58 protein-coding genes and 1 riboswitch (1 of these 59 cut by a window edge) are annotated in these 55,411 nt (G+C 67.5%); of the genes, 26 read left to right on the top strand and 32 right to left on the bottom strand.

Going from position 1 to position 55,411, the window contains the following annotated elements; genetic code table 11:
• Positions 1-1,509, bottom strand: the 5' portion of a protein-coding gene (locus ACTFO6_RS05590; RefSeq protein WP_439933469.1) for a nitroreductase. The gene continues 108 nt to the left of window position 1, outside the view; the window shows 1,509 of its 1,617 coding nt (coding positions 1-1,509); its start codon is at positions 1,507-1,509; its stop codon lies beyond the left edge, outside the window.
• Between the two features lie 130 nt (positions 1,510-1,639).
• Between ACTFO6_RS05590 and ACTFO6_RS05585 the strand changes: the two genes are divergently transcribed.
• From ACTFO6_RS05585 to sorU, 14 genes are all read left to right on the top strand, one after another.
• Positions 1,640-1,948, top strand: a complete 309-nt coding sequence (locus ACTFO6_RS05585) for a (2Fe-2S) ferredoxin domain-containing protein (protein ID WP_439933468.1) — start codon at positions 1,640-1,642, stop codon at positions 1,946-1,948.
• A gap of 36 nt (positions 1,949-1,984) precedes the next feature.
• Positions 1,985-2,593 (top strand): alpha/beta hydrolase, encoded by a 609-nt coding sequence (locus tag ACTFO6_RS05580; RefSeq protein ID WP_439933467.1) that lies wholly within the window; start codon positions 1,985-1,987, stop codon positions 2,591-2,593.
• A complete protein-coding gene (locus tag ACTFO6_RS05575; RefSeq protein ID WP_439933466.1) occupies positions 2,581-3,492 on the top strand; it encodes an ATP-binding cassette domain-containing protein in 912 nt (303 codons plus the stop codon). The genes ACTFO6_RS05580 and ACTFO6_RS05575 overlap by 13 nt, the downstream gene beginning before the upstream one ends.
• A gap of 75 nt (positions 3,493-3,567) precedes the next feature.
• On the top strand, positions 3,568-4,338 hold the full coding sequence (locus ACTFO6_RS05570) for an ABC transporter permease (RefSeq protein WP_439933619.1): 771 nt from the start codon (positions 3,568-3,570) through the stop codon (positions 4,336-4,338).
• A gap of 34 nt (positions 4,339-4,372) precedes the next feature.
• Positions 4,373-6,874 carry a molybdopterin cofactor-binding domain-containing protein gene (locus tag ACTFO6_RS05565; RefSeq protein WP_439933465.1) on the top strand — a complete coding sequence of 834 codons (2,502 nt, stop codon included), beginning with the start codon at positions 4,373-4,375 and terminating at the stop codon, positions 6,872-6,874.
• 36 nt (positions 6,875-6,910) lie between these two features.
• The gene (gene hemJ, locus ACTFO6_RS05560) at positions 6,911-7,324 is read left to right on the top strand and encodes a protoporphyrinogen oxidase HemJ (protein WP_439933464.1); all 414 of its coding nucleotides are present in this window, start codon (positions 6,911-6,913) and stop codon (positions 7,322-7,324) included.
• 238 nt (positions 7,325-7,562) lie between these two features.
• Positions 7,563-7,988, top strand: a complete 426-nt coding sequence (locus ACTFO6_RS05555) for a nuclear transport factor 2 family protein (protein WP_439933463.1) — start codon at positions 7,563-7,565, stop codon at positions 7,986-7,988.
• Positions 7,989-8,079: 91 nt separating this feature from the next.
• On the top strand, positions 8,080-8,550 hold the full coding sequence (gene copM, locus ACTFO6_RS05550) for a CopM family metallochaperone (protein ID WP_439933462.1): 471 nt from the start codon (positions 8,080-8,082) through the stop codon (positions 8,548-8,550).
• A 13-nt stretch (positions 8,551-8,563) separates the two neighbouring features.
• Positions 8,564-9,949, top strand: a complete 1,386-nt coding sequence (locus ACTFO6_RS05545; protein ID WP_439933461.1) for a hypothetical protein — start codon at positions 8,564-8,566, stop codon at positions 9,947-9,949.
• 345 nt (positions 9,950-10,294) lie between these two features.
• Positions 10,295-11,074, top strand: coding sequence for a dienelactone hydrolase family protein (locus ACTFO6_RS05540; RefSeq protein WP_439933460.1), 780 nt, complete (start codon positions 10,295-10,297; stop codon positions 11,072-11,074).
• Positions 11,075-11,442: 368 nt separating this feature from the next.
• Positions 11,443-12,021, top strand: a complete 579-nt coding sequence (locus ACTFO6_RS05535) for an RNA polymerase sigma factor (protein ID WP_439933459.1) — start codon at positions 11,443-11,445, stop codon at positions 12,019-12,021.
• A 27-nt stretch (positions 12,022-12,048) separates the two neighbouring features.
• Positions 12,049-12,645, top strand: a complete 597-nt coding sequence (locus tag ACTFO6_RS05530; protein ID WP_439933458.1) for a hypothetical protein — start codon at positions 12,049-12,051, stop codon at positions 12,643-12,645.
• Positions 12,646-12,695: 50 nt separating this feature from the next.
• The gene (gene sorT, locus ACTFO6_RS05525) at positions 12,696-13,922 is read left to right on the top strand and encodes a SorT family sulfite dehydrogenase catalytic subunit (RefSeq protein ID WP_439933457.1); all 1,227 of its coding nucleotides are present in this window, start codon (positions 12,696-12,698) and stop codon (positions 13,920-13,922) included.
• A gap of 79 nt (positions 13,923-14,001) precedes the next feature.
• Positions 14,002-14,382: a SorU family sulfite dehydrogenase c-type cytochrome subunit gene (gene sorU, locus ACTFO6_RS05520; RefSeq protein WP_439933456.1), complete on the top strand. Its 381-nt coding sequence runs from the start codon at positions 14,002-14,004 to the stop codon at positions 14,380-14,382.
• A 970-nt stretch (positions 14,383-15,352) separates the two neighbouring features.
• On the opposite strand, the gene ACTFO6_RS05515 is transcribed toward sorU, so the two are convergent.
• From ACTFO6_RS05515 to ACTFO6_RS05445, 15 genes are all read right to left on the bottom strand, one after another.
• Positions 15,353-16,150, bottom strand: coding sequence for a metal ABC transporter permease (locus ACTFO6_RS05515; RefSeq protein WP_439933455.1), 798 nt, complete (start codon positions 16,148-16,150; stop codon positions 15,353-15,355).
• Positions 16,151-16,705 (bottom strand): ATP-binding cassette domain-containing protein, encoded by a 555-nt coding sequence (locus ACTFO6_RS05510; protein ID WP_439933454.1) that lies wholly within the window; start codon positions 16,703-16,705, stop codon positions 16,151-16,153.
• Between the two features lie 55 nt (positions 16,706-16,760).
• Positions 16,761-17,195: a hypothetical protein gene (locus tag ACTFO6_RS05505; protein ID WP_439933453.1), complete on the bottom strand. Its 435-nt coding sequence runs from the start codon at positions 17,193-17,195 to the stop codon at positions 16,761-16,763.
• Positions 17,196-17,207: 12 nt separating this feature from the next.
• Positions 17,208-18,224 (bottom strand): metal ABC transporter substrate-binding protein, encoded by a 1,017-nt coding sequence (locus ACTFO6_RS05500; RefSeq protein ID WP_439933452.1) that lies wholly within the window; start codon positions 18,222-18,224, stop codon positions 17,208-17,210.
• A gap of 10 nt (positions 18,225-18,234) precedes the next feature.
• Positions 18,235-19,626: a hypothetical protein gene (locus ACTFO6_RS05495; RefSeq protein ID WP_439933451.1), complete on the bottom strand. Its 1,392-nt coding sequence runs from the start codon at positions 19,624-19,626 to the stop codon at positions 18,235-18,237.
• Between the two features lie 52 nt (positions 19,627-19,678).
• Entirely contained in the window at positions 19,679-20,053 is a 375-nt protein-coding gene (locus tag ACTFO6_RS05490; protein ID WP_439933450.1) for a hypothetical protein, read from the bottom strand.
• A 19-nt stretch (positions 20,054-20,072) separates the two neighbouring features.
• On the bottom strand, positions 20,073-20,573 hold the full coding sequence (locus ACTFO6_RS05485) for a DUF3299 domain-containing protein (RefSeq protein WP_439933449.1): 501 nt from the start codon (positions 20,571-20,573) through the stop codon (positions 20,073-20,075).
• A 3-nt stretch (positions 20,574-20,576) separates the two neighbouring features.
• Complete coding sequence (locus ACTFO6_RS05480; protein WP_439933448.1) at positions 20,577-21,788, bottom strand: FtsX-like permease family protein; 1,212 nt, start codon at positions 21,786-21,788, stop codon at positions 20,577-20,579.
• Positions 21,785-22,423: an ABC transporter ATP-binding protein gene (locus ACTFO6_RS05475; protein WP_439933447.1), complete on the bottom strand. Its 639-nt coding sequence runs from the start codon at positions 22,421-22,423 to the stop codon at positions 21,785-21,787. Before ACTFO6_RS05475 ends, ACTFO6_RS05480 begins: the two co-directional genes overlap by 4 nt.
• Positions 22,424-22,445: 22 nt before the next feature.
• Positions 22,446-23,501 carry a 3-deoxy-7-phosphoheptulonate synthase gene (gene aroF, locus ACTFO6_RS05470; RefSeq protein ID WP_439933446.1) on the bottom strand — a complete coding sequence of 352 codons (1,056 nt, stop codon included), beginning with the start codon at positions 23,499-23,501 and terminating at the stop codon, positions 22,446-22,448.
• Positions 23,502-23,560: 59 nt separating this feature from the next.
• Positions 23,561-24,004, bottom strand: a complete 444-nt coding sequence (gene dksA / locus ACTFO6_RS05465; RefSeq protein ID WP_439933445.1) for an RNA polymerase-binding protein DksA — start codon at positions 24,002-24,004, stop codon at positions 23,561-23,563.
• 141 nt (positions 24,005-24,145) lie between these two features.
• Complete coding sequence (locus tag ACTFO6_RS05460; RefSeq protein ID WP_439933444.1) at positions 24,146-24,445, bottom strand: hypothetical protein; 300 nt, start codon at positions 24,443-24,445, stop codon at positions 24,146-24,148.
• A gap of 73 nt (positions 24,446-24,518) precedes the next feature.
• Positions 24,519-24,935, bottom strand: coding sequence for a MerC domain-containing protein (locus ACTFO6_RS05455; protein ID WP_439933443.1), 417 nt, complete (start codon positions 24,933-24,935; stop codon positions 24,519-24,521).
• Positions 24,932-25,693: a DUF169 domain-containing protein gene (locus ACTFO6_RS05450; RefSeq protein WP_439933442.1), complete on the bottom strand. Its 762-nt coding sequence runs from the start codon at positions 25,691-25,693 to the stop codon at positions 24,932-24,934. The genes ACTFO6_RS05455 and ACTFO6_RS05450 overlap by 4 nt, the downstream gene beginning before the upstream one ends.
• Positions 25,694-25,812: 119 nt before the next feature.
• The gene (locus ACTFO6_RS05445) at positions 25,813-26,280 is read right to left on the bottom strand and encodes a Fur family transcriptional regulator (RefSeq protein WP_439933441.1); all 468 of its coding nucleotides are present in this window, start codon (positions 26,278-26,280) and stop codon (positions 25,813-25,815) included.
• Positions 26,281-26,439: 159 nt separating this feature from the next.
• Between ACTFO6_RS05445 and dmeF the strand changes: the two genes are divergently transcribed.
• The 3 genes from dmeF (at position 26,440) to ACTFO6_RS05430 (ending at position 28,435) form a co-directional block, all read left to right on the top strand.
• A complete protein-coding gene (dmeF, locus tag ACTFO6_RS05440; protein ID WP_439933440.1) occupies positions 26,440-27,402 on the top strand; it encodes a CDF family Co(II)/Ni(II) efflux transporter DmeF in 963 nt (320 codons plus the stop codon).
• Positions 27,403-27,481: 79 nt separating this feature from the next.
• Positions 27,482-27,544, top strand: a riboswitch (Fluoride riboswitch).
• A 101-nt stretch (positions 27,545-27,645) separates the two neighbouring features.
• Entirely contained in the window at positions 27,646-28,032 is a 387-nt protein-coding gene (gene crcB / locus ACTFO6_RS05435) for a fluoride efflux transporter CrcB (protein WP_147798393.1), read from the top strand.
• A 40-nt stretch (positions 28,033-28,072) separates the two neighbouring features.
• The gene (locus ACTFO6_RS05430; protein WP_439933439.1) at positions 28,073-28,435 is read left to right on the top strand and encodes a DUF190 domain-containing protein; all 363 of its coding nucleotides are present in this window, start codon (positions 28,073-28,075) and stop codon (positions 28,433-28,435) included.
• A 43-nt stretch (positions 28,436-28,478) separates the two neighbouring features.
• Here ACTFO6_RS05430 and gor read toward each other — a convergent pair whose 3' ends face one another.
• From gor to ACTFO6_RS05410, 4 genes are read right to left on the bottom strand one after another with little or no spacing between them, the layout of a single operon-like run.
• Complete coding sequence (gor, locus tag ACTFO6_RS05425) at positions 28,479-29,858, bottom strand: glutathione-disulfide reductase (RefSeq protein WP_439933438.1); 1,380 nt, start codon at positions 29,856-29,858, stop codon at positions 28,479-28,481.
• Positions 29,859-29,883: 25 nt separating this feature from the next.
• A complete protein-coding gene (locus ACTFO6_RS05420; protein ID WP_439933437.1) occupies positions 29,884-31,086 on the bottom strand; it encodes a class I SAM-dependent rRNA methyltransferase in 1,203 nt (400 codons plus the stop codon).
• Positions 31,087-31,090: 4 nt separating this feature from the next.
• The gene (gene recG / locus ACTFO6_RS05415) at positions 31,091-33,190 is read right to left on the bottom strand and encodes an ATP-dependent DNA helicase RecG (protein WP_439933436.1); all 2,100 of its coding nucleotides are present in this window, start codon (positions 33,188-33,190) and stop codon (positions 31,091-31,093) included.
• A gap of 55 nt (positions 33,191-33,245) precedes the next feature.
• Positions 33,246-33,629 carry a RidA family protein gene (locus tag ACTFO6_RS05410; RefSeq protein WP_439933435.1) on the bottom strand — a complete coding sequence of 128 codons (384 nt, stop codon included), beginning with the start codon at positions 33,627-33,629 and terminating at the stop codon, positions 33,246-33,248.
• Positions 33,630-33,782: 153 nt separating this feature from the next.
• Between ACTFO6_RS05410 and ACTFO6_RS05405 the strand changes: the two genes are divergently transcribed.
• Together ACTFO6_RS05405 and ACTFO6_RS05400 are read left to right on the top strand one after the other, a co-directional pair.
• Positions 33,783-35,702 carry a potassium transporter Kup gene (locus ACTFO6_RS05405; RefSeq protein WP_439933434.1) on the top strand — a complete coding sequence of 640 codons (1,920 nt, stop codon included), beginning with the start codon at positions 33,783-33,785 and terminating at the stop codon, positions 35,700-35,702.
• A gap of 9 nt (positions 35,703-35,711) precedes the next feature.
• The gene (locus tag ACTFO6_RS05400; RefSeq protein ID WP_439933433.1) at positions 35,712-36,050 is read left to right on the top strand and encodes a tetratricopeptide repeat protein; all 339 of its coding nucleotides are present in this window, start codon (positions 35,712-35,714) and stop codon (positions 36,048-36,050) included.
• Between the two features lie 142 nt (positions 36,051-36,192).
• Here ACTFO6_RS05400 and ACTFO6_RS05395 read toward each other — a convergent pair whose 3' ends face one another.
• From ACTFO6_RS05395 to norR, 9 genes are all read right to left on the bottom strand, one after another.
• Complete coding sequence (locus tag ACTFO6_RS05395) at positions 36,193-37,146, bottom strand: ABC transporter permease (RefSeq protein ID WP_439933432.1); 954 nt, start codon at positions 37,144-37,146, stop codon at positions 36,193-36,195.
• Complete coding sequence (locus ACTFO6_RS05390) at positions 37,136-38,095, bottom strand: ABC transporter ATP-binding protein (protein ID WP_439933431.1); 960 nt, start codon at positions 38,093-38,095, stop codon at positions 37,136-37,138. Before ACTFO6_RS05390 ends, ACTFO6_RS05395 begins: the two co-directional genes overlap by 11 nt.
• Positions 38,092-39,252 carry a COG1470 family protein gene (locus ACTFO6_RS05385; RefSeq protein ID WP_439933430.1) on the bottom strand — a complete coding sequence of 387 codons (1,161 nt, stop codon included), beginning with the start codon at positions 39,250-39,252 and terminating at the stop codon, positions 38,092-38,094. The genes ACTFO6_RS05390 and ACTFO6_RS05385 overlap by 4 nt, the downstream gene beginning before the upstream one ends.
• A 195-nt stretch (positions 39,253-39,447) precedes the next feature.
• A complete protein-coding gene (locus ACTFO6_RS05380; protein ID WP_439933429.1) occupies positions 39,448-40,245 on the bottom strand; it encodes a YiiX/YebB-like N1pC/P60 family cysteine hydrolase in 798 nt (265 codons plus the stop codon).
• 180 nt (positions 40,246-40,425) lie between these two features.
• The gene (locus ACTFO6_RS05375; protein WP_439933428.1) at positions 40,426-41,154 is read right to left on the bottom strand and encodes a hypothetical protein; all 729 of its coding nucleotides are present in this window, start codon (positions 41,152-41,154) and stop codon (positions 40,426-40,428) included.
• A gap of 77 nt (positions 41,155-41,231) precedes the next feature.
• Positions 41,232-41,633, bottom strand: a complete 402-nt coding sequence (locus tag ACTFO6_RS05370; protein WP_439933427.1) for a hypothetical protein — start codon at positions 41,631-41,633, stop codon at positions 41,232-41,234.
• Between the two features lie 94 nt (positions 41,634-41,727).
• Positions 41,728-42,015, bottom strand: a complete 288-nt coding sequence (locus ACTFO6_RS05365) for a GYD domain-containing protein (protein WP_439933426.1) — start codon at positions 42,013-42,015, stop codon at positions 41,728-41,730.
• Between the two features lie 138 nt (positions 42,016-42,153).
• A complete protein-coding gene (locus ACTFO6_RS05360) occupies positions 42,154-42,519 on the bottom strand; it encodes a hypothetical protein (RefSeq protein ID WP_439933425.1) in 366 nt (121 codons plus the stop codon).
• A 74-nt stretch (positions 42,520-42,593) separates the two neighbouring features.
• Positions 42,594-44,141, bottom strand: coding sequence for a nitric oxide reductase transcriptional regulator NorR (gene norR, locus ACTFO6_RS05355; RefSeq protein WP_439933424.1), 1,548 nt, complete (start codon positions 44,139-44,141; stop codon positions 42,594-42,596).
• 184 nt (positions 44,142-44,325) lie between these two features.
• On the opposite strand from norR, the gene ytfE reads away from it, so the two are divergent.
• Genes ytfE through ACTFO6_RS05340 form a run of 3 tightly spaced genes read left to right on the top strand, consistent with a single transcriptional unit; the run spans position 44,326 to position 47,650 of the window.
• Entirely contained in the window at positions 44,326-44,991 is a 666-nt protein-coding gene (gene ytfE, locus ACTFO6_RS05350) for an iron-sulfur cluster repair protein YtfE (RefSeq protein WP_439933423.1), read from the top strand.
• Between the two features lie 33 nt (positions 44,992-45,024).
• Positions 45,025-47,301, top strand: a complete 2,277-nt coding sequence (locus ACTFO6_RS05345; protein WP_439933422.1) for a nitric-oxide reductase large subunit — start codon at positions 45,025-45,027, stop codon at positions 47,299-47,301.
• A 4-nt stretch (positions 47,302-47,305) separates the two neighbouring features.
• Positions 47,306-47,650 (top strand): hypothetical protein, encoded by a 345-nt coding sequence (locus ACTFO6_RS05340; protein ID WP_439933421.1) that lies wholly within the window; start codon positions 47,306-47,308, stop codon positions 47,648-47,650.
• A 73-nt stretch (positions 47,651-47,723) separates the two neighbouring features.
• On the opposite strand, the gene ACTFO6_RS05335 is transcribed toward ACTFO6_RS05340, so the two are convergent.
• Positions 47,724-48,074, bottom strand: a complete 351-nt coding sequence (locus ACTFO6_RS05335; protein ID WP_439933420.1) for a tRNA-binding protein — start codon at positions 48,072-48,074, stop codon at positions 47,724-47,726.
• A 94-nt stretch (positions 48,075-48,168) separates the two neighbouring features.
• On the opposite strand from ACTFO6_RS05335, the gene ACTFO6_RS05330 reads away from it, so the two are divergent.
• The 3 genes from ACTFO6_RS05330 (at position 48,169) to ACTFO6_RS05320 (ending at position 49,216) form a co-directional block, all read left to right on the top strand.
• Complete coding sequence (locus ACTFO6_RS05330; protein ID WP_439933419.1) at positions 48,169-48,375, top strand: AbrB/MazE/SpoVT family DNA-binding domain-containing protein; 207 nt, start codon at positions 48,169-48,171, stop codon at positions 48,373-48,375.
• Positions 48,372-48,746, top strand: a complete 375-nt coding sequence (locus ACTFO6_RS05325) for a type II toxin-antitoxin system VapC family toxin (RefSeq protein WP_439933418.1) — start codon at positions 48,372-48,374, stop codon at positions 48,744-48,746. The genes ACTFO6_RS05330 and ACTFO6_RS05325 overlap by 4 nt, the downstream gene beginning before the upstream one ends.
• Before the next feature lie 182 nt (positions 48,747-48,928).
• Positions 48,929-49,216 carry a hypothetical protein gene (locus tag ACTFO6_RS05320; RefSeq protein ID WP_439933628.1) on the top strand — a complete coding sequence of 96 codons (288 nt, stop codon included), beginning with the start codon at positions 48,929-48,931 and terminating at the stop codon, positions 49,214-49,216.
• A 94-nt stretch (positions 49,217-49,310) separates the two neighbouring features.
• Here the strand turns inward: ACTFO6_RS05320 and ACTFO6_RS05315 are convergent, their stop codons facing one another.
• Entirely contained in the window at positions 49,311-52,508 is a 3,198-nt protein-coding gene (locus tag ACTFO6_RS05315) for a PAS domain S-box protein (protein ID WP_439933417.1), read from the bottom strand.
• 849 nt (positions 52,509-53,357) lie between these two features.
• Here ACTFO6_RS05315 and ACTFO6_RS05310 point away from each other — a divergent pair.
• Positions 53,358-54,989, top strand: a complete 1,632-nt coding sequence (locus tag ACTFO6_RS05310; RefSeq protein WP_439933416.1) for a methyl-accepting chemotaxis protein — start codon at positions 53,358-53,360, stop codon at positions 54,987-54,989.
• Positions 54,990-55,261: 272 nt separating this feature from the next.
• Here the strand turns inward: ACTFO6_RS05310 and ACTFO6_RS05305 are convergent, their stop codons facing one another.
• On the bottom strand, positions 55,262-55,411 hold the full coding sequence (locus ACTFO6_RS05305; RefSeq protein WP_439933618.1) for a DUF1722 domain-containing protein: 150 nt from the start codon (positions 55,409-55,411) through the stop codon (positions 55,262-55,264).

The raw sequence follows: 55,411 nt of genomic DNA, 5'->3' as shown, positions 1-55,411 counted from the left end.
GAGAAGCCGGTGCATCGCGTCGTCGAAGAAGCAGCCGATGCCGGTGCCCCGGATGCCCGCCGCTTCCGCCTCCAGGTACAGGATCTGGCCGAGCAGCCCCGTCTCCCAGTAGAGTTCCCGGTACACCCAGGGTCCCGCGGCGAGGGCCGCCTCGAACTCGGCCAGGAAACCCAGGGTGAAGCAGGAATCGGCCGCGATGTCCTGGTGGCAAGAGACGAGGCGGGCCGCGTCCCGGGCATCCCCTTCGGCGAGCAGGTACAAGGGCAGGTGGGCCGGCACCCCTTCGACCCGCCGCCACGCCCAATCGCCCCGCAGCGCCCCGCGCAGCCGCGGGCCCGCCTCCAGATCCCGCACCAGGGCGTAGAGGCCCGGCGCCACCCCCTCCACCCGGTGGACGAAGAGCATGGGATGGACCCGCGGCCGCCAGGGCCAGGCGTCCAGGGGCGGCACGCAGGGGCGCGGAAGCAGGGCATCCAGCAAGGCGAACCAGCGGGCCGCGGAAAGGGAAGTCACGCCGTCGAAGTCCACCGCGCTGCGCCGCTGGCGGATGAGCCGGGCTGCCGGAAGCCCGCAGCCAGTAGGCGTCAACGGTGGCAGCGGTGCCGGAACCCAGGACGGCGGTTCCAGCCCGGCGGGCCGGCGGGTTGCCCGCTCCACTTCGTCGATCCCCCGCCAGTGGACGTGTTCGGGGCTCAGCCGGTTGGGGCGCCCGGCGAAGCGCAGACCGTCCAACGGCATCTCGATGCCCCCGGCCGGCAGGAGGCCCGGGCCGATCCAGAGCAGCGCATCGGGAAACTCGGGCTCCGCCTCGCCCCAGGGGCCGGCGAGCCCCAGCAGCGCGCGCAGCGCTTCGTCTCCCACCCCGGGCGCGAGCCGCGCGGCCCATCCCAGGGAAGCGGCCGCGTAGGCGAATGCGCCGAGGGCATGGCCGCCATCGTGCTGGCAGTAGCGCCAGGCGCGCACGCCGTATTTCCACGCTTCGCGCCAGTGGATGCTCGTTATGGCCACCAGCACGCCGCCCGCAAGGGCCCGATCCCACCGCTGCGTCTCTCCGGGGATCCCGCGGCGTTCGAGGACGTGGTCCCGGCTTACGTAGTGGTACACGCCCCGGGGAAGCCCGGGCAGCTCGCCGCAGACTAGGTAGCCTTCCGTGGGATGGAGGTTGCCGCTGGAGGGATTGCAGCGCAGGGCCCAGCGGCTCGGGCCGTAGCGCTTCCAGGCGGAGAGCCCCAGGGAGAGCTCGAACAGGAGGGCGATGGATTCCCGATCGAGGGGATGGGGAGCAGGTCGATCGCCCCTTCGCACCGCTTCGAAGGGCGTCGGCAGCCGGTCGGCGGCCAGGGGCAGGGCCAGCCGTTCCGCGCCGGTATAAGTGCGGAAGGGATCCGGCTGGTTGGCCCAGTCGAGACCTCCCGGGCCGGGGGCGTACCGGTCCAGGTGGTGCTTGCTCGCCTCGTGGTAGCGGAGCACCACGGGGAGGGGATTCGCCAGAGCCGATTCCGGCTTCATCGACGCCGTCTCTCCTCCGCCGGCAACGGGTTCAGGCGTTCGCGGGGGCCGCGCAATCCCGCGCGCCGGGAGGGGGATCGCCAACTGGTATAATTTCGCATTCGCATCCTTTCCGTCCTCTCCCGCCATCGTGAGCTATTACAAGTACCACGTCTTCTTCTGCTGCAACCAGCGGCAGGCAGGGGAGGCGTGCTGCAACAACCACGGCGCCCAGACGATGCGAGCCTACGCCAAGGAGCAGGTCAAGGCGCTCAAGCTCGCCGGTCCCGGGAAAGTGCGCATCAACCAGGCGGGCTGCCTGGACCGGTGCAGCGAGGGGCCCGTGCTGGTGGTCTATCCCGAGGGGATCTGGTACACCTACGTGGACCAGGACGACATCGACGAAATCATCCGGGAGCACCTGGTGCATGGGCGCGTCGTGGAGCGGCTGCGCATCTGAGCCCAGGCCTTCTGCGCTCGCGCACCATCGCTAGCCATGCAGCGCCCTTCGCCCGCCATGCTGATCCCCGGCCCCGCGGGCCCCATTGAAGCGGCCCTGGCCGATCCCGGCCCGTCCCGCAGGGGCATCGCCGTCATCGCCCACCCCCATCCCCTCTACGGCGGGACCATGGACAACAAAGTGGTCACCACCCTGGCCCGGGCGTTCGAGGGGGAGGGCTTCGCCGCCGTGCGCTTCAACTTCCGGGGCGTGGGACAGAGCGCCGGCGCCTTCGACGAAGGCGAGGGGGAGACCGACGACGCGGTGGCGGTGGCGAAGTGGGCCCTCGCTGCCTTGGGCCAAAGCCCCCTGTGGCTCGCCGGCTTCTCCTTCGGCGCCGCCATCCAGGCCCGGGCCGCGGAGCGGCTCCAGCCCGCCCGCCTAGTGCTGGTCGCGCCGGCGGTGACCCGCGTAGCGACGCCCAGCGTGCCGGAGGACGCCCTGGTCATCCACGGCGAGCGCGACGACGTGGTGCCCCTGGGCGAGGTCATGGACTGGGCGCGCCCCCAGGGGCTGCCGGTGCTGGTCATTCCCGGGGGCGAGCACTTTTTTCACGGGCGCCTGCCCCTGCTCAGGCGCCTGGTCGCCGCCGCATGCAGGTCCTGACCGCTCGGGGGCTGCGCAAGTTCTACGGGACCCGCGAGGTGGTGCGCGGCGTGGACCTGGCGGTCCAGCGCGGCCAATGCTTCGGTCTCCTGGGCCCCAACGGCGCGGGCAAGACCACCACCCTGCGGCTGTGCCTTGGGCTCACCGACCCCGACGGCGGCGAGATCCACCTGCTGGGAGAGCCGGTGCCCCAGCGGGCCCGGGAAGCCCGCACGCGGGTGGGGGTGGTGCCCCAGTTCGACAACCTGGACCCAGATTTCACCGTGGCCGAGAACCTGCTGGTGTTCGGGCGCTATTTCGGTCTGGATGACGAAACGGTGGCGCGGCGCGTTCCCGAGCTGCTGGCCTTCGCCGGGCTCGAGGGCCGGGCCGACACCCGCATCCAGACCCTTTCGGGGGGCATGCGCCGACGCCTCACCCTGGCCCGGGCCCTGGTGAATGATCCCGACCTCCTGTTCCTAGACGAGCCCACCACCGGGCTCGATCCCCAGGCGCGGCACCTGATTTGGGAGCGCCTCAAGCAGTTACTCGCCCTCGGCAAGACCATCGTGCTCACCACCCACTTCATGGACGAGGCCGAGCGGCTGTGCGACACCCTCTCAGTCATGGACCACGGCCGCATCATCGCCCATGGCTCGCCCCGGGCCCTGATCCGGCACCATATCGAGCGGGAGGTGGTGGAGGTGTACGGCGAGGGCGTGCAGGCCTGGGCGCGGGAGCAGGCGAAGGGGCTGTGCCGGCGAGTGGAGGTCGCCGGGGAGACCGCCTTCTGCTATTGTGACGGTGCCCAGCCCATCATCGCCGACCTGGAGGGCCGGCCGGGACTTCGCTATCTCCACCGGCCCGCCAACCTGGAAGACGTGTTCCTGAAGCTCACCGGGCGGGACATCCGCGATTGACTTTCTACTAAGAGAAACCCCGTGAGCGCCCAGTTTCCCGCCGCCCGCCCGTTCAACGGCTTCAACCCCAAGCACCTGCAGCCGCCCCGGCTGTCGCTACGCTTCGTGCCCGTATGGCGGCGCAATTTCCTGGTGTGGCGCAAGCTCGCCATCCCCTCCATGCTGGGCAACCTGGCCGATCCCATGCTCTACATGCTCGCCCTGGGCTTCGGTCTGGGAAGCCTGCTTCCCACCGTGGAGGGCGTCTCCTACATCACCTTCCTCGCCGCCGGCACCGTATGCTACGGCACCATGAACAGCGCCACTTTCGAAGCGCTCTACTCCGGCTTCTCCCGCATGCACGTGCAGCGCACCTGGGACGCGATCCTGAACGCCCCCATCACCCTGGACGACGTGGTGACGGCGGAGGCGGTGTGGGCTGCCTCCAAGAGCTTCCTCTCCGGGATGGCGATCCTCGCCGTCATCTGGCTCCTGGGGCTTTCCCATTCGCCCCTCACCCTGTGGATCGTTCTCCTCGTCCCTTTGATCGGGCTCACCTTCGCCTGCATGGGGCTCACGATCACGGCCCTGTCCCCGAGCTACGACTTCTTCCTCTACTATTTCACCCTGGTCATCACCCCAATGGTGCTCCTGTGCGGCGTGTTCTTCCCCACCGCCCAGCTTCCCGCGGTCCTGCAGAACGCGGCCCAGGTGCTGCCCCTCACCCACGCCATCGAGCTGGTGCGCCCGCTGGTGGTGGGCCGTGCGCCGGCGGAGCCCCTCCTCCACGTGCTGGTGCTTCTCGCCTACGCGGCTGCCGCTTTCTACCTGGCGCTGGTGCTCACCCGCCGGCGGCTGCTCAAGTGAGCTTTCCTGTGGAAATCATGGGGCGCCCATCCCCATGATCGAGCTCGCCGTCAATGGGGAACGGCGCAGCCTGACCCTTGATTCCCGGACACCGCTCCTTTGGGCGCTGCGGGACGCCCTCGGGCTCAAGGGCACCAAGTACGGCTGCGGCGTGGGCGTCTGCGGCATCTGCGTGGTGTGGCTCGACGGCGCCCCGGCCAAGGCCTGCCAAGTCCCCCTCGCCGAGGCCGCGGGTCGCGCCGTCACCACCCTGGAGGGGCTGGGAAGCGAGCACCCGGTGGTGCGGGCGTGGATCGCCGAACAGGTGCCCCAGTGCGGCTATTGCCAGGGCGGGCAGATCATGACGGCCGCGGCGTTGCTGGCCCGCGACCCCCGGCCGTCGCCCCAGGAAGCGGCGGCGGCCCTGGACGAGGTGTTGTGCCGCTGCGGCACCTACCACCGCATCCGCCGGGCCTTCGCGCGGGCGGCGCAGGGCGACCTGCCCCCCGCCCCCGGGATGACTCCTCCGCCCGCGCCTCCCGGAACGCGGCACTTCGCCCTCAACGATTTCGTGCGCCTGGGCACCGACGGGACGTTCACCGTGGTGGTCAACCATTCGGAGATGGGCCAGGGCGCCCTCACGGGCCTCGCCCTGCTGGTAGCCGAGGAGCTGGGCGTTGCGCCCTCCGCCTTGCGCACCGAGTTCGCTCCGGCGGAGGCCCGGTACAAGAACCCCATGTGGAACGTGCAACTGACGGGCGGCTCCAGCAGTATCCGGGGCGAGTGGGAACGGTTGCGGCGGGCCGGGGCGGAGGCGCGGGAGAAGCTCCTCGCCGCGGCGGCGAAGCGCTGGCGGGTCAATGCCCGGGAATGCCGGCTTTATGACGATGGAATCACCCACGAACCCACGGGCCGAAGCCTCCCCCTCGGCGAGCTGGCGGAAGCCGCGGCGCAAGAACGGCCGCCCGCGCGCATCAGGCTCAAGCCCCCTTCCGCGTTCCGTTTTATCGGCCGCCCGGCGCCCCGGCTGGACATTCCGGACATGGTGGCCGGTCGCACCGTCTACGGCATCGACGTGGAAGTGCCGGGCAGGCTCGTGGCCGTGGTAGCGCGCCCGCCCGAATTCGGCGGGCGGCTGAAGCGGGTGGATCCGTCCCGAGCGCTGGCGGTACCGGGCGTCGTGCGCGTGCTGGAGATCGGCAATGGCGTGGCGGTGGTGGCGGAGACGTTCCTCCAGGCCTTGCAGGGGCGCGAGGCCTTGGACATCGAGTGGGCGCCGGGTCCCCACGGGGCGCTCTCGAACGACGGCATCGAGGCGGCGCTGGAAGAAGCCCTCGCCCGGCCGGGAAAGGTGGTCCTCGCCCGCGGCCGCCCCAAGAGGGTGCTGACCCGGGCCGAGCGGGTGCTGGAGGCCATCTACGCGACCCCGTATCTCGCCCACGGGACGCTGGAGCCGATGAATTGCACCGCTCACGTCCACGGGGACGGCTGCGACGTCTGGGTCGGCACCCAGAGCCAGGAAGACGCCCAGAAGGCCGCGGCGCAGGCGGCGGGACTACCCCGGTCCCGGGTGCGGGTGCACACCGCCTTCCTGGGCGGCGGCTTCGGCCGGCGGCTGGAAACCGACTTCGTCGCAGAAGCCGTAGAGCTTTCGAAGGCGATGGGCACCCCCGTGCAGGTCCTCTGGACCCGGGCCGACGACCTGCGGCACGACGCCTATCGCCCGGCGCACCGGGCCAGGCTGCAAGCGGCCCTGGACCGGAAAGGGTGGCCCGAAGCCCTCTTCGTGCGGGTCGCGGGCCCGGAGCTGGCCCTGGACATGGTGGAGGTGCCCTACGCTATCCCCCACTACCGGGAGGAGCATGCGGAAGTGGCGTCGCCGGTGCCCACCGGCGCGTGGCGGGCCGTGGGGGCGTCGCAAAACGGCTTCGTAGTAGAGGGCTTCATCGACGAGCTGGCCCACGCCGGCGGCCACGACCCGTTCGAATTCCGCCGCACCCTCCTCGCTTCTCACCCGCGCCACCGGGCGGTGCTGGAGCGGGCCGCGGCCCTGGCCGGCTGGGGCACGCCCCTGCCGCCCGGCCGGGGACGGGGCATCGCTACCTACGCTTCCTTCGGCGCCTGGGTCGCCCTGGTGGCGGAAGCGGCGGTAAACGAAGCGGGGAAGATCCAGGTCGAGCGTGTCACGAGCGTGATCGACTGCGGCCTAGCGGTCAACCCGGACAGCGTGCTGGCCCAAGTGGAAGGCGGAATCGCCATGGGCCTTTCGGCGACCCTCAAGGAGGAGGTGCGCATCGAAGGCGGCCGGGTGACCCAGGCCACATTCCGCGACTACCCCATCCTCACGTTTTCGGAAATGCCCGAGCTGGAGGTGGAGATCGCGGAAAGCCGCGAGCCGCCGGGTGGGGTGGGCGAGCCGGCGGTGCCAGTCGTGGCGCCCGCGGTGGCCAACGCGGTGTTCGCGGCCACCGGTCTACGGCTGCGGCGGTTGCCGTTGCGGCTGCCGGGGGGGCGGCCTTTCGCTCCGGGAGGTTTCAACCCCATGAAATGTGCATAACCAAGACCGTTTCCCGGACAGGGGGGAAGCCGAGCGATGCTCTGGATCAAGGCGTTTCACATCGTCTTCATGGTGACCTGGTTCGCCGGGTTGTTTTATCTGCCGCGGCTTTTCGTCTACCACGCCATGGCGGAGGACCCGGTGAGCCAGGAGCGCTTCCAGGTGATGGAGCGCAAGCTCTATTACGGCATCATGACCCCGGGCGCCGTGCTCACCCTCGCCCTGGGCCTGTGGCTGTGGCTCGGTTACGGCTTTTCCGGCGGATGGCTGCACGCGAAGCTCGCGCTGGTGGCGGTCCTGGTGGGCTACCACCTGTGGTGCGGCAAGCTCTTGCGGGATTTCCGGCAACAGCGCAACACCCGAAGCCACGTCTGGTACCGCTGGTTCAACGAGTTCCCGGTGCTGATCCTCGTCGCGGTGGTGATCCTCGTGGTGGTCAAGCCGTTCTGAACCGCCCCTTCCGGCCCCGCCCGCGTCTCCCACTTTGCCGCCCACCCTCGACCGGCGCCCGGAAGGATCCAAAGGCTTCTCCAGACTACTTGGGGCGGCAAATGACGCCCGCCCCGGTGCACCGGTCGGCGCCCCCTGCCCGTTCGGGAAAAATTTTCAAAACGCGGTGGAATACGCGCCCGGCAATGACTGTTTGCTATTGACGTAACACCCCACAACCCATCAAGGAGTCGACACGATGAAACGGCATGCTTTGGCGGCAAGCTTTCTTTTTCTCACCGGCAGCGCCTTCGCGGGACCCGCGCTGGAGGACGCAAACGTTCACTTCCGGGCCATCGCCTCCGGCGACCTCGCCTTGTTGATGAGAGGCTACGCTGACAACGCCCGGCTCAACTGGGTGGGCGGTCCCCTCGATGGCACCTATGACGGCGTCCAGAGCATCCGCGCCGTATGGGAAAAGTTCACCCAAGCCCAGGGGCCGCTCAAGCTGACCGTCGACAGGGTGGAGGAGTCCGCCAATCCCAAGGGCGCTACCGTCACGGCCAACGTCCAGTTTGATGGCAAGCAGCCGATCAAGGTCCGCTACGTGCTGACCTACCGAGAGGGTCGCCTGGTGAGCGAGACCTGGCAGATCGACCCCAAGCTCTCCCTGGCCGGCTACTGAGCCCCTCAATGTGACTTGTCCAGGAAAGCTCAGGCGGCGCCGGAAGATCGCTCACATCCCATCGACCTCGAGAGCTTTTGAGTCTCGAAAGATGAACGCATCGCCAAGGTTCGATCGTTTCATCCGCCGCCTGGGCCTCCCGGGGGCTGCGCTCGTAACGCTCGCCCTCGCCGCGGTGGGGGCTGCCGCGCAGGAGCGGCACGAACATCCGCCGGGCACAAGCCAGGCGCCGTCCCCGTTCATCGCCAGCACCGCTTTACCGTTCTCCACGCTGGCCGCGCAAGCCTTGGCGATCATGCACGAGGGGATGGCAAAGGCGCCGGTGAACGGCGATCCGGATCACGATTTCGTCACCATGATGATCCCCCACCACCAGGGCGCCATCGACATGGCGAAGGCGCTCCTCCTTTATACCAAGGATCCGGAGCTGCGCAATCTGGCGCTTGCCATCATCACCGAGCAGCAGAACGAGATCCGGCTGATGCAAGGCTGGCTCGCGCGGCACGCTGCGCGGAATCCCGGCGCCGCCCAAGAGACGGAATCCACATCCCAAACTCGCTGAGAAGGAACTCGACATGAAACGACGCTTGCTCGCCCTCGCGCTGGCCTTCGGCAGTTCGGTCGCGCTGGCCGCGCCTTCACCTACCGACCGCGTCTACACCGCCGACCAGAACACCAACACGGTGTCGGTGATCGATCCTTCGTCCAACACGTTGCTGGGCCAGATCCGGCTGGGCAACGCCCGCCCCGACGTGCTCTCGCCGCTCTACAAGGGCGAAATCAACGTGCACGGCCTGGGGTTTTCGCCGGATCACAAGACGCTGATCGCGATTTCCAACGGCTCCAATTCGGTCGCCTTCATCGACACCGCCACCAATCGGGTGAAAGGCATCGCCTACATCGGCCGCTCGCCCCACGAAGGGTTCTTCACCCCCGATGGCAAGGAAGTGTGGGCGGTGGTGCGCGGCGAGAGCCACATTTCCGTGATCGATCCCAACACCTTCAAGGAAGTCGCGCGCATCGAAACGGCGCCCGGGCCGGGCATGGTGCTTTTTCATCCCACCCGCAACCTCGCCTTCGTCGTGCACAGCTTCACCCCCGAGGTCCACGTGATCGACGTGGCCGCCCGCCAGGTGATCAAGCGCATCCCCGTGGCGAGCCCCTTCTCTCCCTTCTTGCAGTTCACCCCTGACTACAAGGAGGTGTGGATGACGCACAAGGACGTGGGCAAGGTGACCCGCATCGACACCGAAACCCTCGAAGTGAAGGGCGTATTCGACACCGGCTTCATCGCCAACCACCTGGGTTTCGCCAAGACCGCGCGCGGCACGCTCGCCTATGTCACCATCGGCGGCGAGAACGCGGTGAAGGTCTACACCACCGATGCCGCGCCGAAGTTGCTGGCCACCATCCCGGTGGGCGCGCTGCCGCACGGCATCTGGCCTTCCGACGATGGCACGCGCATGTACGTGGGGCTGGAAAACGGCGATGCGGTGGACGTGATCGACACCGCCACCGACCGGGTGATCGCTCGCATCCCGGTCGGGCAGGCCCCGCAGGCGCTGGTCTACGTGTCGAACGCCGTGCCCAGCGGCACGGGCACGGCCAACCTCGTCCCGCGCGCCAATGGCGAGCCGATCAACATCCCGCTCAAGGCCGCAAAGGGCGAAGCGCGCGGCTTCGTCGTGGCGCGCAACCTGGGGCTGGTGGACGCCTTGGAAGTGTTCCTCTTCAAACTCAAGCCCCAGACGGTCTACCACGTCTATGTGAGCGGGCAACGGGCGCCGATCGCCAGCTTCAAGACCAATCCCGCCGGCGCGGCCAACGGCACGGTGATCGGACCGCTGCGCGAAGCAGTGGCCACCTTGTCGTCGAAGACCGCCTCTGCTGCCCGGATCCTGGTGGTGGAAGGCGAGGGACCCCCTGCCGAGTCCCCAGCGGTTCTGACCAGCACGCCGTAAGGGATGAAGCGAGCCAGCCTCCTGGGCCCGTGAAACGTAAGGCATTGAAAAAATCCACGATAGACGCTGGGCGCCGTTCGGAAAGGGGAATGATCCGCCAGCCGGGCTTGGAATATTCTCGCCAGGCGGCGCCTCTTATACCGGCGGGGCCACGAATACCGCTTCATGGAATCCATTGGGCGTTGGGATGGGTGCGCTGCGTTGACGCAAGCGTTGCGCTGGTTCGCTCCGCGGGGCCGGCGCACCGCCCTGCGCCGCCCTCCGGCGAGGCCGGGGCATGAGCCCGGGCTTCGGCCCCTTCAGGATCCACACCAGACCAGCACCCACCCCCGAGGAGAAGCCAGGATGGACTACCGCCTCGCGGCGTTTCTCGCGCTGCTGACCCTTTCAATGCCCGGCTACAGCGCGACCGAAAAAGGCTCGATCAAATCCGGTCCCGTAGAAGTGCCGATTGAAATCGCGCGTCCCTCGGGCAAGGGACCGTTTCCGCCGGTACTCTACATCCACGCCAAGCGCGGCTTCGACGACGTGGACCGGGCCCACATGGAGGAGCTGGCGGCCCAGGGATTCTTGGTCCTGGGGCTGGACTGGCAGAGCGGACACTTCATTGAACGCTGGCCCGACCGCCATTATCCGGAGACCGAGCCTGACGTGGAAGCGGCCCTGGACGCGCTGCTCAAGCACCCGGACGCCTGCCCGATTCCCGCCGGTGTGGTGGGAGTGTCCCGCGGCGGGTACTATGCCATCCGCTTGGCGGCAAAACGAGGCAAGGACCTGGCCGCCATCGCCACCTATTACGGCCACTTCCAGAACCCCAACGCGCCGGAAGCGCAGCAGCTGTTCTCCATTGCGCCGGAAGTGCTTTCCCTGACGGTACCCCTGCTGCAGATCATCGGCGACATGGACTTCGAGCTGCGCCGCATCAACAACGGCCGCGCCTTCTACGCCCTGGTGGAGAAAGGCGCCACGGTCGAACTGCAGGTCTACCCCATGGCGCGGCGCGCCTTCGATTTCAGAAACGACGCCACGCCGGAGGAGAAGATCGCCGCCAAGCACGCGCGCGCCAAAGTCAAGCGCTGGCTATACCAGCACATGAAGCTCGGGCCTGATGGACGGTGCCCTTGACTGCCTCGCGTCCCGGCCCCTGAAAGTCCAGAGAAAGAGGGATGATGGCGGCAGCCGGGCGTGGAATATTTTGGGCGGGCGGCGCCTCTATAACGGCGTGGCAAGAAGCAACGCTTGAGTGGATTTCTCTTCCGAATGGGTGCGCTGGAACCGCCGACGCAAGCTTTGAGCCGGCCCGCGCTGGAGGCCGGTTCACCGCTCTGCGCCGTCCGCCGGCGAGGCCGAGGCGTGAGCCTGGGCACGAGCCCCTCAAAGGTCCGCGGCGGCCGGGGGTCTGCCCGCTGGAACACGCCACAGGGGGACGAGAGGGCGCTGCAGTCTCGATTCAACCGATTGAGTCTCAAAGCAAAGGCGGAGATATTCGAGCGATGTTCGGTTCCCGGGAGCGCCTTTATAACAGCTGGGTTCGAGACCACTACCGCTTCCTGTTCCGAAGCGCATGGGCCCTTACCGGGAGCCGCGCGATCGCGGAAGAGGTGGTGCAAGACTGCTTCGAGCTGGCCTGGCGCCACATGGACCAGTTGCGCGACCGGCGGCTCGCCAAGGCCTGGTTGTTCCAAATCCTGCGCCGCGAGGCCCTGCGCTGCCGCGCGGAAAACCACGAACTCTATGACGAGGAACAGGATCAGCGCTCGGATCCGGATAGCGCGGCGGCATTGGAGCAGCGGCTGGACATTCTTCGTGCGCTGCAAAAACTGTCCCCGATCCATCGGGAAGTTCTCACGCTCTTTTACTTCGAGGATATGGCCATCGCAGAGATGGCCGTTGCGCTTGAGGTGGCCCCTGGCACGGTCCTGTCGCGGCTCGACCGCGCCCGCAAGGCCTTGCGTCAGGCGTTGGACGCCTCCGGCGCCAGCGCTCGCACGGCATGCGAGAGCGCGTCCGAAACGGCGGAGATCCTGGCGCTGCGCCGCAGCGGCGCCAACGTGGCCGCTCAGGACAAATGAGCTTTTTCGAACCCCGATTCCAGCACCATGACCGCCGAACACCCCGACCCGTCTGCCCGGCAAGTGCCGTGGACCCGTTTCGACTTCCTCATGGCTGCGTCGCTCAAGGACGCCACCGGCGCGCCTGAAGCCCCCTTGAGCCTGTACAAGCCTGTCCCTTGGCGCCGTACGGCGGCGGCCCTGACCGGTGCCGTGCTCTCGCTGGGCCTCGGTGTGTGGTTTTTCTTCGCCTGGGTTTACCCCCCGCAACTGGTGCGCGAGGCCATGGTCCACGAGCACCGGGAGGCGACGCTGCGCGGCGACTTCCAGAAGAACAAGCTTCCGATGCTGCACGCGATGGGCCTGCGCGAAGGTGCATCGCTGCCGGGGCTCGTCCAGCTGCAGCGCCCTTGCGAGATCGCCGGCAGGAAGGCCTATCACCTCACCACTTTCATCGAGAAGGGCGGAGGCATGGTCACCATCCTCGCCTTCGAGCAGCCCGTCCCCGGTGCCCCTTCGGGACACGGCGTCTGGATGGGGCGATACTGGCGATTTGTGGAAGGCGTGCCGGGCAGGACGATCCTGATGCTGGCCGACAACCCGAAGGTGCTCACCGAGACCGAGCGTTTCTTGAAGAAGGGGTAACCGACCGTTTTCACCCCCCACGACCCACCTGACGACATGAGGAGGAAACGATGAACGAAATCATCAATCTACGCCGCCGCCAATTGCTCGCCGGCAGCGCCGGAACCTTGGCTGCCGGCTTGGCCGGCTCCGCCGTTGGAATCGCCGGCTGGAGTCCCCGGGCGTGGTCCGCCGAGCCGGCGAAGCCCAAACCGCTGCCCGACTACGTCGCCTGGAAGGACGCCCAGAGCCTGATCGTCCACAGCGCGACCACCATCGAGACCAAGCGCAGCGCGTTCGGCACCAGCGTCATCACGCCGGCCGAGCAGCTGTTCATCCGCAACAACCTGCCGGCACCGGATGCGTCCTTCGTCGCCGATCGCAACGGCTGGCAGCTCGCCGTGGAAGGCGTCAAGAACCCGCGCAAGCTGACCGTCGCCGAGCTGAAGACCATGGGCCTGGAGACGGTCGCGATGGTATTGCAATGCTCCGGCAACGGCCGCGGCTTTTTCCCCCATAAGCCGAGCGGCACGCCCTGGACCGTGGGGGCCGCGGGCTGCGTGATCTGGAGCGGGGTGCCCGTGCGAGCGGTCGTAGAGGCCTTGGGGGGCGTCGCCGAGGGGATGCGGTTCATGACCGGCACGGGGGGCGAAAAACTGCCCGAGGGGGTCGATCCGAAAGGCCTGGTGGTGGAACGCTCGGTCCCGCTCAAAGCCATGGAAGACGCCCTGCTCGCCTGGGAGATGAACGGCGAGCCCATTCCGCTCGCCCATGGGGGCCCCTTGCGCCTCATCGTGCCGGGCTACACGGGCGTGAACAACGTCAAGTACATCAAGCGGCTCGCCTTCACGCGGGACGAGACCGAGGCCAAGATCCAGAAAACCGGCTACCGCATCTCCCCCATCGGGGTGAAGAGCGACCCGAGCCACCCCTCGGTGTGGGAGATGAACGTCAAGTCCTGGGTCAATTACCCCAACCCCGACAGCGGCCCAGTGCCCGCCGGCGGGTTGCAGATCCATGGGGTGGCCCTCGGCGGAGTTAACGCCGTCAAGCGCGTGGAAGTGTCGCTGGATGGCGGCAAAACCTGGAAGGAAGCGAAGCTTGTCGGCCCAGATCTAGGGCGGTACGCGTGGCGCCAGTTTGTGTTTCCGGTGAAACTCAAGCCCGGCACCTACACGATCGCAAGCCGCGCCATCGACGTCGAAGGCAACGTGCAGCCCGAGAATCGGCTCGAAAACGATCACGGCTACATCAACAACAGCTGGCGCGACCACGCGGTACAGCTCACCGTTGCCTGAAAGGGCCTCTGCGCAGCGCTCGCGCGCGAGCGCTGCGCTTTTTCCACTCTTTTCTCTTTTTGTGATCCACCCAGACCCCATGAAAAGCCCCCTTGCGTTCAGAAAACGCTTTTTTCTCGCGGCCGCGGAATCCGCCTGCGCGCTCGCGCTGCTCACGGCTGCCGCCCCTGCCGGCGCGAACGGCAACGACCCGAAGCTGCAAGCCAAGATGGCCCTCGGCAAGAAAGTCTTTACCCAGCTCGCCCAGCCCCCGTGCGCCGTCTGCCACACGCTCAAGGACGCGGGCTCCAGCGCCGAGATCGGTCCCAAGCTGGACGAGCTCAAGCCCGACGCCCAGCGGGTGGCGACCGCCGTCCGAAACGGGTTGGGCATCATGCCAGCGTATGGGGGTGTGCTGACGGAGGAGCAGATCGAGGCGCTGGCCGACTACGTCGCGCGCGCGAGCGGCGCTTCGAAGTAAGCCAGCTTTGCCCGGGAGCGCGAGCGTTCGATGGAGGCTTAGGCGGCTTTTTGCGCGTCGTTAAGGCCAAAGGAAAGGCCGCGCAGCCGCGAGGCACTGGAAGCCGGGCTCCCTGGCCAGGCGCCGGAGGGAAAGCCATGCCCCGCCTTGAACCATCGCCCGATTCGCTCGTCCCGCAGCCGGCGGGCGGCCTCTTCATTTTGGTTCGCGGCGTGGGCGAGATCGCTTCCGCGGTGGCCCACGCCCTCTTCCGCGCCGGTTTCGCCGTGGCCATGCACGAGGCGTCGGCCCCCACCTCGTGCAGGCGCCGCATGTCGTTCGTCGACGCGTTCTTCGACGGGACTGCCCGGCTGGAGGAGGTGCTTGCGTGGCGGGTCGGCACCCTCGCGCAGTTGAACCGCTTGCTGGACGGTCGGGCAGCGGTTCCCTTATTGACGCTGGACTTCGATACCGTCTTGGCAGCACGGCGGCCGGGCGTTTTGGTGGATGCCCGCACGCGCAAGCGCGCGCCCTCCGAGCCGCAGCGGGGAATCGCCCCCCTGTCCATCGGCATCGGCCCCGGCTTTGTGGCGGGCGCGACGGTGGATGTGGTCATCGAAAGCGCCTGGGGGAACCGCCTCGGGGACATCCTCTGGCAGGGTTCGGCCCAGCCTTACGTAGGGGAACCCCAACGCGTGGGCGGCTACGGCCGTGAACGCTTCGTGTATACCCCGCACGGCGGCCTGTTCCGCTCTCCTTGCCAAATGGGCGACCTCGTGCAGGCCGGCGACGTCATCGGCCACGTCGACGGCACCGTCCTTCGAGCGCCCCTGACCGGACACTTGCGGGGACTCACCCGCAGCGGTGTTCCCGTGCAGGCCGGCGCCAAGGTGATCGAAGTGATTCCGGCGGGGGTCGAAGTGCAGATGTCGGGGCTGGGATGGCGGCCCAAACGCATCGCAGAAGGCGTGCTCCAAGCGATCGAATGGGTTCATCTCCCCCGTGCAGCCTGCACCGGCCCGGACATGGACAGAGCGGTCACCGCGACCGCTGCGCCCACCAGCACCGGACCAAAGGGTTGGTCCAGCGCCAGGGCCAACGAGAAACCGACCACGTAGAGGGCAGCGCCCGACAGGACCGCGCCGAAGAGCCCGGTCCTCCAATTCGGTGCGAATCGATACGCCATCACCGATGGCGTGTAAAGGAGCGCGAACGTGGCCATGACGCCGATGCTGGCGGTCGCGAGCGCGATGACGACCGCCGCCAGCAGATCGAAAGCCAGTCGCAACCGTCGCACCGGCGCGCCGCTCGCCTCCAGGAATCCCGGCAGGAGCCACTCCAGGAGCAGCGGTCGCGAAAGCTTGGCGAGTGCGCCAAAGGCAACCGCGGCCGCCGCCACGCCCACCCCCAAGTGGACCGCGCCGGTGAAGTAGAGCTGACCGTCCAAGAGGGCCCGCCCGAGCGGCTCGGCGAGGGGCAGGTTGGCGGCGAGCAGCAGAGCGCCGCTCCAGCCGAAGAGGAGCAGCAAGATCCAGCCCGTGGCGCCTCTTCGCGCGAGGCGTCCCTTGGCCGCGGCGGCCGCGAGGGTGGCCGCGGCGGCACCCATCATGACAGGGGCATTGAGCGCCGCAGCCGCTAGCGCCCCGAAGGCCGAGACCTGGGCCAGCGCCAGGGCCGCGATCCACTCCTCGCGCAGCAGCAGGTACATCCCGACGGCAGGAAGGCACAGGGCGTACGCAAAGCCGGTGGCGAAGGGAAGCTGGAACAGGGGATCGAAAAGGGCATCCACTCAGCCGATCTCCACGATGCGATGGCACACCCGATCCAGGAAATCACGCTCGTGGCTCACCAGCAGCACGGCGCGATCAGGGCCGAGAGACCGAAGCGCCTCCGCCAGCGCCGTCTCGGCCGGAGGATCCAGGTTGTTGGTGGGCTCGTCCAGCAGCACCAGATCCGCCGGCGCCGCCAGGCAGGCCCATACCTGGAAGAACTGGCGCTGGCCGCCGCTCAGGATATCCAGGCGGGCTCGCAGCAGGGGCTGCAGGAAAGCGGGGAGGCTCTCCTGGTCGGCGCCGGTCAGTTCGAGCAGGTCCCGGGCCGAGACGGGAAGCCCCGCCACCGGTGCGCCGTGCTGGCGATGGTAGGCGATGCGGGCGCCCGCGGCCTTGACGATGCGGCCGGCGAAAATCCGCGCGAGGCCCGCCACGGCGTTGAGCAGGGTGCTCTTGCCCGAACCGTTCCTGCCCCAAAGCCCCACCACCTCGCCCCGGGCTACCCGCAGGGAGACGGGGCCGACCACGGGCGCGCCGTAGCCGGCCTCCAGGTCCAGGAGCTCGAGGAGCACCTCGCCCTTTACGCCCGCCTTTGCGGGCGTGGGGGGCGCGGAGCCGAACGGCGCGTCAATGATGGGCCCTCATGCCGCAATGGGTGTTAATGGACAATCCTCGGCAGTCCTGGCGCAGCCGCTTTTCGCACGCTTCCATCTCCCGGCCGGAGGTCAGGCACTGGGCCGCCGCCTCGTGGGCGGCCGCCATCTTGAGATGCCTGTCCCGGAGGGCGGCCGTGTCCTCCGCCTCTCCCTTTGCCACTTTCATGCCGCAGCGGCGGCCCGCCGCAACGCCCTTGCACGCCTCTTCCAGCGTCCGGACGCATTCGGCGAGGGGCGCGCCCGCCCGCAGGCATTCGGCCGCGTCCCGGTGGGCCGCGGCCATCCTCTGGTGGCCGGCGATTTCCTCCTGCACCAGGTGCTGCCCGGCCCTGTCCTGGGCCGCCAGGGCGAAAGCCGCCGGGCAAGTGAGCAACCAAAAAGCAAACAGCAGGGGGGATCGCTTCACGATAACCTCCTTTCATCCGTTGTGGAATGCTTCGGGCTTCGCGCCTGGCGTCGTCCGGCCCACGTTCAAGGACGAAGGGGCGTCGGGCTCACCCGTCCGCGACGAGGCGGAAGCGGCCGCGAGCAGCCGCTCCAGGGTGTCGTCGAACAAGCCGAAGAGGTCCTTCGCCTTCTCCGAGCCGCCCACGGTATAGGGCAGCACCACCTGGGGAATCCCCGCCTGCCGGGCGAACCACTCTGCGGCCCTCGGGCTGTTGTAAGGCGCCCGGATCACCATCCTGGCCGGTTCGCGCTTGTGCGCCTCCAGCAGTTGGGCCAGGTGGCTCGCCGTGGGCTCGATGCCCGGCTTGGGTTCCAGCGCCCCCACCTGCTTGAGACCCAACCACGCGTTCAGATAGGGAAAGCCCTCGTGGTGCACGATGACGGGGGTGCCCCTGAGGGGCGCCCCTTGCGCCTCCCAGCGGCTCATCGCCTGCTGCCAACGGCCGGCGAAGTCCCGGTACCGGGATCGGTACCGGGCCCCGTGCTCCGGGTCCAGCTCGGCCAAGCGCTGGGCGAGGGCCTCCCCGACCTTGAGGATGTTGCGCGGGTCCAGGTGGATGTGGGGATTGCCCGCCGGGTGCTGATCCCCCAGGGAGCGGTCCAAGGTGGCCGGCACTTCCAACAGGGTCACGTAGCGGGACGCCTCGAAATAGCCGGGCTTCCCCGGCTGCACCTTGGAATTGCCCGCCTCGGCGAAGAGGATGGGCAGCCAACCGATCTCCAGGTCGGCGCCGGTGCATACCGCGAGATCGGCCCGGCGAAACGCCGCCAGGAGGCTGGGCTTGGCCTGGATGCGGTGCACGTCCTGGAACGCGGTGGTGGCGTTGTACACCACGGCCTTGTCGCCGGCGAGCGCTTGCACGAGTGCGCCCCATTCCGGCTCGCAGGCGAAGACCTGGAGCGCCGCCTGGGCCGGGGCGAGGGGAAAGGCCATGCCGGCGCCCATCAGCAGCAGCCCCACAATCCATCGAAGCCATGCATGCATCATAGGTCGGCTCCTAGAACTTGTGGGCGCCGTGGGCGCCCAGGACCAGGATGTACTGGAGGAAGAACTGGTCGTCCAGCTCCCCCTGCCGAGACTTGTCCCGGGCATACTGAAGCCGTACCCGGCTGAACTCGGTGGGGGACCAGTCGATCATGGCGGTGTAAAGCTCGGGGTTGTAGGGACCTAGGATCGGGAAGTCGGCGGCGGTAAGCGTTCCGTTCAGCACTTGGCCGATGTTCACCCGGTCGTGCTCCAACCGGTCGTAGCGGACGCCCACCCGCCAGCGGGGCATGAACTGGTACACTGCCTGGGCATACCAGCCGTACTGGCGGGAGTCGTAGCGGTCTTCCAGATTGGCCCCGTCTACGTCGAAGGCCAGGGTGCCTTTCTCCTTGGACCGAAAGACTTCGGCCTGGAGCTTGAAATTGCGCTCCGTGGGGTTGCCCAGGGGCGCCCACTTCCACACGAAGTCGGCGATCCACAATTTGCTGCGGCCGGAAAAGGCGTTGGCGACTAGGCGGCCCGCCGAGTCCTCGTCCTCGTACACCCGCTCCTTGGGGGAGGTCTGGAGATAGGCGAGGCCCAAGCGCCAGTTATGGCTTGGCCCCAGGTCGCCCCCGATGCGGGCGAACGCGGTGCCCAGGGAGGCGCCGTTCTTGTTGCGCTCCGAACCGGGGAATTCCTCGCTGCGGGCCGCCTCGCCCCCCAGCTCCAGGAAAAAGGGCGTCGGCGCCAGCCACTTGAGCTGTACCCCGTCGTGGCCCAACTGTTTGCCCAGGAAAGCGCGATAGGGGAGCGGCGCGTCGATGAAGTCCCAGGCGTGCTGATGGATTTCGTTCTGGTAGCCGATGCCGGAGAAGAACCGGCCGCCCTTCAGGGTGAAACCCCGAGGCAGGGACAGGGTTTGAAAATACGCCTCCTCGATCTCCACCTCGTTCTCGGGGGTGTAGGCGGCGGTGAAAAAGCCGCGGAAGTACGGGTCCACGTTGGCGAAGAGGTTGAGTTCGGATTCCACCAGGCTGAAGCCCCGCTCGCCGGGCCCCACCTCGCCGCCGCTGGGGATGAAGCCGTTGATGCGATAGGTTTCGGGATCCTGCTTGAGGCTGGCGTAGCGGCCCTGGAGGATCAAGGAGGCGCCCGGATTGAAGGCGTTCTCGGCCCGGCGCTGGGTCACGGCGGCGGCCTGGCTCCGGGCCTGGGCCGCCTGTTCCTCGGCCTTTCCGGCCTTGGCCTCGGCCTCCTTGAGCCGCTCCTCCAGCGCCCGCAGGCGCGTTTCGTAGTCTTGCTTCATCCGCTCGATCTGGCGGCGGATCTCCTGGATGTCGGCGCTCGATTGGGCCAGGGCGGCAGGCGCGACGCCAAGCGCCAGCGCCACCGCCGCCGCGGCAGGTTTGAATCGGTACACGGCGAATCTCCCTGAAAAAAAGTTGACCGAGCCGGCGGAGCCGGCCGTTGCGTCAAGCGAGCCTCAGGGAGTCGGACGGGGGGGCGCGCTGGAGAAAAGGAACGTAAGGCGCGTGAACGAAAGCGTAGGAGAGAAGGGCCGGCGCCACGGCGGCCGGCGCGCAAGCCCCGGGCGGAGGCGCGTACCCCGGCGCCGCCGCTCCCAGGGGCGCATGGGCGCCGAACAGGTCGCAGTCGGCACGCTGGGGCTCGCCCGGGGCGCCCCCTTCCCCGTGGCCGTGGGCGTGCCCGTCGCCATGACGGGCATCCTCTTCGTGCCCGTGGAGCGGCATGTCCCCGAACAGGTGGCGGAGCCCGTGGGCGTAGCTGCCCACGGGCCCGACGGCCAGCAGCAGGGCGAGGAGGGGAAGGAGAAGGCGGAAAGCCATGGTCCGATCGGTTATGGGATCAGTCCTTCACCGGCTCGGCGTCGGTGAGCCGGTAAAAAATGCCCATGGGATCGTTCTTGAGCACGGCGAAGCGGCCGGAGAGCACCACCGGCTCGTAGGTGAACTTGACCGGCACTTTGGATTTCACTTCCACCACCGAGTCCGGCCCGGCCGGCAAGCAGAAGGGGCAGGTGGGCGGCAGCGAGCTCAGGATGAAATGGGTCTGCTTCTCGCCGGCGGAAAGGGGCAGCATGAAGCCCTGCAGCTTCACCTCCTTCTTATCCAGGACGAGGATATTGTCGGAGAACTGGGGCACCATCTTGCCCTTGTCCTTCACCATCTCCACTTGCTTGAGGGTGCGCCAGGACACCACGCCCTGAAGCTCGGGAAGCGGTTTTGGATTCAGCGCCTCCGGCGGCACCGGGGGCGAAAACGGGTCTTCCTTAGGCGTCTGCGCCAGGACGGCGACCGAGGCCAGGGAGAGCGCAGCCGCCAGCGTCATGCCGAATCGTCTTGCCATGGATTAACCCTCCGCCAGTACGCGGGCGATATCGGTGCGATAGGCGCGCCACGCCGGAAGCAGCGCGGCGGCGAGCCCCACCCCCAGGGCCAGGGCGATCAGCCAGAGTTCCCCGGGCACCAGGGTGAATCCGGTGATGTCCGCCTGGCGCGCCGCCCGCAGCCAGGCGCCGAGCCCCTCCGCCCCCAGGTGGCCGAGGGCGAGCCCCAGCAGCCCGCCCAGGCCCGTGAGCAGCATCCCCTCCAAGAGGAGCAGCCCGAACAGGCGCCCGGGCCCCGCCCCCAGGGTGCGCATGATGGCGAGATCGTAGCGCCGCTCCTCCAGGGCGTTGTACAGGGCGATGAACACGCCGAGCCCGGCGCCGGCGATCAGCACCAAGGCGAAGGCCCGCAACACGTCGGCGCCCACCCCCAGGAGCTGGAACAGGCGCGCCGTCTCGAAGGCGGGGGAGGCCGCCTGCAGGGCGCTCTGGCTGTTCACCCAGCGGGGAAAGGTGACCGCCGCCAGGGGCGAAGCGTACTGGATGAGGAGCGCCGTCAGCTCCTTGCCCGCGTCCCAGTCGGGCGTGCCATCGGGCAGCAGGGGAACCTCCGCGCCTTCATGGGCGTGCACGTCCCACACGCTCTCCACGGCCGTCAAGATCAGCCGGTCCAGCACGGTGCCGGTGGGCGCCAGGATCCCCACCACGTCGTAGGGATGCTCGTGGTGCTCTTCCCCCGCTTCGGCGATGCCATGGACCCCGGAGAACGTGTCCCCCGCCTGGAGCCCGGTGGCGCGGACCACTTCCGCCCCCAGCACCGCCTCCAGGGGATCGAGCCACAGCTCGCCCTGGACGATGCGTCCTCCATAATGCTCCACCAGGTCATGGGTCGTGCCCACGATGCGGAAGCCCCGGTAGTTGTCTCCCAGGGCGAGGGGGATCGCCTTCCTGACCGCCGGGTTGGCTTCGACGGCGCGGGCATCTTTCAAGGGGATGTTGCCGGTGGGCACGTCCAGGTGATAGACGGTGGAGAGCACGAGCTGCAGGGGGCTGCCCTTCGCCCCCACCACCAGGTCGATGCCCTCCGCGTCCTGCAGCATGCGCCGCTCCAACTGCTCGGTCACCAACATGAGCACGGTGATGGAGGCGACGCCCAGGGCGAGCAGCAGCAGGTTGAGGGCCGTGGCCAGCTTGCGGCTGGCCAGATAAGCGAAGCTGATCTTGAGCACGCTCACGCTTGTTCCTCCAACCGGTATTCCTTGCCGATGCGGCTGCGCACCCGCTGGTCGTGGGTGGCGACCACCAGGGTGGCGCCGCAAGCGGCCGCCTGGGACTCGAGCAGGTCGATCACCTGGGCGCAATGGGCGTCGTCCAGGTGGGCGGTGGGCTCATCGGCGAGCAGCAACCGGGGCCGGTTCACCACCGCCCGGGCGATGGCGGCCCGCTGGGCCTGGCCCTGGGACAGCTCCGGCGGTTTGGCGTCCGCCCATGCTTCGATGGACAGGGTGCGCAGGATCTCCCGCACCCGCGCCTCGTCCCGGGGCAGCCCCGCCAGGTACTGGGCCAGCCGCAGGTTGTCCAGGACCGAGAGGCTTGCCACCAGGTGCAGCCGCTGGGGCACGAGCCCCACGTGCCGGCCACGGAAGCGATCCAGCGCCGTCCCGGACAGCTCGTCGAGGGCGCAGCCGTTCACCTTCACCCGGCCTTGCGTGGGCCGCAGAATGCCCGCCAGGATGTGGAGCAAGGTGGTCTTGCCGCTGCCGGAGGCCCCGGTGAGCAGCCAGTGTTCCCCGGGGGCGGCCTTCCATTCGGGGATCGAGAGCACCAGGGCGTCGCCGTAGCGGTGCTTCAGATTCTCGATCTCGAACATCCGTCTTCGTGGGCGGGTTCCTTTAAGCGACCCGGCTCGCCCGGGCGGCGGGCGTCCAGCGGTCCAAGGAGCGGCCGAGGGCCCGGGCGATGGCGTCCAGGCTGTCCACCAGATCCTTCAACTCCTGGGGAGTCAAGGCCTGGTCGGCGTCGCACCACGCCTCGCAGGGATTGGGATGCGACTCGATCAGTAGCCCGTCGGCGCCCGCCGCCACCGCCGCCCGGGCGAGCGCCGGCACCATCCAGGCCTTGCCGCCGGCGTGGGACGGGTCCACGATCACCGGCAGATGGGTCTCCTTCTTGAGCACCGGGATAGCGGTCACGTCCAGCACGTTGCGGTAGGCGGTCTCGAAGGTGCGGATGCCCCGCTCGCAGAAGATGATGTCGTGGTTGCCACCGGCGGCGATGTACTCCGCCGCCATGAGCCACTCGGTGATGGTGGCGGACAGCCCCCGCTTCAGGATGACCGGTTTCTTCACCCGCCCGACCTCCTTGAGCAGGTCAAAGTTCTGCATGTTGCGGGTGCCGATCTGGATCACGTCCACGTCGAAGGCGAGGAAGGTGTCCAGCATGCGCACGTCCATGAGCTCCGTGACGATGGGCAGCCCGTAGGCGTCCCCCGCCTCCCGCAGCATTCTGAGGCCGTCGATCCCCAGCCCCTGGAAGGCGTAGGGGCTGGTGCGGGGCTTGAAGGCGCCGCCCCGCATCAGCCGGCAACCCGCTTCCGCCACCCCCTTGGCGGCAAGGCACATCTGCTCCGGCGTCTCCACTGAGCAGGGGCCGCCGATCACCTGGACCGCGCCGCCGCCGATGGGCACGCCCCTCGCCTGGACGACGGTGTCCTCCCGGTGCCACTCCCGGGCCACGATCTTGTAGGGCTTGAGCACGTGGATCGCCTGCTCCACGCCGGGCATGCTCTCGAACATCTCTTCGGTGAGCTTGCGCTCGTCGCCGATGGCGCCGATCACCGTGCGCTCGGTGCCGCGGGAAATGTTCACGCCCAGCCCCGCCTCCCGGATCTTGCGCACCACCGCCTCGACCTGGGCGTCCGAGGCGTCGTTGCCCATGATGATGATCATCGGTCTGGTCCTTTCATCGCCGTAATTGCCGGAAGCGCCGGCAAGCCGCGCCCGCAGGTTCAGTCGCCGTAGGTCCGCTCCCGCCGCTCGCGCCGCTCCTGAGCCTCGATGGACAGGGTCGCCGTAGGGCGGGCGAGCAGCCGGGCGATGCCGATAGGCTCGCCTGTGTCTTCGCAATAGCCGTAGGAGCCGTCCTCGATGCGCTTCAGCGCCGCGTCGATCTTGTGCAGGAGCTTGCGCTCCCGGTCCCGGGTGCGCAGCTCCAGGGTGTATTCCTCTTCCAGCGTGGCCCGGTCCGAGACGTCGGCCACCGCCTCCACCTTCTTCAACTGGGCGCTGGTGGCGTCCGCGTTGGCGAGGAGCTCCTCCCGCATGGAGAGCAGCCGCTGGCGGAAAAAGGCGAGCTGCGCCGGGCTCATGTACTCTTCGGGGGGCGCGTTGAGCAGTTCCTGCTCGCTCAGCAACGCCGCCTGGGCGTTCCTGTTCGTCGATTTGCGGGTCATGACGCACCTCCTTTCGAGCCGCGGCGGCGCGCGGCCCTCGTGCATTCGTGGCGATTACGTGTCTGCGCCATGCGAGTCTCCTGTCGTCCGTGGCCATGGGCAGGGCTGGGCGAAATCCCCGGTTTCCCCTTGAGCACCCCATTATCCCCTAGCCGACGACCCCACGTCCTCCGCGATGCACAATCCCGTGAGTACGGTGACCGGTATCAGGGTTCGCTCCACGTCCGTTCTCCGAGGCTTAATGATGCAGGCCGTGCAGCAGGTGGATGACACCAGCGCCACCGCCAACGCCTCCCCCACGGCGAGGCCCGCCTCGATCGCCTCGGGCAGCAGATTGAGCAGCGCCGCGCCCAGCAGGATACCCACCGAAAAGCTCACCAGCCTGGGCACCCAGCGTTCCAGCACCGCGAACGTGAGGGACGCCACAACAACGCTCAACACCCCGCCCGCCGCGCCGTGGCGAGGACATAGCGATCAGGACCGTCCACGGCCTATGCCCCGGAACCGACCGGTCTCATTCCTGGCCTCGGGCGGCCTGGCAAACGGCGCACGATCGGCAGAAGGTGCGGTTTGCCAGATGGGCCGCCATCAACACCCCCGATCCCGCGACGGTCAAGAGGATTTCTCCCGTTTCCCCGAGGCTCGCTTCCCCGGCAAAGGTGGCGATGAGCACCGCCGCCAGGCCGCCCGCTCCCAGCGCTGGCACCGATCGACGCCGGTGGCGCAGGAACCCGGGAACAAAAGCGCCCATCGCCAGCAGCACCAGCACCCCGCCGAGGGCCTGATGCACCCATTCGCCGGCCCAGAGCTCAACGCCCGCCACCGGTGCGAGGGCCACCGCCAGGGGCGTGGCCAGGCAGTGGAGCAGGCACAGGGCGGAAGTCCAGAGGCCGGCCCGATCCCAGGCCGGATGATAGGCGCGGGCGATCATCCGCCCTCCCTCACCCGCTCCAGGGACTGGGCGACGCTGGGCGCCTCCCCGGCCGCCACGTCCTGTCGCCGGCGCCGGTGGAAGGCCGTGAGGGTCACATTGGCCCGAGCGAGGACCGCGATGCGCGCCACGTACTCGCCGAGCCTGACCCCCGGCAGCGCCCACAGGGCCACCTCTCCGGTCAGGGCGTCCAGGTACGCCCGCGCCCCGCAACAGCCCAGGGACAAGGCCGCCCGCCCCGTGTTGAGCGCCTGGGGCACCACGGAGCAGGCGGGCCGTCCCAGGGCGGGCGGCGCGCCCCCTTCCACTTGCTCCACCGCCTCGGCGATCACCAGCCCTTGCCCGGCCTGGGCGAAAATCAGCACCACGTCGGGGTCCAGGGGCGTTTCGGCAAGGGGTGCGTAGAGAACGCGCCGAGAAGGGCGCTGCGCCACCGGGACCCGGGCGACATCCTCCTCCCGCAGGTAATCCAGCTCGGCCATGATCTTGAGGGCCGCTTCCAGCTCGGTCCTCTGGGTCGGGGGCGCGTCTGCCAGGTTGTGGGTATAAACCCCCACTGCACAGAGGGCGTGATCCGCAGCCGAGGTCACAAAGGCGCCTTTCGCCCCCTCCTGCCAGAAAACGCAGCCGGCGGGCACAGAAGGCCCGGAGTAAACGCCCACACCCGCGGGCGGCTCCTGGACCAGGCACACGGCGACGGGGGAAAAGGCGAGCTTCAGCGATTGCTCCAGCGTGCGCGCCGCATCGCGGTAATCCATAAGCCTTCTCCTTGGCAGGACGATCCCTCTTCCGGTCGCGTTATGCAACCGGATTGCATAAACTTTTCTCAGAGCGCCGACAGGGCCGGCCCCCTCGCCGCCCGCCGGCGCAGTCGCCTTCACTGACCGCCGGCGCAGCCGGCGCAGAGCCCTCGGATCGTGAGCTCCACCGCCTGGGAGCGGTAGCCGGGGGGCAGCGCCAGGGCGTAAGCCGTGCTGGTGTTTTCCAGGCAGAACACCGCGCCGCAGCGGTTGCATTTGAAGTGGGCGTGCCCGTCGCGATCCGCCTGGGCCTTGTAGCGCCACACCCGGTCGTCGCCGACGATCCGGTGGGCGAGTTCCTGGCCCACCAGCCATTCCAGGACCCGGTACACCGTCACCCGGTCCACCCGCACGCGGCCTTTGAGCGCCTCCTGCACCTGGTGATGGGTCAAAGGCCGACCCGCGGCAAGCAGCACGCCCAGCACCCGCACGCGCGCCGACGTGGCCCGCTGCGCGCGTTTCAGGATCAACGCCTCGGCGGCGGACTCCCAGCGACCGGGCGGCGATGCGCCCGCCGCGGCGCGACGCAAACGGGTCTGAACCATGGCTTTACTATACTGCACGCAGCCATTTTTCGCAACGCAGTTGCATGCAATCCGAGGGCGCTAGTCCCGAAGCCGCGACTGCTCCGTTCGACCGGCCGATGGCCTAGGCTTTAAAATACCGCTTCGTCCCGCTCGGCATCGAAGCACCCCTGGATCCGCATGCATCCTCTTGATCTCACTCAGTGGCGGCACGAACACGTGTTCGACCACGGCAACCGGGCCGGCGAGCGCAATACTTGGCGGGTGGTGGCGTTGACCAGCGCCATGATGGCGATCGAGATCGCGGCCGGGTGGCTCTTCAACTCTATGGCTTTGCTGGCCGATGGCTGGCACATGAGCACCCACGCCGTCGCCCTCGGCGTCTCGGGGATGGCGTACGTCCTCGCCCGCCGGCTCGCGCACGATGCGCGTTTCGCCTTCGGCACGTGGAAAATCGAGGTGCTGGCCGCCTTCGCCAGCGCAGTCTTCTTAGCCGTGGTCGCCCTTTACGTGGCGGCGGAGTCGGCGACCCGACTCTTTCGACCGCTACCCATCGACTACGAGCAGGCCCTCCTCGTCGCCACCCTGGGGCTTGCGGTCAATCTCCTGTGCGCCTGGCTGCTGAGGGATCACCACCATCACCCGCATTCCGGCGACGATGCCTCCTATGACCCTCTCCACGCCCACGGGGACCGTCACCACGCCGATCTCAACCTGCGCTCGGCCTACCTCCACGTGGTCGCAGACGCGCTCACCTCGATACTCGCCATCGCCGCCCTGCTGGGCGGGCGGCTGGCGGGCTGGAACTGGCTCGATCCGGTCATGGGCATCGTCGGTGCGACGGTGATTGCGGCCTGGGCCTACGCACTGATCCGAGATTCGTCCAAGGTGCTCCTCGACCGGGAGATGGATCACCCCGTGGTCGAGCGGGTGCGCCGGCTCATCGAAGGCGACGGCGAGGCGACGATCTCAGACCTCCACGTGTGGCGCGTCGGCCGTACCCAGTACGCCTGCATCGTCTCGCTGGTGACCCACACGCCCAAGACACCGGACGAGTACCGCGAGCGGCTCAGGCATTGTCCCGAGCTGGGGCACGTATCGATCGAGGTCAATCCCTGTCCGCGCTGCCGCAAGCAGTCGTAGGCGGACGCGGTCGGCGTTGGCCTCAGTGGCGAAAGAACGCTGGCGCACAAGGTGGACTTCGCGGCAACGGGCATTTAGAATGCGCAGAGGAGATGGCATTCCTCCTTTAACCGCCCGCGTGGCTGATGATGCCTGCCTTGCAGATTGCCCGGATCCGGGGAAGGTGGGCGCGCAGGTGGTCAATTCCCGCTTTTCTCTCGCCTCCTTCTCCGTTCCAAGAAAAATGCTCCAGAAAGGAACGGAATGGCAATGTATTCGCTTCTTAGCGTGTTTCTCGGCGCAGGCTTGGGCGCATGCCTGCGCTGGTGGCTTGGCGTCGTCCTGAATCCGCTCTTCCCGGCCATTCCGCTCGGAACGCTCGCGGCAAACCTGCTGGGCGGCTACTTCGTGGGCATGGCGATCGCCTACTTTTCCTTCAAATCGGGCTTGCCTCCGGAGGCGCGCCTCTTCGTCATCACGGGCTTCCTGGGGGGGCTCACCACGTTTTCGACTTTTTCCGCCGAGGTCGTCACTCTGCTCGGACGAGGACAGCTTGCCTGGGCGCTCGCTGCGGCGGGCGGACATCTGCTGGGCTCGCTCGCCCTCACCGCCCTGGGGATCGGCACAGTGAAATGGCTCATACGAGGCTAGCAGGGCTTTGAGCGGGCCTCATCGACAGGAGACCGAAGCCATGGAAGGCGCTTTCCTCCGCTTCTACGTGCACGAGAACGCACGCCACCGCCACGCTCTTCTCTGGGAGTGGCTGCTGGAGCAAGCCAACCGGATGGGTATCCGCGGCGGCTCGGCGTTCCGGGCCATGGCAGGCTTCGGACGGCACCACGTGCTCTACGAAAACCACTTCTTCGAGCTGGCCGGAACCCTCACCGTGGAGGTGGAGTTCATCGTCACGCCCGAGGAAGCCAGGCGGCTGCTGGAGCTCGTCGAGCGGGAGAAGATCCGGGTCTTCTACGCCCATATCCCGGCGCGCTTCGGCGTGCTCAACCCGGACGCGGACGATCCGCCCGGCACGGCCGTGGATCCGGAGAACCCGTGAACACGTCGCACGCGCGCCCGCGGCGACCACGACCAACCCGTTGTCATGCCAAGCCCACCGCCCCAGGCTCGGGCTTTCTCTCGCGCATCGTGACGAACTCCTCGGCCAGCGTGGGGTGAATGCCGACGGTGGCGTCGAACTGGGCCTTGGTGGCGCCGACCTGGAGGGCCACCGCGAACCCCTGCACCACCTCCCCCGCCTCGGGCCCCACCATGTGCACCCCCAGCACCCGGTCGGTGGCGCCGTCCACCACCAGCTTCATGAAGGTGCGCTCCTCGCGCGGCGTGAGGCTGAGCTTGAGGGGCCGGAAGGCGGTCGTATAGACATCCACCCGGGAATAACGCTCCCGCGCTCGCGCTTCCGTAAGGCCCACCGCGCCCACGTTGGGATGGCTGAACACCGCGGTCGGCACGTTCTCGTAGTCCATGGGCTTGGGGCTTGCGCCGAAGCGGGTCTGGGCGAAGGCCATGGCCTCGTGGATCGCTACCGGCGTGAGTTTCAGCCGGTCGATGACGTCGCCCAGGGCATAGATGGAGGGCACCGAGCTGCGGAACGCCTCGTCCACCACGATGGCACCGTTTTCCGCGAGTTTCACCCCGGTCTCTTCCAGGCCGAAGCCGCGGCTCGAAGGCGCCCGCCCCGTGGCGAACATCACCAGATCGAAAGCTTCCTCCCTGCCGTCGCCAAAGCAGACCTCGCGACGGCCACCGGCGCCGGCCCTGAGGGCCAGCACCCGGGTGTTGAACAGGATGCGGACTCCCTTTTTCTCCATCTCGCCGGCGAGAAACTGACGCACCTCATCGTCGAAACCCCGCAGCAGGTGGGGGCCCCGGTAGGCGAGGGTGGTCTCGACCCCCAGGCCGTTAAAGATGGAGGCGAACTCCACCGCGATGTAGCCGCCTCCCACCACCAGCGCCCGCTTCGGCAGAGCCTCCAGGAAGAACGCCGCATCGGAGGTGATGCCGAGCTCCGCCCCCGGGATCGGCGGCACCACGGCGCGGGCGCCGGTGGCCACCAGGAGGTGGCCGGCGGTATAGTTCCTCTCCCCCACCCGGACCCGATGGGGACCCAGCACCCGGGCGCGGCCGCGCAGCAGCGTCACCCCGGACGCTTCCAGCAGCCGCTCGTAGACGCCGTTCAGCCGGGCGATCTCCCGATCTTTGTTTTGTCTGAGCTGCGTCCAGTCGAAGCGAAGGCGACCCGCCTTCCAGCCGAAGCCCTCCGCGTCCTCGAAGTCCTCGCGGAAGTGGGCGGCGTAGGAGAAGAGCTTCTTCGGTATGCATCCGACATTCACGCAGGTGCCGCCGAGGAAGCGTTCCTCGGCGATGGCCACCCGGGCGCCGTAGCCCGCCGCCACGCGGGCCGCCCGCACGCCGCCCGAGCCGGCACCGATGACGAACAAATCGTAGTCGAAGCGCGTCAATTCCGGTCTCCTCTTCGCCTTGGGGTCAACCGATTCTGCACAGCAGGCCCTTCAAATAAGCGCCTTCGGGAAAGTTGAGGGCCACCGGGTGGTCGGGGGCCGCTGCGTAGCGCTCCACGATGCACGCTTCCACCCCCGCGTCCAGGGCCGCGCCGGCCACGATCTTCTGGAACAGGGCCTCGTCCACCCCGCCCGAGCAGGAAAAGGTGGCGAGCAGTCCCCCCGGGGCGAGCAAGCGAAAGGCGAGCCAGTTGAGGTCCTTGTAGCCCCGGGCCGCCTGGGGCGCCTGGGCGGCCGTGGGGGCGAACTTGGGCGGATCCAGGACGATCAGGTCGAAACGGCGGCTCTCGTCCCGCAGCCGCCGCAGCGCCTGGAACATGTCCGCGTCCCACCACTCGCACCGTATTGCGTCCAAGCCGTTCAGCGCCACGTGCGCCTGCGCCTGCGCCAGCGCCTCCGCCGAGGAATCGATGGACAGCACCGTCTCGGCGCCGGCCGCGAGGGCCGCCACGGTGAAGGCGCCGGTATAGCAGAAGCCGTTCAGCACCCGGCGCCCGCTCGCATGGCGCGCGACCCGCACCCGATTGACCCGCTGGTCCAGGTAGAAGCCCGTCTTGTGGCCGCGGCGCACGTCCACCCGGTAGGCGAGCCCGTGCTCCCGGATGAGGACGGGCACCGGCGGCTCGCCGCCCCGCAGGGGGCCCACCCGGGGCGCGAGCCCCTCCAGGGCGCGGACCTCCCCGTCGGAGCGCTCGAACACCCGCGCCGCCCCCGTCAAGGCGACGAGCTGTTCGGCCAGGCACTCGCGCCACGCCTCCGCCCCGCAACTTCCGAGTTGCAGGACCAGGGTGTCCCCGTAGCGGTCCACCACCACCCCCGGCAGGCCGTCGGACTCGCCGTGCACGAGCCGCAAAGCGTTGGTTTCCTCCGCCGGCACGAGATCCCGGCGCAGGGCGAGGGCCGCAGAGAGCCGGCGGCGGAAAAAACCGGCGTCAATGGGCTCCTCCCGGTCGAAGGACCAGATCCGCAGCCGGATCTGGGACAAGGGGCTGAACGCTCCCCAGCCGAGAAAAGCGCCGTCGGCCGAGCGTATTTCCACCGTCTCCCCGGCGCCGGGGTTAGCTTCCACCCGCGCGATGGCCCCCGAGAACACCCAGGGATGGCGGCGCAGGAGAGATTTTTCCCGGCCGGGTTTCACGATCACCCGGCCCGCGGGGGTGCGTTCCACGGGGCTACACCTTGAGATAGTGATGGCGCAGGCCCATCCAGCGTTCCAGATGCCGGCGGGCGTGGTCGGGAAAGCGCTCCAGCATCTCCCTGGCCGCCTCCCGCGCCGCCTCCAGCAGATCCTGGTCCCGCTCCAGGTCGGCGAAGCGCAGCAGCGGCACGCCGCTCTGGCGCGCCCCCAGGAATTCCCCCGGCCCCCGTAGCCGCAGGTCGTGGCGGGCGATCTCGAAACCGTCGCTCACCTGATACATGACCCGCAGCCGCTCCCGAGCCGCCCCGGAGAGGGGCGTGCCGTACAGGAGGATGCACGCGCTCTTCTCCGCCCCCCGGCCTACCCGCCCCCGTAACTGGTGGAGCTGGGACAACCCCAGGCGCTCGGCATGGTCGATCACCATGAGGGAGGCGTTGGGCACGTCCACTCCCACCTCGATCACGGTAGTGGCCACGAGGAGCTGGATCTCACCCCGCTGAAAGGCCTCCATCACCCGCGCCTTGTCCTCGGGCTTGAGCCGCCCGTGGACCAGGCCCACCTTGAGCTCCGGGAAAGTGCTCTTCAGGCGCTCGAAGGTCTCCAGGGCGGTCTTCAACTGCAGCGCCTCCGACTCTTCGATCAGGGGGCATACCCAGTAGGCCTGTCGCCCCGCGAGGCAGTCGGCCCGCACCCGGGCGATCACTTCGTCGCGCCGGGTGTCCGCCACCAAGCGTGTGGCCACCGGGGCGCGCCCCGGCGGCAGCTCGGCGATCACCGACACGTCCAGGTCGGCGTAGTAGCTCATGGCCAGGGTCCGGGGGATGGGGGTGGCGCTCATCATGAGCTGGTGGGGGTGGTCGCCTTTCAAGCGCAGGGCCAGGCGCTGGTGCACCCCGAAGCGGTGCTGCTCGTCGATCACCGCGAGCCCCAGGCGCTGGAACCGCACTTCCTCCTGGAACAGGGCGTGGGTGCCCACCGCCACCAGGGCTTTCCCCTCGGCCACCTGCGCGAGGGTTTCGTCCCGCGCCCGCTTCTTCTGGCCGCCCGCGAGCCACACCACCTTCACTCCCAGCGGTTCCAGCCATTGGGCGAACTTGCGGTAGTGCTGTTCCGCCAGGATCTCGGTGGGGGCCATGACGGCGGTCTGGTGGCCGCTCTCCGCCGCTTGGAGCGCCGCCAGCGCGGCGACGATGGTCTTGCCGCTGCCCACGTCCCCCTGGAGGAGCCGCTGCATGGGGTGCGCCTCCCCCATGTCCCGGCTGATCTCGGCGAACGCAGTCTCCTGGGCCCGGGTGAGGCGAAAGGGCAGGGACTCGATCAGCCGCCGGGTCAGGGTGCCCCGGGCCGGAAGCCGGGGCGCGACCCGGGCGCGCCGCTCGCGGTAATGCAAGCGCATGGACAACTGCTGGGCCAGCAGCTCGTCGAACTTGATCCGCCGCCACGCCGGGTGGGTGCGCTCGGCGAGGGCCCCCTCGTCGGCGCCGGGGGGCGGGGCGTGGAGGAAACGCACGCTCGCTTCGAAGTCCGGGAGCCGGTGGGCCGCCTTGAGGGAAGGCGGCAGGGTGTCGGAGAAGGCCAACTCCGCCAGGCAGCGCCCGATCAGCCGCCGCAACACCGGTTGAGTCAGTCCCGCCGTGGTGGGGTAGACCGGGGTGAGGGTAGTGGGCAGGGGCTCGCCGGGAGCCACCACCCGCGCCCGCGGATGCACCATTTCCGGCGCGAGAAACCCGGACCGCAGCTCCCCATGCAGCCGCAGCCGCTTTCCCACCGCCAGGGCACGGACCTGGTTGGGATAGAAGTGGAGATAACGCACGGTGAGCTCGCCGCTGCCGTCGGAGACGCGCACCACCAATTGGCGCCGGGGCCGGTAGACGATCTCGTTACTCACCACCACCCCCTCCACCTGGACCGGCGCGCCGTCCCGGGCTTCGGCGATGGGGACAATGCGAGTCTCGTCCTCGTAGCGCAGGGGCAGGTGCAGCGCCAGGTCGAAGGGCGTCTGGATTCCCAGGCGGGCGAGCCGCCCGGCGATGGCTGGGCTGAGTTCCGCGAAGACGGGGTGAGAAGCGCCGGGCGCCGGCGTGGGCGCCGCGCCTTCACCGCCGTCCGGCGTCCCCGGTGGACCGGTGTCCATTCGAAGTCTGCCGGCTTCTGCCACCCCGCGCCTCACGGCGATAAACGCCGAGGACTTACGCCCCGAGCACCAGGATCGCCTCCATCTCCACCAGGGCGCCCCGGGGGAGCGCTGCTACGCCCACCGCGGCCCGGGCCGGATACGGCTCGCGGAAGTAGGTAGCCATGATCTCGTTCACCCGCCCGAAGTGGGCGAGGTCGGTGAGATAGACAGTGAGCTTCACCACCTGATCTAGGGTGCCGCCCGCCGCCTGGGCCACCGCCTGCAGGTTTCTGAACACCTGGTGGATCTGTCCGTCCGGCTCCGGGACCAGGGCCATGGTCTTGGGATCGAGCCCGATCTGGCCGGAAAGGTACACGGTCTCTCCGGCGCGGATCGCCTGGGAATAGGTGCCGATCGCCTTGGGGGCGTCTTCGGTAGAGACGGGAATGCGGCTCATGGCGGCTCCTAGCGAAGGGATGAGAGGCAACGGCCGTAATGGTAGGCCACCGCAGGGCTTTGGGGAACCTTAGCCACGGTACTGCTCGCCCCGATAGGGCCCTCTGCCCGCCACAATGGCGACGCGGGCGTATTGCCGCTATATTGCACCTTCATGTCCGGTACCCGCGAAGCCCAAAGCCATCCTGTGGCCTCCGCGGCGGCGGCTTATCATCGTCGGGTCGCAGCGCTGGCGGTGGCCGCCGTGGGCGTCGTCTACGGCGACATCGGCACCAGCCCCCTGTACACCATGCGGGAGGTCTTCAACGGCCTGCACCCGCTGCCCGTCAACCCTGCCAATGTGCTGGGCATCCTCTCGCTCATCTTCTGGTCGCTCATCATCGTCGTGACGCTCAAGTACGTGGTGCTCATGATGCGCATGGACAACCAGGGCGAGGGGGGCATCATGGCGCTGACCGCCCTCGTGGTGAAGGCCCTGGGGGACGAGCCTAGGCGCCGGCGGATCTTGGTGGCCCTGGGTCTGTTCGGCGCAGCCCTGTTTTACGGCGACGCCATGATCACCCCTGCCATCTCGGTGCTCTCGGCAGTGGAAGGGCTGGCGGTGGCCACTCCCCATCTGGACCCCGTGGTGGAGCCCGTGGCCGTGGCGGTGCTGGTAGTGCTCTTCATGCTTCAGCGCCGCGGCACAGCCGGCGTCGGTGTCCTGTTCGGCCCAGTGATGATGGTCTGGTTCGCCACGCTCGCCCTGCTGGGTCTGGCAAAAATCGTCCAGGTGCCGCAAGTGCTCAACGCCTTGAATCCCTGGTACGCGGTGGCGTTCTTCGCCGAGAACCGCTGGCAGGCCTACCTCGCGCTCGGCGCCGTGGTGTTGGCGATCACGGGGGCCGAAGCCCTCTACGCCGATATGGGCCATTTCGGCAAGCGCCCGATCCGCCTGGCGTGGGTCGGTTTCGTGCTCCCTGCGCTGCTGCTCAACTACTACGGCCAGGGCGCGCTGCTGCTCACCCAGGCCGAAGCGGCGCGCAACCCCTTTTACCTCCTCGCGCCCGGATGGGCGCTTTATCCCCTCGTGGCCCTCGCCACCGCCGCCACCGTGATCGCCTCCCAAGCCGTGATCTCCGGCGCCTTTTCCCTCACCCACCAGGCCATTCAGCTGGGGTATTGCCCCCGCCTGGAGGTAACCCATACTTCCGAGCGGGAAATGGGCCAGATCTACATGCCCTGGGTGAACTGGGCGCTGCTTGCCGCCGTGGTGGCGCTGGTGCTCGGGTTTCATTCCTCCAGCCACCTGGCGGCAGCCTACGGCATCGCCGTCACCGCCACCATGGCCATCGACTCCCTCCTGCTCTACGTGGTGCTGCGCCGCCTGTGGCGCTGGAGCCGCTGGGTCGCCGGTGTCTTGGCAGGACTGCTCCTGGCTGTGGACCTGGCTTTCTTCAGCGCCAACGCCCTCAAGCTGTTCCAGGGGGGCTGGTTCCCAGTGATCGTGGGGGTAGTACTCTTCACCCTCTTTTCCACCTGGTACCGTGGACGCCAGCTCGTGTTCGAACGGCTGCGCAGCCGGGACATTCGACTGCAGCCGATGCTCGAAAGCCTCAAGCTCAATCCGCCCCAGCGGGTACCGGGAACGGCGGTGTTCCTCACCAGCAAACCGGACACGGTGCCCCATGCCCTGCTGCACAACCTGGCCCACAACAAGGTGTTGCACGAGCGCGTGGTCTTCCTCACGGTGGTGACCGAACCCGTGCCGCGGGTCCCCGAGGAGCGGCGCGTGGAGCTGCAGGCCCTCGGTGAGGAGTTCTACCGGGTCATGGTCCGCTATGGCTTCGTGGACCAGCCCGACATTCCGGCGGCGCTCGATCGGCTGCGGCCTCATGGCCTGGAGTTCCCGCTGCTGGAGACCTCGTACTTCTTGAGCCGCGAGACGCTGATCCCGTCCCTGGCCTTGGAAGGCATGGCCTTGTGGCGCGAGCGCCTATTCGCCACCATGGCGCGCAACGCCGGCAGCGTCACCGCTTACTTCCGCCTTCCCAGCAACCGGGTGGTGGAGCTGGGCACCCAGATCGAGCTGTAAGGCATCTCCATGGCGAGCGCTGTCCTCGCGAACCTGGAAAAGCTCTTGGCCTCCGGCAAGGAGTCGGCGCTCCTGCGCTTCAGCCTCGGAAACGAGTACCTGAAGCAGGGGGATGCGGCCACCGCCATCGCCCATCTGCGGCGGGCCTTGGAGCTGGACAGGAACTACTCGGCGGCGTGGAAGCTCCTCGGCAAGGCCCTCGCCGAGGCGGGGCGGCCTGAGGAAGCCCTGGACGCCTACCGCCAGGGAATCCAGGTGGCGGAGAAAAAGGGCGACAAGCAGGCAGCCAAGGAGATGGCCGTGTTCGCCCGCCGCATCGAGAAACAGCTCCACACGCCGGGGCAGTGATGTTGAAGAGAAAGACCCAACCCTGCAGCCACGAATGGGCGCGAATGTTCACGAAGAATAAAAAACGAAGTCATCTGTGCAAATTCGTGTTCATCCGTGGCTCACTAGAGGATTTTTTTCAGACCATGGGCACCGGCAGCCCTCAGGCGCGGACCTCCTTGCGCTGGAACAGCGCGTAGGCCACGGCGAAGAGGAGCAGGGTGCCCGCCACCAGGGTGGTCAAGGCCGGCCACACCAGGGCCAGGCTTTCCGCGAGGGGCAGCGGCCGGCCGATGATCATGCCGTCCAGTTGGGCCAGGAACACGGGTCCCAGGGTGCGCACCTCCGGCTGCAGCAGCGCCTGCACCGCGTCGCTGTACAGGGCGTTGGGCGAGACGCGGGCCAGCGCCAGGGCCAAGCTCATCTGGGCCAGGGGATCCCGGGCCACGCCGGTGGCCACCGCTTGGGCCCCCTGGACCAGGAACTGGGTGAGCATGGGCCAGAGCACCGCGAAGAAGATCCACACCCCGAGGGCCGTCAGCACCGCTCCCTGGGGCTGGCGGAACACGACCGACAAGCACATTGCGAGCGCCAGCCATACGCCCCCGTAGAACAGAGTGGCCAGGAGAAAGAGCAATCCCCGCGCCACTTCCTCCGGCCCCGGCGGCAGCCCCAGGAACAGGATCCCCAGCCCCGTGGTGACCAGCCACAGGGCGGCGAGCAGCACCGCCAGAGTAGAGAGTGCGGCGAGGAACTTGCCCAGGAGGAGCGCGTCCCGGTAGATAGGCTGGGAGAGGATGCGGCTCAGGGTGCGCCGGTTGTACTCCCCGTTCACCGCGTCGAAGCCCAGGGCGATGGCCACCAGGGGCACAAAGAACCCGAGAAAGGCGACGAAGGAGGGAAGCGGCGAGCGGGCAGCGGTGAACAGCCGCAGGAAGGCGAACGGATCCTGCATGACCGTGGCGCGCAGTTGCTGCCCCGCCACGTACACCGCCCCCACCGCGGCGATCAGCACCAGCATCTCCAGCACCCGCATGCGGGTGGAGGAAAGATGGTCGGCCAGCTCCTTCGCCCACACCGCCGTCACTCCCGTCCAGGGGGAACCCTCACGCTTCATAGGCCGCCTCCTGGAAATAGCGCGTGTATACCTCGTCCAGCCCGGGGCGCTCCTGGGCGAGGCCGGTGAGCCGGGCGCCGGCCTCAACCGCCGCCCGGGCGAGCTCCGCCCGGAGATCCCGTTCTGCGTCCACCCGCCAGCGCCCCGGTCCCTCCGGCTGTACCGAGCGCACCCCAGGCACTTCTTCCAGCGCCCGGCGAAGCTGCGCCCCCTCCGGGTCCGAGGGCGCTGGCCCGGCTTCCAGCCGCACCCGCCAGGCGGTCCCGAGCACCTGGCGCGCCAACTCTTCCACGCTGCCGGTCAAGCGCATGCGGCCCCGGGAAAACAGCCCCACCCGATCGCACACCTCCTGCACCTGGTGCAGCAGGTGGGAGGAGAGGAGCACGGTGATGCCCTCCTCCTTGAGCTTCAAGATCAGAGCGAGAAAGTCCCGGGCCGCTTCCGGGTCCAGCCCCAGGGTGGGCTCGTCCAGGATCGCAACCCGGGGCATCTTGCATAGGAGCTCGGCGAGCCCCAGCCGCTGGCGCATGCCCCGGGAGAAGGTAGCGACCCGGTCGTGGGTCACCCCTTCGAGTCCCATGCGGGCGAGGGCGGCGCCAATCCGCCGCTCGGCCTCGGCGGCGGGTAAACCATTCAACTTGGTGATATAGCGCAGATTCTCCCACGCGGTCAGCTCCTCGTAGAAACCCACCGCGTCGGGGAGATAGCCCACCTGGCGCTTGACCGTGAGGGGCCGGCGCCGGGGATCGAGCCCCAGCACCGAGATTTCCCCAGCGCTCGGCTCGGTAAGCCCGAGCAGCATGAGGATGGTGGTCGTTTTGCCGGAGCCGTTGGGCCCCAGTAGGCCGAACACTTCCCCCCCCTGGATGTCCAGGTCAAGGTCCTCTACCGCCACCGCGGCGCCGTAGCGCTTGGTGAGGCCGCGGGTCTGGATGACGGGAGCGTTCATCGCCGTCCGTAGCGCGCCACGACGAAGCCCACCACTCCCAGGGCGGCCAGCACCACGGCGATGCCCACCAGGCCCCACAGGGTGGAGGTGCGCACGGTCATCCGGTAATCCATGGACGCCGATTCCCCTTCGGTCTCGGCGCGGAAGCTCACGTTGAAGTCCCCCGCCAGGGAGCGGGGGGAAGGCGTGACGGTGGCGGTCACCTGGGCCCGTTCCCCGGGAGGTACCGCCTGAAGCTCCTTGGGCTCGAACTCCACCTTCCATTCCCTGGGGGGAAAAGCCGAGAAGGTCACGCCCCGGGCCGCAGCGGTGCCGGTGTTTTCCACCACCAGGGTCACGGGGGTGGGCTCCCCGGCGTAGGCGTCCCCCGAGAGCACTTCGGTGGGAGTGCGCAGGGCGAGTTGCGGGCGCCCCGTCACCACCACGGCGAGATCCGTGCTGGCCCGGGCCCGACCGGTATCCGCGGTCACCACGATGCGGTAGGGGCCGGCGGTCGCCCGGCGCGGGGGCTGCACCCGCACGTTGAACTCCCGGGATTCCCCCGCCTTGACGGGCAGGCTGGTCACCTGCTGGGAAGAAAACGCCGGGGTGAAACTCACCTCGAACCCCGGGGGTGCCTCAGCGGAAAGATTCACCAGGGCATCCTGGCCACTGCGGTTCTCCAGGGTGAGTTCGTAGCTGAAGCTGGCCGAGGCGCTGCCTTGCAAGGTGGGCAGGCTGGCTCTAAGCCCCAGGTCCGCCGGCAGCACGTCCCCGAACTGGAGCCTGAGGGGAAGCTCGGCCCGCTGCCCCGCCCCTTGGGCCACCACCCGCAGGGCGTAGCTGCCCTTGTCCAGCGCCTTCGGCGGGTCGAGCCGTAGGGTGACGCTGCGCTCGGCGTCCGGATTCACGTACACGGCGCCGATGGCGCGCCCGTCCCCCACAAAACTCGCCTTCCACCCCGCGGGCACTTGCTCCGCCTTGAGCTCCACCACTTGGGGCGGGAGCCCGAAGTTATGCACTGTGAGAGGAATAGAGAGGGTCTCCGCGGGACGCAGGGTCTGGATCGGATAGGCCGTGGAAAGGGCAAGACCCCGATAGGCCCGCTCTTGAGCGGCAAACGCCGCCGTGGCGGCGAGCAGCAACCCCAGAGCGAGCGCAGCCTCCCGTCGTTCCATGCGTTTTCCTCCTTGTCAGGGCTTGGACATAAAGAGGCGCCGTTGCGGGAGAAAATGAGCTCCACCGCGACAGCACCTCCCGGATGGGTCTTACAGGTCGCCTTAATGGCTGGCTTGTTTGCCAGGAGGGAACCGACCCGTTTGCCCGCTTTGATGGGGCCGAGCCGCCTGGGGTTCAACCCCCTTTTCGATCGACTACCCGCCGGTAAAGGGCTCCATCGCCTCTATTCGGCCCTCTTCACCCCCCTCCCAGCGAAGGCCCCGGTAGTCGAAACCCAGTTCGAGGGCAGGCTTCACCACCTGAAAGTAGGGGGAGATGTCGAAGTCCCGGGGCGTGTACAGGCTCGCGTGCCGGCTGGAATAGATCTCCTCCTCGGCCTTGCCCGCACCGTTGCGGCGCCGGGTGACCTGGGGCAGGATGGGATAGCCCACCGCCTGGAAGGCCTGGGCGATCAGGGTGGAGCAGATGGCCTTGGTGGGCTCGCCGCTGCCCAGGGAGAGCATCTGGCGCCGGAACCGGCTCGGCACGGGCAGGATGGGCAACAGGTACCGGGCCAGGTCCAGCATGTTCTTGAGATCGTAAGCCTGCCCCAACCGGGCGATGGCGTAGTCCACCACCCGGCGCCGGTCTTGTTCCGACAACCCCACCGGGCGGCAGATACGGGTGTGGAAGGCGGCGTATTTGGACAGGGGCACCGCTTGGCAACCGTGCACCATGTCCACTTCCACCAGCACGGGCGGGTTTTCCCAGTTGTGGTGATCCACCAGGGCGTCGCCCACGTACAAGGCCGCGTGGGACCAGGTGGATTGGGTGAGGTACTTGATCGCCGTGGAGACCCGGGTATTGCCTTCCACCAGCAGGACGTCGGCGGGCCGCAGGGTCGCCAGCAGCGCCGCCGGGCTCGTCGTGGCGGCGGGGGCGTAGTGGGGCAAAGGCTGGCTGAGATAGCGTGCCAAGGCCCGCCCCAGGGGTTGGAGCCAGCGTCTGGTCATGGATTTCGCATCCCCTATCTGCTCTCCCGGCGGCATGAATCCGTCATCTTCCCCGAGGGCCTACTCCACTTTAGACCACGGGAACGGCATCTCGGCACCCTCGATCCGCAGGGCGGGCGAGTCGCTCCGACGCCTTCCTCCGGCCGGGGCGGCTTCATCTGCGCGCCGGGGGCGAACGGTTCATCTACCCTTGACCGGAGGCTCCATGGCGGGCTCCGCGCCGGCCAGGTCCCGGACCGCAGGAGCGGCGGTAGGCCAACCCGCGCCGCCCGCGAGCTTCGCGCATTCCGTCCCCATGGCACGGGTGGCCTCCGAGAGCTCGGAAAGGAAGGCCAGGTACTGTTTCTGCCATTCCCCCAGGATTTCCCGGCGCCGGTTTTCATCCCCCTCCGCCTGGGCGAGGGAGAGCTCGCAGCGCAGGAGCCCGATCATCACCCGGCTGTACACCGAGTAAAGGATGGCGGCGGCGCCGTCCAGCTCGGGAAAGTACAGGCGGGCGAGGGCCATCACCTTCTTCACCGGCGCCTCTTCCGTGCGCACCGGGGCGTTGAACAAGCGCGCCGATTTTTCCCGGTCCAGCCAGAACAGGAGCTCGTAGACCGCAGTCATCAACTCCTCCAGCTTGTCCCGCTTGAGCGCCAAATCGTTGCCCTTGGGCGAAGGCGCATCGGCGAGCCTGGCGGCCATCCGGGCGAGCTCCTCGTTCACCTGCCGTTGCTCGTCCACCAGCCGGTAGAAATCCTCCCGCGGAGCGAGGGTCTCCACCTCCCGGCGGATATGGCGGCGCAGTTGCACGTGGGAACCGATCACCAGCACGATCACGGCGGCCAGCGCCAGGAAAAGAGGCCAATCGGACGGGATCCGGGCGGCGAGCTGCTGGCCCAGCTCGATCAAGCGGGCAAAGTCCATGGGAAGGTTCGGGTTGGAGGCCAGCCCCTATGGTACTCCAAGCGCCTCCGGCCCGAGGGTGTCGAGACCTAACCGGATTATTTTTTGCGGAATAGCCGGGCCGTGCGGGCCACGTCTTCGGGCTCCACCCAGAAGATGGCGCCCCAGCGGCCTTGGCCCGCGGACACCGCGTCCACCGCCGTGACGTTCACCCCCGCCTGGGCTAGCTTTTTCAAGTTCTCGGCCAGCGCCCCGGCCCGATCCTCCCCCTGGATCAGGAAGCCGCTTTTCTTGGGCATGAAAGGAAGGCCGGCCTTCCTGACCGCCGCCATGAACTTGCGGGAATCCTCCGGCACCACGTCGATCTGGGCCCGGCGCCCCTGGGGGTAGCCGGTGCAGGCCAGCAGGTTGATCCCCGCGCTCACCAGGGTCGAGAGCACCTTGAACGCCTCTCCCGGCCGGTTGGGCACCTGGATGGAGAAATAATCGACTCTGCGCACGCTATCGGGCACGGCGGGTGTTCTCAACCGACGGGAAGAGCGGCTGGCCGAGGCACCCTGGTCCCGGCCGCCACCGCCCGCAACGCCGGGCGGCTCACAGGGCGTTCAGGAATTCCTTCCAAGGCGTTCCCGCCAGGGTCTCGGTGGTGGAATGGCCGTAGGCGCGAATGATCATGGCGGCTCTTTCCACCTCCTTCACGTCGGCCGCCTCCACCACGTCCACCGCGTCGAAGCGCCCGAGGGTAGCGTAGCTCTCCTTCCAGGAGACCCCGGGACACTCGGTCCTGATTTTCTCCGAGACGGTGGCTGCGAGGGCCTTGAAATCCTTCGGGTCCTTGAAGGCTTCCGGGGAAAAGCGGCTCAAGATGATGTACGTTGCCATAAGCCACCTCCATGGGATATGGAATCACTCCCCGGGGCAGGGCCCGCCACCGGGGATTCATTTCTCACACCGGCGGGATGAAGACTGACCCTCCCCCGGATCGATCCTGGCCGGGCGGGCAGAAGGCTGCGAGTCGGCTCAATCCTCGCAGCGGGGATAGTCCCCCAACAACCGCGGGGGTGTCCCCTCCTCCCCGTTGTCGTGATCGTAATAGCGGGTGGGACCATAGCAGTACCGGGACGGTCCCCCATAGGAGTGGGCCCGCGGCGGATCGTACGGAACATGATAGCGCCGCTCGATGACCACCCGGGGCGGCGCTTCATGGGCGTAATACCGGGGAGCGGCGAGGGCGGAGCCGATCAAGCCTCCCAAGAGCCCTCCCAGCACCGCCGCGCCGAAGACGTCTCCCCGGTGGCCGTGGTGAGAGGGGTGATGGCCAAACCCATGCCCCAGGACATCGGCCGGGCCCGCCGCGAAGACCCCTACGGTCGCGAAAGCGATCAAACCGTTCCTCATCCTCGCCTCGCTGCTATTTTGTTATAGCCTAACCGCGGCAAGCCGCCAGGCGCCGCGCCTCCTTACTTTAGACCGAGCCGGCGGGCGAGCTTGTGCAAATTGCTGGGGTCAACCCCCAGGCTCGCCGCCGTGCGGGACCAGTTGCCCCCGTGGCGGGCCAGGGCCCCTTCGATGTGGCGGCGCAGGAAGCGCTGCTGGGCCTCGTGCAGGGTAAGCCCCGGCACCATGGTCGCGGGGCCTGCCTCCTCCTCGTCTTCCCCAGCCCGAGGCGGGGCCTCGGAGGCTTCCGGGTCCAGATCCAGGAACCGCCGCTCGATGGTCACGATGGCGTTGGCGCTGGCGGCCCGGGCCCGGGCCTTGAGGGCGGCGCGGCTCACCACGTGTTCCAGCTCCCGCACGTTCCCCGGCCAGGCGTAGGCGAGCAAGGCCTTCTCCGCGTCCCGAGAGAGCCGCAGGCTGCGCACCCCCAGGCGGGAGCGGTTCAACTCCAGGAAGTGACCCGCCAGGAGCAACACGTCGTTGCCCCGCTCCCGCAGGGGCGGCACGAAGACGGGATAGACACTCAGGCGGTGGTACAGGTCGGCCCGGAACCTCCCCTGGCGCACCGCCTCCTTCAGGTCCCGGTTGGTGGCGGCGACGATGCGCACGTCGATTCTGACCGGGACATCCGACCCCACCCGCTGCGCCTCGCCGTGCTGAATCGCCCGCAGGAGCTTGGCCTGCACCGGCAGTGGCAGCTCCCCCACCTCGTCCAGGAACAGGGTGCCTCCCTCGGCGGCCTCGAACTTGCCCGCCCGGTGGCTGACGGCGCCGGAGAAGGCCCCTTTGACGTGCCCGAAGAGCTCGCTCTCGGCCAGGCTTTCGGGCAGGGCGGCGCAGTTCACGTGCACCATGGGGCGCTCCCGCCGCCGGGATAGGGTGTGGATCTCCCGCGCCACTAGCTCCTTGCCCACACCGGTCTCTCCCAGGATCAGCACCGAGAGGTCCGAGTCGGCGATCAGCATCAGCTCCTGTTTGAGCTCCTGGAGGGCCGGGCATTGGCCGATCAGTTCCTGCCGTCCGGCGGTCACCACCGACGCCAGGGCCGCTCCCGCGTCCGCGCGGAAAGTCTTGAGCGCCTCGAGCTGGGCGGAAAGCTCCGCCAAGCGCACGCTCGCCTCGGCGAGGAGCACGAAATGCTTGAGCCGCTCCAGATCGAGCCGGGTGAAGCGCCCCGGGGCGAGGGCATCGAAGGTGAGCACGCCCCAGGCGCGGCCGTCCACGTAGAGGGTCACCCCCATGCAGTCGTGCACGTGCAGGCCGCCCGTGCGGGACTCCACCAGGCCGTCGTAGGGATCGGGAAGATCCGTGTCCGGCTCGAAGATGACCGGCTCGTGGGCGTAGAGAATCGTCTGCAGCCGGGGGTGATCCGCCAAGCGGAAACGCCGCCCCAGGGTCTCTTCCGCGAGCCCCTCCACCGCCACCGGGCGTAGCACCTCCCCCTCCAGCTTGAGGAGCCCGATGGCGTCGCATTCGAAGGCGGATTTGAGGATTTGCACCACCCGCCGGTAGCGCAGCCGGGGCGCCAGGTCCCGCCCCAGGTCGGACATCAGTTGCAACAAAGGTTCCACGGTTCATCCCGCCGTTATCGGTCAATGGTAAATTTTACCATGAGGGTGGAAATAACCATTAATCGCTTTGGTCATATCAACCCTCATTCGGGATTGACATCATGAAAATCAATCGCTTGCTCCTGGCACGGGTCTTGTTTAAAGGAAATCGAATCCCTTAACCCCCTCAGGACTGGAGAAGGTCATGGATTACTTGGAAACCCCGGTGGGCGAGCTGGCAGCCGCCATCCCCGGCGCGACCCGCTTGTTCCGCCAGCATCGCATCGATTTCTGCTGCGGTGGCGAGGAGCCGCTCAAGCAGGCCCTCGAAGCCCGGCGCGTGGACCCGGCCGCCTTCGCCGAGGCGTTGTCCCGGCTCGCCGCCCACCCGGCGCAAGGGGCCGACTGGCGCACCGCGCCCCTCGGGCGGTTGATCGAGCACATCGTGGAAAGCTTCCATGAGCGCCACCGCCGGCAGCTTCCGGAGCTGATCGCCCTGGCCCGCAAAGTGGAGCAAGTGCACGAGCGTCACCCCGCGTGCCCTCGGGGGCTCGCCGAGCGCCTCGCGGCGCTGCGAGGAGAGCTGGAGTCCCACCTGCAGAAGGAGGAGCGGGTGCTCTTTCCCCTAATCCTCCAAGGGGACGGCAACCGAGTGACGACCCCCGTGAGCGTCATGCGCTACGAGCACGACCAGCACGGCCTCGCCCTGGCGGAGCTCCGGACAGCCGCCCATGACTTGGCGCTTCCCGAGGACGCCTGCACCACCTGGCGCGCCTGCTACCGGGGTCTCGAGCAGTTGATCGGCGACCTGATGGAGCACATCCATCTCGAGAACAACGTGCTGTTCCCCCGGGCCATCGAGCAGGCCTGAAGCGGTCGATCCTTCTAAGGAGAATTCTTCCCTATGAACCCGGAAAAAAGACTCTGGCTGACGCTGATCGCGGTACTCGGCGTCACTTTCGCGCTCCTCGGCTTTTTCGGGCGCGAGGTCTACCGCCAGGCGCCGCCCGTGCCCGAGCGCTTCGTCGTCCAGGACGGGGCGGTGCTCTTCACCCATGAGGACGTGATGCAGGGGCAGCTCGCGTGGCAGTCCACCGGCGGCCAGCAGCTCGGATCGGTGTGGGGCCACGGGGCCTACCAGGCCCCCGACTGGACCGCCGACTGGCTGCACCGGGAGCTCACGGCCTGGCTGGAGCTCGCCGCCCGGGATCTGCACGGCCAGCCCTACGCGGCGCTTACCGAGGAGCAGCAGGTGGCCCTCAAGCTCGAGCTCAAGCGCGAGTACCGCGCCAACACCTACGACGCCGCCTCCGGTACGGTCACCCTCACGCCGCGGCGGGCGGCCGCCATCCGCCAGGTCCAGGGCTACTACGATGCCCTCTTCGGAGCCGCGCCCGAGCTCAGGAAGACGCGGGAGAGCTACGCCATGAAGGAGGACACCCTGCCGCGGCCGCAGGACAGACAGAACCTCGCCGCCTTCTTCTTCTGGTCCGCCTGGGCGGCCGCCACCACGCGTCCCGGCTCGCAGGCCACCTACACCAACAACTGGCCCCACGAGCCCCTGATCGACAACGTGCCGACGGCGGAGAACGTGCTGTGGTCGGTGCTGTCGGTGGTGCTGCTCGTCGCCGGCATCGGCGCTTTCATCTGGAGCTGGTCCTTCGGCCGCAAGTACGGGGAGGAGGATTTCAAGCCCCTCGCCCGGGACCCGCTGGCGGCCCTCGCCCTTACGCCCTCCCAGCGGGCGTTATGGAAATACCTGGTGGTGGTGGTCGCCCTGTTTGGCCTACAGGTGCTGCTCGGGGGCTTCACCGCCCACTACACCGTGGAGGGCCAGGCGTTCTACGGCCTGGAGACCTCCCGCTGGCTGCCCTACGCCCTCACCCGCACCTGGCACATCCAGAGCGCCATGTTCTGGATCGCCACCGCGTTCCTGGCGGCGGGCCTGTTCCTCGCCCCCGTGATCAACGGCGGCCGGGACCCGAAATACCAGAAGCTAGGCGTGGACCTGCTGTTCGGGGCGCTGGTGGTGGTGGTCGCCGGCTCCTTCATCGGCCAGTTCCTCGCCGTCAACCAGCAGCTCAAGCTGGAAGTGAGCTTCTGGCTCGGCCACCAGGGCTACGAGTACGTGGACCTGGGACGCGTATGGCAGATCGCCCTGTACGCGGGGCTGATCCTGTGGCTCGCGCTGATGCTGCGGGGGATCGTGCCGGCGCTCAAGCGCGAGAAGCAGAAAAGCCTGCTGATGCTCTTCGCCGCGTCGGTCCTCGCGGTGGGCCTGTTCTACGGCGCCGGCCTGTTCTACGGAGCCCGCACCCACCTCTCGGTGATGGAATACTGGCGCTGGTGGGTGGTGCACCTGTGGGTGGAAGGCTTTTTCGAGGTGTTCGCCACGGTGGCCCTCGCCTACATCTTCTCGACCATGGGCCTGGTGTCGAAGACCAGCGCCGCCCGGGCGTCCCTCGCCTCCGCCACCCTGTTCATGCTGGGCGGCGTGCCCGGCACCTTCCATCACCTCTACTTCTCGGGCACCACCACCTCCATCATGGCCATCGGCGCGGTGTTCAGCGCCCTGGAAGTGGTGCCCCTGGTGGTGGTGGGCATCGAGGCCTACGAGAACTGGCGCCACAAGGACCGCACCCCTTGGATGCGGCGCTACGAGTGGCCCCTCAAGTTCTTCGTGGCGGTGGCTTTCTGGAACTTCGTGGGCGCCGGGGTCTTCGGCTTCCTCATCAATCCGCCCATCGCCCTCTACTACCTGCAGGGGTTGAACACCACCGCGGTGCACGGCCACGCGGCGCTGTTCGGGGTCTACGGCTTCCTGGCGCTGGGCCTGGTGCTGCTCACGCTGCGCAGCCTGCGGCCCGAGGCCCAGTGGAACGAGGCCACCCTCAAGACCGCCTTCTGGTGGATGAACGGGGGGCTCGCCGCCATGATCGTGACGAGCCTCCTGCCCATCGGCCTCTACCAGTTCTGGGCGAGCCTCAAAGTGGGCCTGTGGTACGCCAGGAGCGAAGAATTCCTGCAGCTTCCCCTCCTGGAGACGCTGCGTTGGGTGCGCACCGTGGGCGACCTGGTGTTCATCGTCGGCGCTTTCGCCTTCGCCGCCTTTGTGGTGGGGACCCTCGCCCGGCGACGGCCGGCGATCCCCGCCACGGGGCCGGCGGCCGAGCGGGCCTGAAGCCATGACCGAGACCATGAAAGCGTGGCAGTGCATCGGCTGCGGAAGGATCGAGGCGCCCGAGACGTGCATCGGCGTCTGCCAGGACCGGAAAGTGGAGCTGGTATACGCTCAGGAATACGAGGACGCGCTGGCGCTGGCGCGACGCGCGCGACGGCATGCCCAAGCCCTCGAGGGGCTGGTGCGGCGCGTGGCGTGGACGACGCCGCGGGACGGCAAATGGGAAGACTCCTACCGCAGTCTGCAGGACCAGGCGCGCCGGCTCCTCGCCGCCATGGAGGGCGAGGACCCGAAACCCATACCGCTGGCGGCAGGCAACGAGGACACGGAAAGAGCCTGCAGGCCATAGGCGCGCAGGGCTGCGTCGTTCACCGCCGGCACCGCGAGGATGCGGAAGTCATAGACCCACGTTACGCCCCCGGTCAGGCGAGCCGCGCGCCGTTCGGCACCGGCCGCTCCGGCTGGGACAGGACGATGTTGCCTTCGGCGTCGGGAAAGCCGGTGACCAGCACCTCGGACATGAACGGGCCGATCTGCTTCTTCGGGAAGTTGACCACGGCGACCACCTGCCGGCCCACCAGCTCCTCCGGCCGGTACAGTTCGGTGATCTGGGCCGAGGATCGGCGCACGCCCAGCTCGGGTCCGAAATCGATCCACAGCTTGTAGGCGGGGCGCCGGGCTTCCGGGAACGGCTCCGCCTTGATGACGGTGCCGGCCCGGAGATCGACCCGCAGGAAGTCGTCCCAGGTGATCTCGCCCGAGGGCTCTGCCATGGCGGTTTTCCTCCTTTCTCGAATATCCGAACGGCTTGACGGCGCAAGGGGTATTGCTTAAGTTTAACGAAAAAAGCATCGATAGGAGAATCGTATGACGATCGTCACCGTGTCGCCGAAATACCAGGTCGTGATCCCTCGGGAGGCACGCAAGGCGCTCGGCATTCAGCCCGGGCAGCAGGTTCAAGTCTTGGTGTACGAGGGGCGGGTGGAGTTCGTGCCGGTCAAAAAGCTCAAGAAGATGCGCGGGTTTCTGCGCGGGATCGACACCTCCATGCCGCGCGACAAGGACCGCGTGTGAACCTGGTGGACTCGTCCGGCTGGCTGGAGTATTTCGCCGACGGAGCGAACGCCGACTTTTTCGCGCCAGCCATCGAAGAGGTAGCGCGCTTGATCGTCCCGACGATCAGCTTGCTGGAAGTCTTCAAAAGGGTGCTGCAACAGCGGGGCGAGAACGACGCGCTGCAGGCCGTCGCCCTGATGCAGCAGGGCAAGCTTGTGGAGCTCGATGCCGGCTTGGCGCTGAGCGCCGCAAAGCTGGGCCACGAGCTGAAATTGCCGTTGGCCGATAGCGTCATTCTCGCCACCGCGCGGAAGTACAACGCCATCGTGTGGTCCCAAGATAGCGACTTCGAGGGATTGGAAGGCGTGCGTTATATCGCGAAGTCCTGAACCTCGGTGAGCGGCATCTCGTCGCGCATCCGCCGCCCGCCTCCCCAGGATCGACATCAGGCCAGGCCGTCTTTGCCGAAGGCAGTCTCACCGCGCAGACGCGGCTCAAATGAAAACGCCCAACCGGAAAGAGTTGGACGCTGAATGGTGGCGTTGCTTATTGCCGGCATCGGCGCTTTTCTTTGGATCTGCTCCTTCGGCCGCAAACACGGGAAGAAGATTTCAAGCCCCTTGCCCGGCACCCACTGGCAGCCCTCGCCCTCACCCGTACCTGGCATCTCCAGAGCGCCCTGCTATGGATCGCCACCGCGTTCCTGGCGGCGGGCCTGTTTCTCGCCTCGGTGATCAACGGCGGCCGGGACCAGAAATATCAAAAGCTGGGCGTGGACCTGCCGTTCGGGGCGCTGGTGGTGGCGGTCGTTAGCTCTCGGCCGCGCCGGGAGGCAAAGATGGATTGCTCCTGGCGCTAGCGGTGAGTCGGGTGAGCACCGGAGGGCATTAAAGGCTATGAGGACATGGGTGCGCCGTTGCCAATTCGGTCGAGCCGGGTATTTCCCGCGGCCCTCATCGCCGCGCACCGGGCGCGCCGGCACGGGCGAGCCAGCGAGCGGCGAAGGCCTCCGCCGGCTGCGGGTAGCCAAAATGAAAGCCCTGCGCAAAATCGCAGCCCAGCGCCCGCAGCCGCTCCGCCTGAGCCTCGGTCTCGACGCCTTCCGCCAGGGTGGCAAGCCCCAGGCTGCGAGCCATAGCGATGATGGTCCTGACGATGGCCTCATCGTTCCCATCGGAGAGCATGTCGCGCACGAAAGAGATGTCGATCTTGAGGGTGTCCACCGCGAAGCGTTTGAGATAAGCGAGGGACGAGTAGCCGGTACCGAAGTCGTCGATGGCGATGGCAAAACCCGCCTCCTGCAGGGCCTCGGTTACCGCCACCGCCCGTTCTGGATCCGCCATCACGCCGCTTTCCGTGATCTCGAGCTCGAAAACCTCGGGATCGATGCCCGCCTCCTCCACGATGGCGCGCACTTTGGCGACGAATTCGAGATCCTCGAACTGCCGGGCATCCACGTTGACTGCCAGGCGTCCGGGCAGCTCGAAGCCCGCCGCCTTCCACATCTGCATCTGGCGGCAGGCCGAGCGCAAGACCCATTCCCCGAGCTGCCCCATGAGACCGCGCTCCTCGGCCACCGGGACGAAATCCGCGGGACTCAGCGCTCCCCATTGGGGATCCGTCCAGCGCAGCAGGACCTCCGCGCCGGTGAGGGCTCGGGTATACAGGTCGAACTGGGGTTGATAGTGGAGTTCCAGCGCATCGCTGCTGAGCGCCTGTTCCAAGCGCATCCCCATCTCCAACCGCCGGGCGAGCCCCCTGCCCATCTCAGGCCGGTAGAAACACCAGCTCATTTTGTCCGCTTTGGCGCGATACATGGCGATGTCGGTATTCTTGAGCAGCTCATCGGGACAACGGCCGTCATCCGGATAGAAGGCAATGCCGATGCTCGCCCCCACGGAGAAAGCCTGACCCCGCACTATCAGGGGTTGAACTAAGGCTTGTTGTATGCGCTCGGCGATGCGCATCGCCCCCGCCTGGTCTGCCCCAGGGGCGACCACCAAGAATTCGTCGCCGCCGATGCGTGCCACCGTCTCCTCCTGGCGCAGCGTGGCCTTTAGGCGACGGGCCACCTCCAGCAGCACATCATCTCCCGTGGCGTGGCCTTGGGTGTCGTTGATCTCCTTGAAACGGTTGAGGTCCAGAAACAGCAACGCCACCCGGTCGCCGCGGCGCTCTGCAGCGGCGAGCGCCTGCTTGAGCCGGTCCAAGAGCAAGGCCCGGTTGGGGAGCCCGGTCAGGGAATCGTAGAAGGCGAGCTGCTCGATCCTCGCTTCAGCAACTTTGTGCTGGGTCAAATCGGTCATGCCCCCGATCATGCGTAACGGCTTCCCTGCTGCATCGCGGATCACGTAGCCCCGGTCCAAGACATGGGCATAACAGCCATCCTTACGTAGAAAGCGATATTCGTCCGACCAGGTAAGGCCGTCACCGTCGATGACCGCATATATCCCTTCCAGGACCCGCGACGTGTCGTCGGGGTGGATACGGGTGATCCAGGAATCGATAGTGGATTCGATCTCGTCGCGGCGGAAGCCAAACAAGGCCTCGAATCCTTCGCTCCACCATAGCGTATTATTCTTTAGATCCCAATCCCACAAAGCATCGTTGGTGACCCGCGCCAATAAACGAAAGCGCTCTTCGCTCTCCTGTAGAGCTTCCCGAGCGCGTACCTGCTCGGTCACGTCGTTCACCAACACCGCCCGCGCCGACCTCCCCTCGAACTCGAGATAGTGAGAGCTCACCTCCACCAACATGACGCTGCCGTCCTTGCGCAGGTGCCGCCAGACCCCCGACCGGTATAGGCCCCCTAGACCCGCCTCGGCAACCGCGCTGAGCAGCCGCGGCGTCTCCTCGGGCGGACGGATATCGCGGATGGTCATGGCCAGGAATTCCTCCCGCCTCCAACCATAGCGATCGACAGCGGCATCGTTCACCGCAAGAAAGCGCAACGTCTCCAGATCGTAGATCCACATGGGATGAGGATTCGCCTCGAACAAGGCGCGGTAGCGCCGCTCGCTTTCCTGCAAGACTTCCTGCGCTCTGCGCTGCTCCGTAACGTTGCGTAAGTAGGCGGTGAAGCGGGGCCGCCCTTCCACGTCGGTGCGCACGATGGCAAGCTCTACGAGCATTTCGCCTTTGTCCTTGCGCTGCGCCGGCATCTCGAGGCGGCGGCCGAGGACAGTGCTCTCGCCCGTGGCGAGATGGCGCTCCAGGCCACGCCGGTGGCGCTCCCGTAGCGCCGGTGGGATGATGAGCTCTGCCATGTCCCGGCCGATCGCCTCCGCCCGGGAGTAGCCAAACAGCCGCTCCGCCGCCGGGTTGAATTCGACGACCCGGCCCGTGTGGTCGATGCCGATCACCGCGTCCAGGGCGGACTCGACCATTGCCCGAGCATAGGCCTCGCTCTCCTGCAGCGCCCGCGCAGCGCGGCGCTCTTCCGTCTGATCCCGAAATACCAGCACCACGCCCGTCGTGCGCCCGCTCGCATCCCGAATAGGTGCCGCCGCGTCGGCGATGGGCAGCTCGCGTCCGTCCCGAGCCACCAATACGGTGTGATTGGCGAGCCCCACCACGACTCCTTCCTTAAGGACTCGCTCGACCGGATTCCTTACTGCCGCTCGGGTGTGTTCGTTGAAGATGGGAAAAATCTCTTTAAGCGATCTTCCTTGGGCTTCTGCCTCGCGCCAGCCGGTGAGCTGCTCGGCCACCGGGTTCATGCGGGTGATGCGTCCGGCGGTGTCGGTGGAAATCACCGCGTCGCCGATGGAATAAAGGGTGGCCCGAAGCTCCGCCTCTCGCGCAGCAAGCAAGGCAAAGGTCCGATGAAGCTGTCCCGCTTCCTGGGCGATCTCCAGGACCACCCGACGTCCGCCCAGGGCAAAAGTCCGAGAAACCGTATGAACTTGAAAGGCGCGGCCGTTTTTTCCGCGATGGCGCTCAAGGCCACTCTTGGGGCGCGAGCTACCCACCCGCCACGCTCCCGCTTTCATGGCGAGGAACTCGCGCCGGCTGTAGCCGTAGGCCCGTAGGGCGGCGTCGTTCACCGCCAGCACCGCCCGGGTACCTGGGTCCCAGAGCCACATGGGCAGGGGATGGGCTTGAAACACGCGTCGGAAAAAAGCTTGGTTTCTCAACGATGCAATTTTCATGAAGGGCCTCGGGTCGTGCCGCCCCAATTGATACTATAACCCAGTGTTTTGGCCGGGGAGAGCTCGACTCGCGCAACGAACCGCCGCCGCCAGGAGCGATCCTAGCGTTGCCTCTGGACGAGCCGCGCTCCGCTCCGTACCGTCCGCTCCGACAGGACGAGGGTGATGTTGCCTTCGGCATCGGGGAAGCCGGTAACCAGCACTTCGGACATGAACGGGCCAACCTACTTCTTCGGAAAATTGACCACGGCGACCGCCCATCGGTCCACCAACGTCCCTAGCCGATACGGTCAGGTGAATTGGTCCGAGGCCTTACGCACGCCCAGCTCAGGCCCGAAGTCAATCCTGGAGGTACAGGCTCGGTCATCGACCCGCAGGAATCTTCCCAGGCGATCTACCCCCCGTTTTCCACTGACGGCTTCTTACTGCTTATCCGAGCCCATCGGCGGTCATCGCCCGAAGCGAAGCAGCCTAGTCGCACCGCGAGTCTCCGCCATGCTCTTTAGACCCCCTCCCTCGCCCAAAAAAGTCTCGTTTTCTTGCGCCGGAAGAGAAAATTTTGCGCTTCCTCATCTTTTACCCCAGGCGCGTTCGCTGAAAAAAAGGCGACCCCACGATCGAATTCTATCCCCCGGCGGCCGGCATTATCGTTGAAAAGCCGCCCATTTTGCCTGCTTTCCCGGTCACGGTCCGCGCGGACGCTTCGGTATCTTAGGGGGACCTACCAGGCGGCTCAAGAAAACGCCGCGGGTGACGTTAATCAGGCACGGCGGAAGCGGCGGTCGGGACTGCTTCTGGAGACGCCACCCGAGGATTTTCGGGCGGTTTAGACGAGTAGGGAAAAGCCTCATGCGCGCTCTTACCATTGCACAAAAGCTGTATCTCGGATTCGGAATCGTTCTTCTGATCTTGCTCATCCTGGTGGTCACCGTGGGACGGAACTTCTCCCGGGTACAATCCACCGTGGCCATGACCGATCACACTTACCAAGTGATGCTCGAGTCGGAGCACCTGCTCGCCAGCCTGATCAATATGGAAACCGGCATGCGCGGCTTCTTGATCGCCGGCAAGGAGGAATTCTTGGAACCCATGAATCTGGGTGAGACCCAGTTCGCCCAGGCGCTGGGTCGCATCGCCAAACTCACCGAGGACAACCCCCAGCAGCAGGACAGGATACAGAAGCTCTCGGCCATGAAAAAGCGCTGGATCAGCGAGAGCGTCAAACCCTCGATCGAGCTGCGGCGCCAGGTGTCGAACGACGCGCAGCGAATGGCGGACCTCGTCGCGCTCGTCGCCCAAGCGAAGGACAAAGCCCAGATGGACGGAATGCGCGCCGTGCTGAAGGACATCAGCGACGAGGAAAGAAAGCTCCTGAAGCAGCGGGCGCAAGAGGCAGAAGCCACGCGGTCGCAAACGGTACTGGTCCTGGCCGTCGGCGGAATCCTGGCGGTTGCGGTAGGCACCGTCGTGGCCGTGGGAATTTCCCGTAGCCTGGCCAAGCGCCTGGGGCAAGCCGTTGCGCTGACCAGCGCTGTGGCCCAGGGCGACTTCAGCCGGCGCCTCGAGGACTCCTCGCGAGACGAGATCGGCCACCTGATCCAAGCTCTGGGGCAGATGCAGGAACGGTTGAGCGCGATGCTCCAGCAGATCAAGCAAGGCGCCGAGCACGTGCTCCAGAGCGCCGAGCGGGTAAGCAGCGCCTCTCAGCAGTTGGCCACCGCCGCTCAGGAGCAAAGCAGCGCAGCTTCCAGCATGGCTGCCGCCGTCGAGCAGTTAACGGTCAGCATCAACCATATCTCCGATTCGGCCAAGGATGCCCACCATTTGTCGGCCGAATCCGGTCGAACGTCCGAGGAAGGAGTCGAGGTCATTCAGCAAACGGTGGAGGGAATTCGCAGCATCTATGAAACGGTACGCAGCGCCTCCGAAAACGTGTCCAAACTCGGACAGCATGCCAACAAGATTTCCACCATCGTCGGCGTGATTAAGGAAATCGCGGACCAAATCAACTTGCTCGCGCTCAATGCGGCGATCGAAGCGGCCCGCGCCGGCGAGCAAGGGCGGGGTTTCACCGTGGTGGCCGATGAAGTGCGCAAGCTGGCCGAGCGCACCGGGGGGTCCACCCACGAGATCGGAGAAATGGTCAAAGAGATTCAGGCGGGCGTGGCCGAAGTGGTCGACGGCATGGCCCAATGGGCGAATCAGGTGGAAAAGGAGGTGGAACTGGCGAACCGCACCGGTGAAGCCATCGAAAAAATTCGCAACTTTTCCGCACGGGTAGTGCAAGTGGTCAACGATATCTCCAACACGCTCAAAGAGCAGAGCACGGCGGCGAACGACGTCGCGCAAAACGTGGAGAAGATCGCCCAAATGTCGGAGGAAAATAACCGCGCCATGGAGGAATCCACCCACGTGGCTCAAATCCTGCGACAACTCGCGACGGAAATGGACCATGCGGTCGCCAAGTTCAAGCTCGCGTGAGCCTCTGCCGACGCTCGCAGGATGCGGGCACGCGACGGGCGCAGACGGCTCGCGTTTTTCATCGGCCGCGGCCGCATAACGCTTGCGAAGCGAAAGATCCGCTCGTTTGTCCCTATGTAATGCTTGTCCTCGGCAGGAGGGCCCTTATCCGATGGAGCCTTTCCAAAGCCGCCGCGGCCATGGGAAGCGCTCCCAGCGCCTCGCGGTCTCGTTTGAGGCTCCAGGAGCCCATCGCCTCGCTCGAACCCTTCGAGCGGTTGTGGCGCCGGGTGCTACAGGACGTTGCGCAGCCCGAGAGCTTCGGGATAGGGATTCAGGTAATGCTGCCGCTCCAGGTAGGGCACGCGATGTCGGCGCAAGTGGTGCTCGAGCAGGGTGAGGGGCGCGATAAGAGGTACGATGCCTAGGCGATATCGTTCGAT

It is taken from the genome of Pelomicrobium sp. G1 (assembly GCF_051905455.1).
Taxonomy (GTDB): Bacteria; Pseudomonadota; Gammaproteobacteria; order Burkholderiales; family UBA6910; genus Pelomicrobium.
The sequence above is the reverse complement of the archived record's forward strand: the minus strand, read 5'-3'. Positions and strand labels throughout refer to the sequence as shown.

Bases quoted from the DNA above. Each gene is read 5' to 3' on its own strand.
- ACTFO6_RS05555 (WP_439933463.1), top strand. From the start codon at position 7,563: ATGAAACGGCATGCTTTGGCGGCAAGCTTTCTTTTTCTCACCGGCAGC.
- ACTFO6_RS05395 (WP_439933432.1), bottom strand. From the start codon at position 37,146: ATGAAGCGTGAGGGTTCCCCCTGGACGGGAGTGACGGCGGTGTGGGCG.
- ytfE (WP_439933423.1), top strand. From the start codon at position 44,326: ATGGATTACTTGGAAACCCCGGTGGGCGAGCTGGCAGCCGCCATCCCC.
- ACTFO6_RS05485 (WP_439933449.1), bottom strand. From the start codon at position 20,573: ATGGCAAGACGATTCGGCATGACGCTGGCGGCTGCGCTCTCCCTGGCC.
- ACTFO6_RS05340 (WP_439933421.1), top strand. From the start codon at position 47,306: ATGACCGAGACCATGAAAGCGTGGCAGTGCATCGGCTGCGGAAGGATC.
- ACTFO6_RS05535 (WP_439933459.1), top strand. From the start codon at position 11,443: ATGTTCGGTTCCCGGGAGCGCCTTTATAACAGCTGGGTTCGAGACCAC.
- ACTFO6_RS05310 (WP_439933416.1), top strand. From the start codon at position 53,358: ATGCGCGCTCTTACCATTGCACAAAAGCTGTATCTCGGATTCGGAATC.
- ACTFO6_RS05430 (WP_439933439.1), top strand. From the start codon at position 28,073: ATGGAAGGCGCTTTCCTCCGCTTCTACGTGCACGAGAACGCACGCCAC.
- ACTFO6_RS05500 (WP_439933452.1), bottom strand. From the start codon at position 18,224: ATGATGCATGCATGGCTTCGATGGATTGTGGGGCTGCTGCTGATGGGC.
- ACTFO6_RS05475 (WP_439933447.1), bottom strand. From the start codon at position 22,423: ATGTTCGAGATCGAGAATCTGAAGCACCGCTACGGCGACGCCCTGGTG.
- ACTFO6_RS05565 (WP_439933465.1), top strand. From the start codon at position 4,373: ATGATCGAGCTCGCCGTCAATGGGGAACGGCGCAGCCTGACCCTTGAT.
- dksA (WP_439933445.1), bottom strand. From the start codon at position 24,004: ATGACCCGCAAATCGACGAACAGGAACGCCCAGGCGGCGTTGCTGAGC.
- ACTFO6_RS05365 (WP_439933426.1), bottom strand. From the start codon at position 42,015: ATGGCAACGTACATCATCTTGAGCCGCTTTTCCCCGGAAGCCTTCAAG.
- ACTFO6_RS05335 (WP_439933420.1), bottom strand. From the start codon at position 48,074: ATGGCAGAGCCCTCGGGCGAGATCACCTGGGACGACTTCCTGCGGGTC.
- ACTFO6_RS05315 (WP_439933417.1), bottom strand. From the start codon at position 52,508: ATGAAAATTGCATCGTTGAGAAACCAAGCTTTTTTCCGACGCGTGTTT.
- ACTFO6_RS05445 (WP_439933441.1), bottom strand. From the start codon at position 26,280: ATGGTTCAGACCCGTTTGCGTCGCGCCGCGGCGGGCGCATCGCCGCCC.
- ACTFO6_RS05575 (WP_439933466.1), top strand. From the start codon at position 2,581: ATGCAGGTCCTGACCGCTCGGGGGCTGCGCAAGTTCTACGGGACCCGC.
- ACTFO6_RS05390 (WP_439933431.1), bottom strand. From the start codon at position 38,095: ATGAACGCTCCCGTCATCCAGACCCGCGGCCTCACCAAGCGCTACGGC.
- ACTFO6_RS05540 (WP_439933460.1), top strand. From the start codon at position 10,295: ATGGACTACCGCCTCGCGGCGTTTCTCGCGCTGCTGACCCTTTCAATG.
- ACTFO6_RS05580 (WP_439933467.1), top strand. From the start codon at position 1,985: ATGCAGCGCCCTTCGCCCGCCATGCTGATCCCCGGCCCCGCGGGCCCC.
- ACTFO6_RS05450 (WP_439933442.1), bottom strand. From the start codon at position 25,693: ATGGATTACCGCGATGCGGCGCGCACGCTGGAGCAATCGCTGAAGCTC.
- ACTFO6_RS05400 (WP_439933433.1), top strand. From the start codon at position 35,712: ATGGCGAGCGCTGTCCTCGCGAACCTGGAAAAGCTCTTGGCCTCCGGC.
- sorU (WP_439933456.1), top strand. From the start codon at position 14,002: ATGAAAAGCCCCCTTGCGTTCAGAAAACGCTTTTTTCTCGCGGCCGCG.
- ACTFO6_RS05455 (WP_439933443.1), bottom strand. From the start codon at position 24,935: ATGATCGCCCGCGCCTATCATCCGGCCTGGGATCGGGCCGGCCTCTGG.
- hemJ (WP_439933464.1), top strand. From the start codon at position 6,911: ATGCTCTGGATCAAGGCGTTTCACATCGTCTTCATGGTGACCTGGTTC.
- ACTFO6_RS05380 (WP_439933429.1), bottom strand. From the start codon at position 40,245: ATGACCAGACGCTGGCTCCAACCCCTGGGGCGGGCCTTGGCACGCTAT.
- ACTFO6_RS05545 (WP_439933461.1), top strand. From the start codon at position 8,564: ATGAAACGACGCTTGCTCGCCCTCGCGCTGGCCTTCGGCAGTTCGGTC.
- crcB (WP_147798393.1), top strand. From the start codon at position 27,646: ATGGCAATGTATTCGCTTCTTAGCGTGTTTCTCGGCGCAGGCTTGGGC.
- ACTFO6_RS05490 (WP_439933450.1), bottom strand. From the start codon at position 20,053: ATGGCTTTCCGCCTTCTCCTTCCCCTCCTCGCCCTGCTGCTGGCCGTC.
- ACTFO6_RS05405 (WP_439933434.1), top strand. From the start codon at position 33,783: ATGTCCGGTACCCGCGAAGCCCAAAGCCATCCTGTGGCCTCCGCGGCG.
- ACTFO6_RS05330 (WP_439933419.1), top strand. From the start codon at position 48,169: ATGACGATCGTCACCGTGTCGCCGAAATACCAGGTCGTGATCCCTCGG.
- ACTFO6_RS05385 (WP_439933430.1), bottom strand. From the start codon at position 39,252: ATGGAACGACGGGAGGCTGCGCTCGCTCTGGGGTTGCTGCTCGCCGCC.
- copM (WP_439933462.1), top strand. From the start codon at position 8,080: ATGAACGCATCGCCAAGGTTCGATCGTTTCATCCGCCGCCTGGGCCTC.
- aroF (WP_439933446.1), bottom strand. From the start codon at position 23,501: ATGATCATCATCATGGGCAACGACGCCTCGGACGCCCAGGTCGAGGCG.
- recG (WP_439933436.1), bottom strand. From the start codon at position 33,190: ATGGACACCGGTCCACCGGGGACGCCGGACGGCGGTGAAGGCGCGGCG.
- ACTFO6_RS05410 (WP_439933435.1), bottom strand. From the start codon at position 33,629: ATGAGCCGCATTCCCGTCTCTACCGAAGACGCCCCCAAGGCGATCGGC.
- ACTFO6_RS05530 (WP_439933458.1), top strand. From the start codon at position 12,049: ATGACCGCCGAACACCCCGACCCGTCTGCCCGGCAAGTGCCGTGGACC.
- sorT (WP_439933457.1), top strand. From the start codon at position 12,696: ATGAACGAAATCATCAATCTACGCCGCCGCCAATTGCTCGCCGGCAGC.
- ACTFO6_RS05345 (WP_439933422.1), top strand. From the start codon at position 45,025: ATGAACCCGGAAAAAAGACTCTGGCTGACGCTGATCGCGGTACTCGGC.
- ACTFO6_RS05375 (WP_439933428.1), bottom strand. From the start codon at position 41,154: ATGGACTTTGCCCGCTTGATCGAGCTGGGCCAGCAGCTCGCCGCCCGG.
- dmeF (WP_439933440.1), top strand. From the start codon at position 26,440: ATGCATCCTCTTGATCTCACTCAGTGGCGGCACGAACACGTGTTCGAC.